This is a genomic window from Streptomyces sp. NPDC002845 (assembly GCF_053591955.1).
The window spans coordinates 74,720-119,710 of sequence record NZ_JBSFUU010000026.1 but is presented as its reverse complement, the minus strand read 5'-3'; the positions used below and the strand labels follow the sequence as shown (position 1 = coordinate 119,710).

Below are 44,991 nucleotides of genomic sequence, written 5' to 3'. Positions count from 1 at the left end.
GCCCACCGCCCTGCGCATACCGCATACCTCCGGCATACCGCAACAATCATGAAACGTCAGATCCCCACCCGCCATAGCGAGTTCAACCTCAGTACTCCTCGGTGACAGTCAGGAAACCCGTCTTCACAATGTCACCGATCCGAATATCCTCATAGCTGGTGGATATCAAGACGGATCCTTTCCGATTTCTCTGAGCCGACCGCTGGGGTGCCGGCAGGCCGCGGTACCCGCCGGACGGCGAACGCCGTCCTCATCGATCTACGTGTCGCGGCTGCCGGTCCTCACGTGTCGCCGCCCGGCTGAGGGCGTACATCGAGGCCGTGGCGGCTGGTCCGCTGCTCTGCCAGCGCCCGTACCGTACGGGAGGCGCTGGGGCGGCCCAACTGCTCTGCCATCCAGGTGCTGGTGTCGACGAGCGCTCCGAGGTCGACGCCGGTGTGGATGCCGAGTCCGTTGAGCATCCACACCAGATCCTCGGTGGCGAGGTTTCCGGTGGCGCTCTTGGCGTACGGGCATCCGCCGAGCCCGCCGGCCGAGGCGTCCACCACGGTGATGCCGGCCTGGAGGGCGGCCAGGGTGTTGGACAGCGCCTGCCCGTAGGTGTCGTGGAAGTGCACGGCCAGCCGGTCCGGGCCGACACCGGCGGCATCGAGGGCGGCAATCGGCTCGTGCACCTGGCCCGGGGTGGCCACACCGATGGTGTCCCCCAAGCTCAGCTCGTCGCAGCCCAGTTCAGCCAGTCGGCAGGCCACCTCGACCACCTGGCCGACCGGCACCCTCCCCTCCCAGGGATCGCCGTAACACATGGACAGGTAGCCGCGCACACGCAGGCCATGCTCCGCGGCCCGCCGCATCACGGGAGCGAACATCTCCAGCGACTCGGCGACCGTCCGGTTCAGGTTGCGGCGGGCGAACTCCTCGGTCGCGCTGGCGAAGACGGCCACATACCGGACTTCGAGGCCAAGCGCCCGGTCCAGCCCGCGCTCGTTGGGAACGAGCACCGGCAAATCGAGCGGGTGCAGCGCGGGCTCGGCGGCCAGGGCGGCGACGAGATCGGCCGCGTCGGCGAGCTGCGGCACCCAGGCCGGCGGCACGAAGCTCGTCACCTCGATCGTCGTCAGGCCGACGGCGGCCAAGCGCCGGATGAACCCGGCCTTGACTTCCACCGGCACGATCGCGGACTCGTTCTGCAGGCCGTCGCGGGGCCCCACCTCGTGGATGCGGACGGACGAGGGCAGCCCGGGATGCGGGGTCACGCTCGGCAGCAGGTGTGCGGCTTCGGCACGTCCGCTTGTTCGTATGGGTGGCCTCATGCCGCAGTCTCCTCATTTGCGGATGCGTGCGCTCCTGCCGCGAAATGCCTCAAGCACCTCGGCACCAACCCTTGGGCGCTGTGGGCGGCGTGGGACGTAGGCCCGGCAGCGGGAGAACCACGTAAGTTAGTTAACGTTAACTCACATCGATAGGTTAATGTACGTCAACCGCGACGTCCAGGGACTGCGGGCTCAGGCAGGTGTCACCGGTTCCGTTCGGCGCACTCCCTCCCCCGTCATGAAGGAGCAGCAATGGCAGAGCGCACCGACGACGTGGCGAGAGTCCGCATCGAAGACGGCATCGCCACCCTCACCCTCGACTCGCCGGGCAATCGCAACGCTCTGTCCGCCGCCCTGGTGGAACAGGTGCACGCCGGCCTGGCCCGGGCCGCGGCCGACGAAACCGTCCGCGCGATCGTCCTCTCCCACACCGGGCCGACGTTCTGCGCGGGCGCGGACCTCAAGGAAGCCGCGCAGGGCGGCATGCAGCAGGGCGCCGAGACGTTGCTGGGGTTGCTGCGGCGGATCGTGGAGACCCCGGTCCCTGTCATAGCGCACCTGACGGGCAATGCCCGGGCCGGTGGACTGGGCATCGTCGCCGCCGCCGACATCGCGGTGGCGCCCGCCGACACGACCTTCTCCTTCTCCGAGGTCCGCCTCGGTCTGGCACCCGCCATCATCTCCCTCACCGTCCTGCCCCGCATCGACGTACGGGCAGCCGGACGTTACTTCCTGACGGGTGAGACGTTCGACGGCGCGACGGCGAAGAGCATGGGCCTGCTGACCGAGGCTCCGCGTGACGCGGCGGCTGCGGAGAACGGCGTCCGGGAGATCGTCAGCGCTCTGCGGCTGTGTTCCCGGCAGGGTCTGGTCGAGTCCAAGAAGCTGACCACAGCGCGGATGGGCGATGTGCTCGAGCAGCAGGGTGATGCCATGGTCAGGCTCTCCGCCGACCTCTTCGCGTCGGAGGAGGCCGCGGAAGGCATGCGCGCCTTCCGCGAACGCCGGCCGCCGCGCTGGGCGCTGTCTCGCTGACACCACGCGGCTGCCCCTTGGTGCCCCGCGCGGCTGCGGGCACCAAGGAACGGCGGCGCCGCTCATGAGCGATGCCTCCCCGACAGCGGAATCCACCACGCCGTCCCGTGCCCGGCAGGGGGTGCTGCTTCGGATCTCCGCCACCGTGATCCCAGGCGCGGTCTCGGTGAGTAGCAGCCCGCGCTCGGTGATGTCGATGACACCCAGGTCGGTGATGAACCGCTGGACGCACCGCTTGCCGGTCAGCGGCAGGCTGCACTCCTCGACGATCTTCGGCGTGCCGTCCTTGGCCACGTGCTCCATGAGCACGACCACTTTCCGGGCGCCGTGGACGAGGTCCATCGCCCCGCCCATCCCCTTGATCATCTTCCCGGGGATGGTCCAGTTCGCCAGGTCGCCCACGGCCGAGACCTGCATCGCGCCGAGGATCGCCGCGTCGATGTGCCCACCACGGATCATCCCGAAAGACAGGGAGGAGTCGAAGAAGGTGGGGACAAGACTCATTCCCAGAACGGCAAGCTCGTTGCTTGTTTCTGAAATGGCGGCCTGAAGGTGTAGGTCAGGTAGCCCGTTCTGGGCAGTTTCGTCCGGAGTGAGGGCGGTCGGATCTTCCGCCTTCGATGATCGCCGCGAGCCCACATCCCCCGAAGGCGCCGCTGGTCAGACATGGTGCGAAGCCCTCCGCGATATCACTCGAGCAGGCAACGCGACGTACCGACGACCGACCAGGAACGGCCTGGCGGATGTGCGCCTGTGCGGGTTGTCTGAGGGGCTTGGGCCCGGGGCTGTTGGACCGTCCTGTTCTCTGTGTCAGAAGGGGGAAGCCAGTGCGGGCGCGTCCAGGGCTGTCCTCGGATGCCGCGACGCCGAAGCGACACCGGATCCGCTGAGTGGGACCACTCCACCAGGCAGGGACCGCCGATCCATGGATAAACCGTCCTCTCCCGCCCCTGCGCGGGCGCCTCTACGGTCGAGGCTGCGGGCGCTCACCGGCCCGCCGTACCGAAGGAGCAAGACCCCCATGAAGATCACCGGCAACACGATCCTGATCACCGGCGGAACCTCGGGCATCGGCCTCGGTCTGGCCCTGCGTCTGCACGAGGCCGGCAACAAGGTGATCGTCGCCGGCCGGCGCAAGGAACTCCTCGACGAGATCACGGCCGAGCACCCGGGCATCGACGCGCTCGTCCTCGATGTCGCGGACCCCGACTCGATCGCCCGGGCCCGTGAGACCGTGGCAGCGAGCCACCCGGGGCTGAACGTCCTGGTCAACAACGCCGGCATCATGCTGCGGGAGAACCTCCTCGACCCGGCCGAACTCCCGATCGCCGAGGATCACGTCGCGACCAATCTGCTCGGCACGATCCGGATGACGTACGCCTTCCTGCCGCTGCTGGTGGGCAAGGACGACGCGGTCGTCATGAACGTCACCTCGGCGCTGGCGTTCGTCCCGTATCAGAGCACCCCGACCTACAGCGCGACCAAGGCCGCGCTGCACTCCTTCTCCGAGAGCCTGCGCATCCAGCTCGCCGGTGCTGACGCCGGCGTCCAGGTGATCGAGGTGGTCCCGCCGGGCGTGCGCACGACCCTGCTGGGCCAGCAGGACAGCGACCAATCCATGCCGTTGGACGACTTCCTCACCGAGACCCTCGACCTGCTGCGCGAGAAGCCCGACGCGAAGGAGCTGGTCGTCGAGCGCGCCAGTTTCATCCGCGACGCGCAGGCCAACGGCTCCTACGACGACGTTCTCGCCATGATCAGCGGCAGCTGACCGACCTGTAGTGACCTACGCGGAACAACAGCACGCGGGCAGGTCGTGTCGGGCCACATCAGGGACGAACGCGAACGGGACCCGCCTCAGGGAGGTCCTCACCGAAGACGCGGAACGGTAAGGAAGCGTCTTCGGCTTCGCCCCGGTCATCGCACTGGAGGCGACCGGCTCCGTTCTGAGTGCCGACGGGCACGCGAGCGCCCGTCACACGACGGACATCGTCGTGTCGGCCAGGCCGGGCGACGAGGTCCGGGGCCGGTCAAAACGTCGGGCGTCCTCGACGCGGGACCGTCGCCGCAGGCCGTCTTCCCTACCGACGGCCTGCGGCGCACCGCTGGCGGGCAGCGGTTTCCCAGCGGGTCGTGCAGCTCAAGGGACCATTGATCGTCTCGCTGCGAGCGTCCTCGGCGCGGCCGTAGGGGCGCCTGCGCAGAGGCGGGAGAGGACTGCTCAGCCATGGATCGGCGGTCTCTGGATAGCCGGGCGGGATAGAGCGAGGATGGGTGGCATGGACAAGAAGGAACTGGCGGAATTCCTGCGGTACCGGCGTGAGACGCTGCGCCCCCGCGACGTCGGGCTGGTCGAGGGGCCGCGCAGGCGTACGCAGGGGCTGCGCCGCGAGGAGGTCGCGCAGCTCGCCGGCATGTCCACCGACTACTACGCCCGGCTGGAACAGCAGCGTGCTCCGCAGCCCTCCGTCCAGATCACCACGGCTCTCGCCCGGGCACTGCGGCTGACCCTGGACGAACGCGACCATCTCTTCGTCCTCATCGGCCACAACGCCCCGGCCCGCTTCCACCGCTCCGAACATGTCAGCCCGACGCTGATGCGGGTCCTGGACCGCCTGGACGACTCCCCGGCCCTGGTGCAGACCGACCTGCTCGACACCCTCGCGATCAACCCGTTGGCCGTCGCACTGCTCGGCGACCAGACCCGCCACACCGGTCTGGCCCGCAGCGGCTACTACCGCTGGTTCATGGACCCGGCCGAACGTCTGGTGTATCCCGAGGAGGTCCACGAACACCACGGCCGTGCCCATGCAGCACGCCTGCGGGCCGCGCTGACAGCCGGCAGCGACACCCCCCGAGCCGCCCGGATCCTCGCCGAACTCCAGGAACACAGCCCCGAGTTCGTCCGCATGTGGGACCTTCAGGAGGTCGCCCAACGCTACGACGACTGCAAGACCATCCTCCATCCCGAACTCGGCCGCATCGACGTCGACGCCCAGGTCCTGTTCACCGAGAACCGCGCCCAAACTCTGGTGGTGCTGACCACTCGCCCCGGCACGGAGAGCCACAGCAAACTCGAACTGCTCTCCGTCATAGGGCACCAGCAGCTCACCCCCTGACGTCCTGGATCCGGGGGGCTCATACGGTGCAGCAGCCGGGTCACCCCGGAGATGCTGTAGGAGAGGTGGAATTTGCGTCCAATCAGCGTGCGTACCCTCGCGGCGGTTCACCCTTGGTCCTCACTCCACCCGTGCGCGGCCGGCCCCTTCCCCAGCCATACAGCGAGCTTGGCCTGCAGATGGGGGCCGAGTCGGCAGTCGTAGCCGCAGGGGCCCTTGGAATGCAGCGCCCCACACGCCTGCCTTCCAGGCGCGGGACCACTGATAGACCGATTTCTCGCTCACCCGTAACTCCCGGGCATGCGCGGGACTTTCACGCCCTCCTCGAAGAGGTCAACGGCCCGCATCCGTACCTCTTCCCGGCGCCTGCGCTGCTGGGCGGTCAGCCCACCCCCGTCCGGATACCGCATGCATCCGGCGTACCAGCCCGGACAGACCATGTGATCTAGAAACTAACTGGCCGCTGACAGGGGTTCAGTCCGGCGCGTCCCGCGACACCCGAGAAGGCGCCATAGGCAGCTTCCTCGACAGCCGCACGCAACGTCACCTATCACGGCCCAGGCACGGCTCGCTGGAGGACGGGACGTCGGTGCTCAGGTTCGGCCAGAGCAGGTCGGCAAGTGGACACCTCGTACATATACTTCCGACGCATCAGAATCCGAGATGTCTGCTGCAGAGCGACCCTGGACCGCGTTTGACACCCGGAATGCCCGAATGTGCCTCATGGATGGCAGACAGAAACGACGATACCCGCGGCCTGAATTCACCCCGGATTCGACCCCGAGGGTTTATTTAGTCGATAAACATGGCCTCTGACCTGCGGAAATACAGAGCGGCAGACGAGTCGGGCTGTACGCCGGGTTCTGTTCCGAGGGGTTCTCGCGAACCCCCCGGCGACGGCCATCCATCTAGGACCGGCGTTGCCGCCGGTCTCGTGCGGTCTACCCGCGGACTCGGGCGGGCAGCCCTCGGTCGTCCGCGCAGAGACACCGGGGTGTCTCCTCTTGACCTTGCTCCGGGTGGGGTTTACCTAGCTGCCCAGGTCACCCTGGGCACTGGTGGTCTCTTACACCACCGTTTCACCCTTACCGAGAGCCGGAGCTCTCGGCGGTTTGCTTTCTGTGGCACTGTCCCGCGGGTCACCCCGGGTGGCCGTTAGCCATCACCCTGCCCTGTGGAGCCCGGACGTTCCTCGGGGAGCACCCCGTCAGGGGGCTCCACGCGGCCGTCCGCCCGGCTCGTCTGCCGTGTCGACCATGGTACCGGGCGTGGGCCTCGGGTCGCGCCGGGCGGTGGGCGGCGGGCTCAGAGGAAGTCCGAGGTGTCCAGGTCGAAGGCGAAGGGTTCGGGGAGAGTGAGCGGTTTGCCGAAGGGGCGGGTGCAGTGCTCGCGGTAGTCGTCGTTCTCCGGGTCGCTGAAGAGCGTGACCGACGAGGCTTCGCGGTCGACGAGGAGGTAGAGCGGGATGCCACCACGGGCGTAGCAGCGGCGCTTGGCCTCGCGGTCGGCCTTCGGCTTGGTGGAAGTCACCTCAGCCACCATGGCGACGCCATCGCAGGGCATCCAGGAGTCGGCGCCCCGGTAGAGCCGCAGCTTCGTCGGAGCGAATGTGCCATCCGGGATCGCATGGTCCTTCGGGCAGGCGCCTCCGCTCTTCAGTTTCAGGCCCTTGTTCCCGGAAAACTGCATGTCCGTCCGGGATTGCTTGATCACCTGGCTCACGATCAGGCCGATGTAGTCCTCGTGATCCCCGTCCGGCGGCGGTGTCACGACGATCTCCCCCTCAATCAGTTCCGCCCGGAAACCCTCCGGGGTGTCCAGGGCGAGAAAGCCCTCCAGCAGGACCTCTTCCTGCGTGAGCGGCTCGTGGGCCATGGCAGTCATGTCACGCCCCTCCTTCTTCGGTCGCTCGCCAGACTGGGGCATCGGCTGATCACCTGTCCGTGGGATCGGGAACCGTTCCCTCGATCGTGGCACACGATCACGGATGCCGTCAGAGCTCTCCCGGCGTGGCGATGCGTCGCTTGACCATGCCGCAGCGTCAACGTTTCTACTGGTCCCATGCGGATCGGAGAGCTGGCCGCGGCCGTCGGTGTCACTACGCGGGCGGTGCGGCATTACCACCATCTGGGGCTGTTGCCTGAGCCGGAGCGGCGGCCCAACGGGTATCGGGACTACACGCTGCGGCACGCTGTCGTGCTCGCGCGCATCCGGCGGCTGACGGAGCTGGGGCTGGGGCTCGCGGAGGTGCGGGACGTGCTCGCGGACGACGAGGGGCGCGAACTCGTCGAGGTGCTCGCGGAGTTGGACGAGGATCTGGCCCGGCAGGAGGCGGCCGTTCAGGAGCGGCGGGCCCGGTTGCGGGAGCTCATGACCGAGGGGCTGACAGCCGAGGAGGTCGTGTCACCTGAGCTTGCCGCGATCTTCGGCAAGTTCGCCGACGTGTCGGATGGATCACATGTGGATCATGCATCTCACGTGTCTCATACGTCTCATGTGTCGCAGTCCGCCATGGCCGCCAAAGACCGCGAGCTGTTCGCACTGTTCGAGACCACCGCCGGGCCGGAGGACCGGAAGCGGATGCTGGCCACGCTGGAGAGCTACCTGGCCGCGCCGGGGGCGGTGGAGCGGGCGCAGGAGGCGTACGCGCTGCTCGACGCGCTCGTGGACGCGGAGCCCGACGATCCGCGGGTCGAGCGGGCCGTCGAGGTTCTCGTCGAGCTCATCCCGCAGGACCTCGTTCCGGACGCCGACTTCGACCACGACGGCAGCTTCCTGCGCGCCTTCTACGCCGACTTCGCCCCCGCTCAGGCGGAGGCGATCCGGCGGGCGCTGCGCAGGGGCATGGAGGGCAGCCGATGAAGACCGAATTGAGGACCCCGTTGAGGACCCCTTTGAGAACCCCATTGAGGACCCCCTTGAGGACCCCCTTGAGGACCCCCTTGAGGACCGCGCACCTTCTCGTGCGGCATGAACTCAGCCTGGTGATCAGCGTGTTGTGGTGGCTGGGCCGGCGTACGCACGGTGTCGGGGAGGGGCGGGCGTTCGGGTACGCGCGGGGGCAGGGGGCCATGATGTTCGGGCTCGGGTTCGTGTGTGTGGTCGAGACCGTGACGATGTCCGTGCTGCTGGAGCCCTGGCCGTTGGCCCACCAGGTATTCCTCGTCCTCGACCTCTACACGGTCCTGATCATCGTCGGACTGCACGCGGCCTCGGTGACCCGGCCCCATGTCCTCACCGGCCCCGACCTGCGCCTGCGCCGCTTCGCCACCGTCGATCTGCGGGTCCCGGCGACCTCCGTCGCCTCGGTCCGGCGTGAGTTGCGCACCACCCACGAGAAGCGCGAGGGCGAACTCGACCTGGTGGTCGGTGCGCAGACCAACGTCACCCTCGAACTGGCCGAGCCCGTTGAGCACTTGACGTTCTTCGGACGCCGTAAGCCCGTACGGGTCGTTCGTTTTCACGCGGATGACGCCGACGGTCTCGTACGGGCTTTCGCAGCGCACGTCACGCGGGCGCGAACATCGCCTTCGCCACTCCCGGATCCGCCTGCGTGAGCCGTACCCGCAGCCGCTCCCCCAGCGGCAGCGGAGCCGTGCCGCCCTCGACTCGGGCGAAGACGGCCGGGGTCTCCAACTGGACGGTTCCGACGGTGGGTCGGCGTTCCTTTACGTCGACCACGCAGGCGTCGAAGACATCCCCGACCCGGTCCCTGAGCAGGGCGGCCTCGACGATGTCCACGCACTCTCGCTCGACGGTGCCCGCGCGCCGCGTGCCCTCCCTCATCTCCTTGGGGAGCATGTCGAGGGCGGCCAGGACCCAGTCGGGGACGGCGCGGTCGGCGGTCGCCGCGAGGCAGATCTCCGTGGCGTAGCGGTCGGCCAGGCGGCGGAGGGGGGCCGTGCAGTGGGCGTAGGGGGCGGCTACGGCGGCGTGGGTGGTGATGGCGGGGAGGGCGGCGTCCCGGAAGACGGTGTAGCCCGCGCCGCGGAGGAGGGTGGTGCATTCGAGGAGGAAGGCCGCGTGGCGGGGGCGGTGCGGGTCCAGGGAACGGACGAGCTGCGCGTACGAGACGTGGTGCGGCCAGTCGATGCGCAGGGCCTTGGCCGTACGGCGGAGCCGGCCGACCGCGCCGTCCGGTGCGGCGGGGAGGGTGCGGAGCACTCCCGTGCCGGACGCCAGCATCACGTCAGCCGCCGCCATGCCGGTGAGCAGGGAGATCTGGGCGTTCCAGCCGTCGGCGGGGAGGGGGGCGCGGTAGGCCGGCTCGTATGTCCCGTTCCGTTCGATGATCTCCTGCTCGGGGACGTTGAGGGAGATGCCGCCGCGTTCGATCTCCAGGTGCTCGCGGAGCCGGCCGATGTCCTTGAGGAGGGCCACGGGTTCCTCGGCCGTCCGGGTGTCGATCTGCCGCTGTACGTCCGCGTAGTTCAGCTTGGCCCGGCTGCGGACGAGGGCGCGGCGGACGTCGACGGATTCCGTACGGCCGTCCGCGTCGAGGTCGAGGGTCCACAGGACGGCCGGGCAGGTCTGGCCGGGGAGCAGGCTGGCGGCGGCCTCGGACAGGGACGGCGGGTGGAGGGGGACCTTGCCGTCGGGGAAGTAGAGCGTGGTCACCCGGCGGTGGGTCTCGGCGTCGAGCGGGGTGCCGGGTACGACGAAGGCGGCGACGTCGGCGATGGCGTAACGGACGCGGAAACCCCTGCCCATGGTGCGCCGCGCGAGGTGCATCGCCTGGTCGAGGTCTGTGGACGTGGGCGGGTCGACGGTGAAGAGGGGGAGGTCCGTGGCGTCGTACGACGGGAGGACGGGGGCCTTCGCGGCCCGGTCGGCCTCGGCGAGGGCGGCGGGCGGGAACGCCTCGGGGACGCCGAGTTCGTTGCGCAGCGCGTGCAGGGCCGCCCGCAGGGGAGCCCCCGGGGCGCCGGTGACGCGGATGTGGCGGCGGGGCATGGGTCGAGCGTAGGGCCTGTCCGGCGGATCAGGCCGCAGGAAACCGGCGTGACTTATCAGCGCCGGTGAGCGGGGCTTGGTGCGTCCAGCTGCACGGCGGAGGAGGGCGTCGACGCGGAGCGTCGGCAACCGACGGCAACGCCGCTGGGGGCACCTCCCACGCCCTTAAGGCAGTGGGGGAGGGCGTGCCAAGCCCCGCGTCTGCGGCATGATCCGCCGGACAGGCCCACCTAACGGAGTCCACTAGAAGGCCCCCGACCATCTTGCCCTTGAGCTTGTCCGGCCGGCGGACCGGGGGCTGCTACGCGGCTGCTCGCATCACTGGAGCAGTTCGATGTGGGGGTGGGACGGGGACACCGGGCAGGCGTGGAGCTGGAGGTTGTTGCCGCCGGTGATGTCGATCAAGGTGAAGTTGCCGTCCTGGGCGCCCAGCGGAGGCGGGGCCGGGTTCGTCCGTTCCTCCTCGGCGATCCACGTCCCGCTGCCGCCGTCCCATTCCGAGGAGGCGATGGTGAGGAGCGGGACCTCCTCAGTGCCGCACTCGGGGCAGGAGCGGTCGACGGGGTCGGTCGGGTCCCAGCGGGTCCAGCCGCCGGTCTTCCAGCCGGGGGCCGTGGAGAGGTTGTTCAGGTAGAGCTCGCCCGGATCGTACGCGTACGTCTTGTACTGCGCGGGGTCGATGGTCTCCCAACGGCTCATGTCGTCCAGCTGCTCCCGCAGCTCCTCACTCAGCTCCCTGGGATGGGGGAAGTCAGTCACCTGCTCCGGTGAGAACAGGCACGGCTCCGGAAGGTAGTGCGCGGACTGAATGATCGGCGGCTCGGGCGGTGCGTCGAGGACGTCGGTGACGGTGGCGGAGGAGCGCCAGAAGAGTGCGGTCTTGGGGTGTGCCATCGCGTGGTCGAAGGGGCACCACAGGACCTGCAGCAGGTCCGCGTCAGCCGGGCACGGGAAGGGGACGTCGCGGGCGTACAGCTGGGCGACGGGGAGAAGGGGGATCGGTCCGTCGAACCACGGGCGGCCCGCCTTGATCCGCTCCCAGTTCTCCCGTTCCTCGGGGGTGGACTCGGGTGCCTCGGGGTCGAGGCGCAGCCGTTCGGCGGCTGCGGCGAGGTCGCGGCGCAGGAGCCGGACGTCGTCCGGGGAGTGGGTCACCCGAGCCGCCCGCCTGTCGTGCGGCTCGTCGCAGTGGGGCCACGGCTCGTCGGCGGGCCACAGCAGCGGCCCGCCGACGGAGCTGTCATGCACGGTGGGTGCCCCCGGCCGCGGGTGCAACCGGGTCGCCGTCCGCGCCAGCGGGGCCAGTTGGGGGAAGAGCGCGGTCACATCGAACGGCCGCGGTGGGGTGGTGAGAATCACGCTGGCTCCGTTGGCGCGAAGGGTGGGATCTGTGGATCAGTTACCGAGATTGAGCGTCCCGGTGTTCTGCAGGGTGTTGGTGACGTAGACGTCAGGGAACAGTTCCTCGGTTGTCCCGTTCGCCCGTTGGATGGTCGCGCTCATTGTGACGCCCACCGGGATGGTGCTGTTCGCGTCCTTGTAGACGGGTGTCACCTGGTAGAAGACCGCGTCGTTCGCTCCGAAATCGGCGATGGGGCCCTTGATGAGATCCTGCGTCTCGGACTCGAACGTCCGCATGCTGGGCGTGCCCGTGTTCATCCCGACCTGCCAGCAGGGGACGAGGTTGAACCGAGTGAGCTCACTCGTGCCCTGCCCGCCGAGGACGCGCCCGATGAGGTGACACCGGGCCAGCCCGTTCGTGACGTTGTTCGCCGCCTTGAACGCCTCCGCGTCCTTCCAGCCGGTGACGGGATCGCTGGTTCCAGTCCCCCCGCCTATGTTCCGCCCCAGGCATGCCTGCGCCTGGGTCGGCCGCTTTCCTGGCCCACCCGACGGGTCTGTCTGGTTGACGAGTGGAACCGCCTCAGTGGTGTTCTTGAACCAGCCGTCGCGGTTGGGAAGCGCACCCGCCGGCGGAGGATCGTTCAAGCAGCTGGCCTGCGGTCCGGTGTCCGGCGTCGAGATCGGCAGCTCGAACTGATCGGCGTCGATCACCCGCTGGTCCTTGAAACCGTCGGCGAGCTGTGTGTCGGCGAACTGCTTCTCGGTGGGCGTGACATGGGCCTGCACACAGGGTGAGGCGGGATCGTGTTCATGGGCGTCGTTCAGGATGTACGTGTCCCATTCCCCGTTACCGAGGTTGGGGATCACCTGGACGCACTGGGCGCCGGGAGCACCGCCCTCCTTCGCCTCACCGAAGGGGAAGTCGCCGCAGCTGTCGGCGTCGACGAGGTCTGTCTGCGCCACGAAGCCGCCGCACGTGGCGGCGGTGCGGGCGTCCACGCCGCTCGTCGACCGGGTCAGCGGCTTGCCCTTGCCCCAGCCGTCGTTGAGGTTCGTCTGAGCCCACTGGTAGGCGGCCACGGCACCGCCCGGGTCCGAGCTCGTCGCGCTCATCGGCACGACAGGCATGACCGACGGAACGGCACACCCCGCGGCCGAGGTACCACCGACCGCGTCGTCACACCGGAGCTGGCGCGGGTTGTTCCACGATGCGCTCGGGTCGGTGGGCGTGGCGCCCGGGGACGTCACGTACATCTTGTAGCCGGTGGTGAACTCCGATGCGGCGCCCGCGGCGGGGGACGAGGAGTAGGAGACGTTGCCGGTGAGGGACTGGCCGAGGGTCAGGTCGCCGCCGTACCAGGGGGCGGTCTTGGTGGCCGTGCAGCCGGTGGTGCAGGAGGCCCGGAACTTCGCGTTGAGGGAGGTGACTTGACCGCTGGCGCCGGTCATCGTGACGGTGACCTGTTCGTTCCAGGTCGTAGCGGCGGCGGGCAGTGAGGCGCTGGTGGAGACCTCGAGGGTGCCGCGGCCGATTTCCACGCCGTTGCTGTCGCGGAGGATGTAGAGGACGTTGATGCCACTCACGCAGTACGAGAAGCGTTCGTACGAGTAGGTGCCGGGGCTGGTGATGTCGCAGCTGGCGGCGGCCGCGGCGGTCGCTCCGTCGGCTGCGGCGGTGAGGCCGGAGCGGGTCTGGACCTTGGCGGGGGCGGGGCTGGTGCTCACGCAGGCCTCGGTGGCGCCGGCCCGGCGTTCCTTCGAACCCGCCTTGGTGGGCGTGCAGTTCTCTCCGGCGTCGGAGCGGAGACGGCTGGTCTCGGTGCGGGGCTCGGCGGACTTCGCGGCGGCGGCCTTCGCGGCGGCGGGCTCGGCCTTGGCCGCCGGGTGCTGCGGCTTGTCCGCGACCTGCTGTGCCTGGCTCGTGCCGGTGGTGGTGAGCAGCAGGGTCAGCGCGGTGAGCGCGGTCAGGACGGTGGACCGGGCTCGTATTCGGACTGCGCCTCTGGGGCGTATTTCGTGCATGTGTGTGGGGTCTCGATTCGAGGTCGTGGGGAGGAGGGGGCACCGGAGATCCGGTGCCCCCTTGAGCGGGTGTGCTCAGGAGCGGGTGCGCTCGCGCGCTGGTGCCCTCTTCCGCGTCAGGCCGCGAGGCTGAAGAGGCTCTTGGCCATGCCGGAGACCAGGTCCTCACCGACGTCCGCGATCTTGTCGACGGCGGGCTGCACGATCCTGCCGCCGAGGGCCTTGTCGGCCGCACCCAGCCACTTCGACTGGCCGAAGGTGACCAGGCTCAGGCCGGTGCTAACGGCGGAGCCGATGAACTCGCTGCTGGTGAAGCCGTGTTCGATGCCGGTGAAGAGGGAACCGAGGGCGCCCGCGCCCATGGAGATGCCGGCGAAGACCGGCGCCGCGGCGCCGACCGGCGGGAAGACGAACGCGGCGAGGGCGCAGCCGGCTGCAAGGAAGCCCGCGCCGACGCTGATCGCGTTGGCGGCGTCCGCGTAGAACTGAGCGTCGTTCCACCACTCGTCGGAGTCGGTGGAGCCGTTGGTGCCATTGGGGTTGACCTGGCTGTTCTGGCTGTTGTCGGCCGGATCCGTCCCGGCCTCGCGCTCCGCCTCGGCCCTCTCTGCGGCCTCCCTGGCGGCGGCGCGCTCCTCGGCCGCACGCTTGTCGGCCTCGATCTGCAGGGCCTCGGAGTACGCGGCTGCCGCGGTCTTCGCGTCCGCGTCGGCGGCGAGCGCGGAGGCGCGGGCCGCGGCGGCCGAGGCCTGGGCGTTGGCGGAGGACTTGATGGCGGAACGCGCCGAGTCCATCGCCTTGTTGGCGGAGTAGTTGGCCGTGCGGGCGGCGCTGCGCGCGGTGGCGGCGGCGTTCTTCGCGGTGGCCGCGGAGGCCTGGGCTTCGGCAGCCGACCTGTCGGCGGCGGCGGCGTTGTCGCGGGCCTCCTGGGCGTAGTTCTCGGCCTTGGCGGCGGAGGCGACCGCCTTGTCCGCCCACTCCTGGGCCTCGGCGGCTGCGTTACGGGCGTCCGCGGCGGCCTTCGAGGCGAGGGCGGCGTCCTCCTGCGCCTTCTCGGCGATCTTCGCGGCGGCGGCGATGGCCCCGCGGATCGCGGCGACATGGGTAGCGGTGTCGTGGTCGAGCTGCGCCGTCCGGTACTGGACCACGGTGATGAAGTTGCGCAGCACCCACGCCGGGCCTTCGAGGGCCACCTCCGCGTGCGCCTTGGTGTAGGCGCCGGCGGTGACGATGAGCTGGTTGGCGCGCACCTGGTCGTCCTCGTGGACGGCGATCGGGTAGTCGGTTTCGAAGAACTTGTTGAGCGAGACCGTGGTGTTCTCGTCGAGCGCCTTGTTGGCGGCGGCGGTGACGGCCCTCCCCGCACCGTCCGCGAGGATCTTGTTGATCGCGACCCGCAGGTCCTCGTCGGATGCGCGCTTCATGCCGCCGGTGAGGAAGTCGCCCACGGCCTTGGAGTCGGAGCTCTCCAAGGCGAGCTGGGCGGCCTTGGCGACGTTGGGTCCGGCGATCGTCGCCACATGGAGGGTGGTCTCGCGGTCGTCCTGGGTTTCGGCGAGGACCCGGTCGAGGTCGATCCAGGCGAAGACGTCGTCGTCGGAGCCGGCGAGGGCGTGCTGGGCGGCCTGCCGGGTCCAGGCGCCACGGGCGGCGATCAGGCCGACCGCGCCCTTGCGGCCCAGGGTGGCGGCCTGCGCCATGTCCCCTGAGTACAGGGCCTGTTCGGCCGCGGCGATCGTGTCCTTGGTCTCCTGGGCGATGCGCTCGGCCTGGAGCCTCTTGTCGCGGACGTCGGACAGCTCCGTCGCCTCGATGGCGGTGAGCTGCTGGACCTCCTCGATGGCCTGCTGCTTCTCCTGTTCGATGGTCTGGGCCTCGGCGGCGCGCGCGTTCTGCTCCACCTCGATGGCATCCGCGACGGCCTGGGTGGCGACGTTGGCCGCCTTCACGGCCTCCGCGGCGTGGGCGGTCGACTTGTTGGCGTAGTCGATGGCCTGGCCCGCGTACTTCACGGCCTCGTCGGCGGCGTCCGCCGCCTTGTCGGCGTGCGCGGCCGCGGAGTTGGCGGCGTCCCGGGCGGTGCGCGCCGCGGCAGCGGCGGCGGAGGCCAGGGCCTGGGCGGTGGACGCCGCGTTGGTGGCGCGGTTGGCGGCGCTGGTGGCGATGGAAGCCTGGCGCTTGGCCTCGGCGGCCTCGGCCTGGGCGGCACCGGACGCTTCGGCGGCCTGGGCGGCGGCCCGGGCGGCGGCGGCCGAGTTGCGGGCGGCGGATGCGGCGGCCGCGCCGGCCGCCGAGGACTGCTCGCCCGCCACGGCGGCCTTGTCGGCGGCTGCGGCGGCGGAGCGGGCCTTGTCGGCGGCGTTGCGGGCGGCGATCGCGGCGTCCTTGGCGGCCTCCGTCTTGGAGGCGTCCTTGGAGGCGGCTATCGCGGCGTTGTAGGCGCGGGACGCGGCGCTGCCCGCCCGGGCGGCGGCCTGTGCGGCGCCGGCGGCTGCCCAGGAGGCGCGGCGGGAAGCCGTCACCGCCGCATTGGAGGCGTTGATCGCGTTGCGTGCGGCGTCCGCCGCACCCTTCGCCGCGCTCGCCGCCTTGCGGGCCGCGGACGCCGACTTCTGTACGTCGCTCTGCGCGGCGGCGGCCTCGGCGGCGGCCTTCTCTGCGGCTTCCTTGGCCTTCGCGGCGGCGGTCTCGGCGCGGGCACCGGCCTCCACGGCCAGGTTGGTCTGGCGCGTGGCGCGCCTGCCCTCGCGTTCGACGACGGCCACCAGTTCCTCGATGGTCGCCGACTCCTGGTCACGGGCGCGCGCGATGTGCTGGCCGGTCTCGATGAACCACTCGACATCGGCCGCGGTGCCGCTGAGCGCGCGGTCCGCGTACTTCTGCACCTCAGGGCCGCCGGTCATCAGCATGGAGCTGACCTGGACGCGGGTGTCCTCCAGGCGGGCGTCGTACTGCTGGTCGGTGAGGAAGGTGGCGAGGGCCGGCTCGGTGCCGGCGTCGAGGGCGGTGCCGGCGTCCCGGATCACGGCCCGCTCGCCGGTGGCCGCGACGGTGGTGGTGGCGACCTGGAGGTCCTCGACGATGGCCGGCTTGAAGCCGTCCTTCAAGAAGGCGGCGATCGCCGCGTCGCCGTTGTCGAGTGCGGCGGAGGCCTCGCGGCGCAGGCCCTTGCCCGCGCGGTCCAGGCAGCTGACGATCGCGACCCGGTTGTCCTGCACAGTCTGCTTCGGCAGCGTCTCGGTGAGGAACGTCTGAATGTCGGCGTCCGACCCGTGGAGCGCGACGGCCGCGGCGGCCTTGACGCCCCTGCCGCCGGTCAGCCACGCCCGCACGACCTTGGCGCGTTCGGTGTCCGGAAGCGGCACCGGTTCGGGCGTGGTGCTCTCGACGGCGGCCGCCCTGGCCGGTATCAGGACCGGCGGGACGGCGGCCGCTGCGGTCGCAGCGGCGAGCGCACCGAACACGCGACGTCTGCTCCAGAAAGCAGTCTGCATACGGGACTTGCCCTTCTACGAGTACTGAGTTGGACGCGTCGAATTTCGCGCCGTGACGGACGGGGGATCGACGGATCTATGCCCACCACAAGTCGTGGACAGTATCAACGCCACATAACTTCTGTGCCAGTTGTGGTTGTTGACGGGTCGACACATCTTCTTTACCGAATCCTGACGCCGCCTCTTGCAACCTTTCCCTGCCGTGACACAGGTCACGGAACGGTTGCTTCCAATGTCCAGGTATGAGCTGTTCACGGTATTGGACGAGGGCGCGTCGCCATGTTGGGATGCAAGGGCCGATGACGATCACCGGGGTGCGAACAGTGCGTCGCGGAGCGCGCCAATGGCGCGTAAGGGGGCTTCCATTCCGCGTGTGCGGCTTCCCCTGTTCGCGGCTGGTTTCGCGGCCGGTGGTTTCCAAGTCCGGCCGTTGGCGACGAAATTAGGGATGCAATGAAGGAAATCAGCACCGCTGTCGGAAAGCCGCGGAGAATACGGCTCGCGGTACGGATACTCGGTGCCACCGCCGTCGGCGCGCTGGCCTCGATCGCGGTGGTCGGCGCCGGGCAGGACGCAGGCGCGGGCAGCGCAGAGACCGCCGACACCGCCGCGCTGGTCGCGGAGGGCGCCCCCGGCTATGCCGTGGAGGACTTCAACTACCCCCAGGCCGACAAGATCCTGGCGGAGCAGAACATCGTCCTGAAGCGAGGCGACGGCCACATCACGCTCGCCGACTGCGTGACCGGAACGGGGCAGTTGGAGCTCCTGGCCCGCGACAGGGCCGACAAGATCTGCTTCAACACCGTCGGCAACGAGGGCTGGCTGACCCTGGAGATCCCCGCCGTCTTCTCGATCAAGGGCAACGACTACTCCACCACGGTCGACATGACCGTCGGCACTGAGGAGAAGTCCTACGACATCAACAAGAACGCCTGGACGCCGGTGGGTGAGTCCGCGGACCCCGAGGGCCGCGACCACATGCTCGTGGAGATCCGGATCACCAAGTAACCGACATGCTCCGATCCAGAGGGGTATGACACAAACCGCACACCCACCTCGAAATGACCGCCGAGGGTGACCAGGTCGAGTACGACATCCCCCGGGCACCTGGGAGGGAATCGGCGAGTCCGTCGACGGCCGTGACCACGTCCTGGTCGAGATCCGCACCACCAAGTAACCCGCGCCGCCTTGTGATTGAGGTAGACACTCCTATGCACTCCACCAGTGGCCCACGCCTCGCCGCGCTCGGCGCCACCCTGGCCGCCGGGTCGCTCGCGCTGTCCGCGTCGCCCGCTGCCGCCGTCACCGGAACCCCGGTGACCGACTCGGACACCACCTACTCGTACACCGCACAGATCATCATCGGTGCGCACGACCGCGGCTGCTCCGCAGTCCTCGTGGACGCCGAATGGCTGCTCACGGCGGCCAGTTGCTTCGCCGACGACCCGGCCGCCTCGCTCGCGGTCCCCGCCGGCGTCCCGGCGAAGAAGACCACCGCCGTCATCGGCCGTTCCGACCTGACCAACACTCAGGGCGCCGAGCGCACGGTCGTCGAACTCGTCCCGCGCACCGACCGCGACGTGGTCCTGGCCCGCCTCAACCGGCCGGTCACCAACGTCGCCCCCGTCGCGATCGGCGCCGCCGCGCCGGCCGCGGGTGACACGCTGACCTTCGCCGGCTATGGCCGCTCCAAGACCGAGTGGGCGCCGCTCAAGCTGCACACCGGCAGCTACACCGTCGACTCCGCGGCCGCCACCAGCGCGAACGTCACCGGCAAGGACGGCGCGGCCGCGTGCATGGGCGACGCCGGCGGACCGGTCCTGAAGGACGGCAAGCTCGTGGGTGTGAGCAGCCAGTCCTCGCAGGGCGGCTGCTACGGCATCGACGAAACCCAGACCTCCACCGCCGGTGTCATCGCCCGCGTCGACGACCTGGCCTCCTGGGGCAAGTCCAAGATCGGTGCCACCCGAATCACCGACTTCAACGGTGACGGTGTCGAGGACATCGCCATCGGCGACCCGAAAGCCACTGTCGGCGGCCACACCACGGCCGGTCTCGTCCGCGTCGTCCTCGGCGGCGGCAAAGGCACCGCCGAGATCAACCAGGACCTCGGCTGGGTGCCCGGCGGCGCCGAGGGCGGGGACCACTTCGGCGCGAACCTCGCCACCGTCGACTACAACGAGGACGGCTACACCGACCTCGTCGTCGGCTCGCCCGAGGAGAACGTCGGCAGCGCGGTCGACGCCGGCTTCGTCGACATCCTGTTCGGCGGCAAGAACGGCCTCGGCAGCGGCCCGGCCGCCCGTCACTTCGAGCAGGGCGCCGGCAACGGGTCCATCGGCGCCTCGGGGGCCGAGGCGGGCGACCGCATGGGCGCCTCGCTGGCCGCCGGCACCACCGCCGCGGGCAAGCCGTGGGTCCTCATCGGTGCGCCCGGTGAGGCCCTCGGCTCGCTCGCCAAGGCGGGCGTGGCCTTCTACGTGCACGGCGACACCAACGTCGGTATCCACCAGGACACGTCGAACGTCCCCGGCGCGGCCGAGGCCGACGACGCCTTCGGCACGTCCGTCACGGGCGACTCCAACTTCATCGCCATCGGCGCCCCCGGTGACGGGATCAGCGGCGACGCCAACGCCGGCAATCTGGCCGTACTCAGCCACAAGCTGGACGCCGACGGTCATCCCACCGTGGTGACGGGCATGGACCAGGACAACGAGAAGATCTCCGGCTCCGCCGAGGCCGGTGACAAGTTCGGCGCGGCGCTCGCCCTTGTCGCCTACCGTCCGTCCGGCGCGGCCACGGCCACCGACTCGATCCTCGCGATCGGCGCCCCGGGCGAGGCCCTGTCCATCGACGGCGGCGCGCAGCGGGCCGGTGCGGGCAACGTCATGCTCGTGCACCTCAACTCCGACGGCACCTGGGACTACCTGCGGGCGCTCAACCAGGGCTCCAGCACCGACGACCGCTCCGGCACGATCGAGGCCGGTGACGCCATGGGCACGTCCCTGAGCGCGGTCAACACCGTTCCCCGGGAGGTCGGTTCCGCCGCCACCCTGAAGATCGCGGTCGGCGCCCCCGGCGAGGACCTCGCGGGCGTCGCCGACGCCGGTGCCATCCACACCTTCTCCCTGATGGGTGCGGCCGGCGCCAACGACCTGTGGATCGAGGCCGGCGACGGCGACGGCATCCCCGGTTCCCCGGGCGAGGGCGACAAGCTGGGCCAGAGCATCCACCTCACCGCGCGGAACCTCTACGCCGGGATGCCCTACGGGCCCACCTCCACCGGTGCCCTGCACGTCCTTCCGTTCTCGAACATCGTGCCGGGCGGCGCGGACAACCCCGTGACCACGTACCAGCCGGGCCAGGGCGGACTGCCGGCCTCCGGCGTGGAATTCGGGTACGCGGCGCGGTGATCTGAGCCCTTGAGGCGGGCACCGCCCCGCTGGCATCGCGAAGCCCCGGGGACCCATGAGGTCCCCGGGGCTTCGCGCGTTCCTCGTGCGCCTTTCCCGCACGGTGTTCTTGTACGCCTCCGGTTCACATATACGCGAAGTAGCGGTCGAGCCAGACCAGTTCAGGTTCCGACTCATCGTCCTCGACATGCCCCCAGCGCGGCCAGGACCTCCGAAGGGATCGGCTCCATCCAGATCGACGGACCTTCGTACAACTCTTGGAGCACCGCCTCCGGCACCAGGACTAGCTAGGGCGGGGGCGATGGGACGGCATCCGGGGCAGCGGCACGTAATCTGGCGCGGGCCCCTCCCGTACCGCTGGGGGCCAGGCCACGCCATACGCACAAGGAGAACCATGCTCGTCCTGCTGCCGCCCTCCGAAGGCAAGGCCCCCTCCGGCCGCGGCGCCCCGTTGAAGCCGGAGTCGCTGTCCCTGCCGGGGCTCACGGCGGCCCGCGAGGCCGTCCTCGACGAGCTTGTCGAGCTGTGCGCGGGCGACGAGGAGAAGGCCCGCGAGGTGCTCGGGCTGAGCGAGGGGCTGCGCGGGGAGATCGCCAAGAACGCGGAGCTGCGTACGGCGGGGGCGCGCCCGGCCGGGGAGGTCTACACGGGTGTGCTGTACGACGCCCTGGACCTGGCCTCCCTCGACGCGGCGGCGAAGCGGCGGGCGGCGCGTTCGCTGCTCGTCTTCTCGGGGCTGTGGGGTGCCGTGCGCGTGACGGACCGGATTCCGTCGTACCGCTGTTCGATGGGGGTGAAGCTGCCCGGGCTCGGCGCGCTGGGCGCGTACTGGCGTACGCCGATGGCCGCGGTCCTGCCCGAGGCGGCCGGCGACGGGCTGGTGCTGGATCTGCGTTCGTCGGCGTACGCGGCCGCCTGGCGGCCGAAGGGCGAGGTCGCGGGGCGGACGGCGACCGTGCGGGTGCTGCACGCGCCGACCCGGAAGGTGGTCAGCCACTTCAACAAGGCGACGAAGGGACGGATCGTACGGAGTCTGCTGGCGGCGGGCGCGGCTCCCTCGGGTCCGGCCGAGCTGCCGGCGACGCTGCGGGACCTCGGGTACGAGGTGGAGGCGGAGCCGCCGGGCAGGGCGGGGAGAGCGTGGGCGTTGGACGTGCTGGTGGACGAGGTTCACTGAGCCCTTGCTCATCCATTGCGGCATGCGCAATGACCTTTGCGCATGTTGCGGGACGCCCGCCGCGCTCGACGCGGTCCGGGTGTCGACCACGCCGGAGGTGGTGACGCTGCTGGAGCGCGGGGTGCGGAGTGGGCAGCCCTCAAGGGTGACCCGGACTCAGCGCAGGTGGGACGTGTCGTTGAGCAGGCGGAGCGTGGCGTTGCCGTCCGCGTAGTACGCCACCACCGTCAGGGAGGCGGCCGACAGCTCCATGCGGAACAGGGACTCCGGGGGTGCGCCCAGGGCCAGCCGTACGAGGGTCTTGATCGGTGTCACGTGGGTGACGAGCAGGACGGTCCGGCCCGCGTACGCGGCGACCAGCTTGTCCCGGGCGGCGGCCACACGGGCGGCCACCGCCTCGAAGCTCTCGCCGCCGCCGGTGGGCCGGGCCTCGGGTGAGGCGAGCCAGGCGTCCATGTCCGCCGGGTAGCGCTCCCTGACCTCCCCGAAGGTCAGCCCCTCCCAGGCCCCGAAGTCCGTCTCCCTCAGCCCGTCCTCGGTCCCGGCCTCCAGTCCGAGGCGGGCCGCGATGATCCCGGCGGTCTCGCGGCAGCGGGCCAGCGGCGACGACACGATCGCCTGGATGGTCCCGCGGGCGGCGAGGGCCCCGGCGACGCGCTCGGCCTGGTAGCGGCCCACGTCCGAGAGGGATGGGTCGGAGCCGCCGCTGCCGGAGAACCGCTTTTGAGGGGTCAGCGAGGTCTCGCCGTGGCGGAGCAGGACGAAGGTGGCGGGGGTGCCGAGGTCGGGGGCGGCGGCCACATTGCGAGCTGCGCGGATGTCGGCCTGTGCCTTCGCGGTCCGGTCGCCGGGGGCGGAGGCGGTGGGTGCGGGAGCGGTCGTACGAGTCTCCGTCAGGGCTGCGCGAGTCTCCGTCAGGGCTGCGCGAGCCTTCGCCGCGCCCGCCGCCGCGTCCCCCGGAGGCCCCGACGGCTCAGGCGCCGCAGCCCGCGCCGCCCGCGCGTCCAGCTCCGCCGTCGACGCCGACGGCGACCATGGCTCCCCCCGCCTGCCCGCGTCCATCGCCTCGTTGGCGAGGCGGTCGGCGTGCTTGTTCTGTTCGCGGGGGATCCACTCGTACGTGACGTGAGTGGGAGGGAAGACGCGGGCCGCCTCGGTGGCGAGGGGCTTCATGTCGGGGTGTTTGATCTTCCAGCGGCCCGACATCTGTTCCACGACGAGCTTGGAGTCCATGCGGACGCGGACGGTGGCGGCCGGATCGAGGGCGTGGGCCGCCTTCAGGCCCGCGAGCAGCCCCCGGTACTCCGCCACGTTGTTGGTGGCGACGCCGATGTACTCGGCGGCCTCCACCAGCGTCTCGCCGGTCGCCGCGTCGATGACGACGGAGCCGTAGCCCGCGGGCCCCGGGTTGCCCCGGGAACCGCCGTCGGCCTCGACGATGAACTCCCGCACGCCGTACGTCCCCTACAGGCCGGACTCGGAGGTGCGCACCAGGATGCGGCGGCAGTTCTCGCAGCGGACGACCGTGTCGGGCGCCGCCGCGCGGATCTCGTTGATGTCCGTGATCGCGAGCTCCTGGCGGCAGCCCTGGCAGGTGCGCTGGTAGAGCTTGGCCGCGCCGATGCCGCCCTGCTGCTCGCGGAGCTTGTCGTACAGCTTGAGCAGGTCGGCCGGGACGGAACCGGCGATGACCTCGCGCTCCTTGGTCACGGAGGCGGCCTCGTCGTCCAGCGACTCGAACGCGGCGTCACGCCGGGAGGTCGCGTCGTCGATCTTCGACTGGACGGAGGCGACCCGCTCGGTCAGCTCGGCGACCCGCTCCTGCGCGGACTCACGGCGCTCCATGATCTCCAGGACGACGTCCTCCAGGTCGCCCTGCCGCTTGGCGAGGGAGGCGATCTCGCTCTGGAGGTTCTCCAGGTCCCTGGGGGAGCTCACGGCGCCGGAGTCGAGACGCTGCTGGTCGCGGGAGGCGCGCTGGCGCACCTGGTCGACGTCCTGCTCGGCCTTGGTCTGCTCGCGGGCGCAGTCGCTCTCCTCGGTCTGCGCGGCCACCAGCAGGTCGCGCAGCTGCGTGAGGTCCTTGGTCAGCGACTCGATCTCGGTGTGCTCGGGCAGCGACCTCCGCTTGTGCGCGAGCTGCTGCAGGCGTACGTCGAGGGCCTGGACGTCGAGAAGTCGGATCTGGTCGGCGGGCGCGGCGTTCAGTTGGGGGCTCCAGATGCATCAGAAGGGTCGGAAAGTTCGGAAAGAGGGGACGCCGCGTGGGCGGTCCAGGGATCGGTGACCGTCTTCGAGACATGGACCCGCAGGTCCCAGCCGTGCCGGTCGGAGATCTCGTCGAGCTGGGCGGCGGCCAGCTCGCACCAGGGCCATTCGGTGGCCCAGTGCGCCGCGTCGATCAGTGCGAGAGGACTGTGCTCACGGGCCTCGGACGCCGGGTGGTGGCGCAGGTCCGCGGTGAGGAAGGCGTCGACGCCGGCCGCGCGTACGTGGTCGAAGAGGCTGTCGCCGGAGCCGCCGCTGACCGCGACCGTCCGTACGAGCGCCTCGGAGTCACCCGCGACGCGGATGCCCTGCGCGGTGGCGGGCAGCCGCTCCGCTGCCCGCGCGGCGAACTCCCGTACGGTCAGCGGGTGGTCCAGCGCGCAGACGCGGCCCAGGCCCCGGCGGCCGTCGGGGTCGGCCGGGTCCGGTACGAGGGGGCGTACCACCCGGACGTCCAGGGCACCGGCCAGCGCGTCGCTCACGCCCGGATCGGCGGTGTCGGCGTTGGTGTGCGCGACGTGCAGGGCGATGTCGTTCTTGATGAGGGTGTGCACGACCCGGCCCTTGAACGTGGAGGCCGCCACCGTCGTCGTACCGCGCAGATAGAGCGGATGGTGGGTGACCAGCAGGTCCGCGCCCAGCTTCACCGCCTCGTCGACGATCTCCTGGACCGGGTCGACGGCGAACAGCACACGGGAGACGTCCTGGTCGGGATCGCCGCAGACCGTGCCGACCGCGTCCCACCCCTCGGCCCTCTCGGGGGGCCAGAGGGCGTCGAGCGCGGAGATGACTTCAGACAGACGGGGCACAAACAAAAGGCTACCTGGCCCCTCCTTGCGCCTGAACCGGCGCCGCTCTCGCGGACCTGGTTGCTCGCTGTCGTGGTTCCTCAATTGATGGTGGCGGTGATCTTCGCTGGAGGATGCCGGAAGATTCAGAACCAATCGACTGCGAGAGCTCCGAGCCCCATGGAGCACACCTGCCCCGTTCCCTCAGGCGAATCGCGACACGAACACCCTTATGTGTGAAGCGGGTGCCCGGCGGTCCCACGTCTGTGCGTGCGAAAACTAGTTTCGTGGCTGGAGGTGACCGAACGATGACGGCCTGTGCTCTCGGACCCTCGGCGAGGAACGGCGAGGAGTGGGCCGCGCGGCCCGCATGCGTGATCACCGCTGACGGGACGTACGCGGCACGCCTCGCCCTGGCGGGCGGCGAGTCCTGGTTCCCGGAGCGCTGGACACTGGACGGCCCCGAGCCGTACGCCGTACCGCTACCCGGGAACCAGCCGGAGGAACCCGGCACCGAGGTCCTCCCGATGAGCGACGGCCGCGTGCTGATCCACCGGATCGCGGCCGGACGGCACGTGTTCTCGCTGCTCTATCCGACCGGGCCGGGGACCGGCGAGGTGCCCCTCGGCGCGGTCGAGTGCCCGGAGGAGTCGGCGGAGCTGCGGCTGCTGCCGCCCTCACCGCGCGGGAATCGGGCGTACGCCCTTGCCGTGGGCCGGAGTTCGACGGCGGTGTGGCTGGTGGCGGGCGGGGCGTTCGGGCCCGAGCACCTGGCGGAGGTGCCGGGGCGCTGCTCGGGGGGTGTGTGGCTGGACGGGACGGGGCGGCTGCTCGCCCTGGACCGGGAGCGGGACGGGCGGACCAAGACGGTCGTGGTCGACCTGGAGCGCGGCGGCGAGATGTCACCGCTGCTGCAGATCGCGGAGGACAGCAACGACCGGCTGCTCCTCGCCGACCTGGACAGCGGCCTGCTGCTGATCCGCTCGGACGCGCCCTCCCCGGGCCACGACCGGCTGGGCTGGGGCGTACTGGGGAGCACGCTTCCGGTCCGCTTCCCGGAGTGCCTGCGGCCGACCGACTGCGACGCGGTGACGCCGTTCGCCATCCAGCCCGGCCAGGTGCTGACGCCGGAGAGCTGCGCCGTGGCCCTCCGCATCGACGGCGCGGCCGGCTGCTGGGTCGGCGTCTGGCGTCCCGCCGAACGCCAGGTCCACCATCTCCCCGCTCCCGAGGGCTGGTTGGCGGGGACCGGGCTGTGGACCAAGGACGGGGTGCTCCATCTGCCGTACGTGACGGGGGCGGAGCCCTGTGGCGTGTCACGGGTGGAGGCGCCCACGGGGGCGGGGGACGCGGGGCCCGGGGACGCGGGTGCGGGGGATCTGCGGGGTTCGGGAGGAGGTTCGGGGGACGGTACGGCTGCCGCGTCGGCGCCCGGGGATGCGCCGTCGCCGGAGCCGCCGGTCCCGGATCCCCCGGAGCCCGTGGCCGCGCGGCCGGTACCGCTGCAACAGGCGCCGTTGCAGCAGGCTTCGTCGCAAGGGCAGGTGCCCCCGGACTGCGATACGGAAGGCAATGCAGACAACGCAGACAGCGCAGACGGCACAAGCGCAACACGCGTGGCCGCCGTCACATCTGTCACACCCGCACGTTAGGCTTGTCCGGCTGTACGAAGGATCTTGTTTGACGGGGTGAACACTTCCAGATGAGCGACACGCACACGACCCACCCGCCGGCCTCCGACACGCAGGAGGCCACCGGACACGGCAAGCACCGCGGACCGGTATCTGTCCAGGATTCCGAGGCGCCCCCTCGGGGACGCCACCGCAAGCCGTCGTCCGGGCAGAACCAGCAGCACCAGCTAACCCAGCAGACCGAACAGGCGGCCTGATCGGCTGAACCCGACTGCGACCGCAGCTGTTTGACGAAACGTCACGTCAGTGGCGACGCTTGGCCCCGCCCCTCCGAGGGCGGGGTCTCGTGTTTCAGCCCGAGCACCTCCACCGCCGCGAAGGTCTCGCCAGGCGGCCGCTCGGCGTAGTACGGGCTGAGCAGCGCGTCCAGTTCGTCGTACGAGAAGGCGTCCTGCTTGGTGTCGAACTTGGCGGCCACGCGCGGCCGTTCGACGACCGCGACCATTCCGCCGTGTACGACGAGGAGTTGGCCGTTGATGTGCCCGGCCGCCGGGGACGCCAAGTAGCCGACGAGCGGCGCGACATGCTCGGGGGCGAGGGGGTCGGGCCCCGACTCGGTTCCCGACCCGGATCCCGACGCGGATCCCGACCCGGGTTCGTCAAAGTGGCCGGCGAAGACGTCCGCCGTCATCCGAGTCCGGGCACGCGGGCAGATGACGTTCGCCGTGACGCCGTACTTGGCGAGCGCCAGGGCCGTGGACGTGGTCAGCCCGACGATCCCGCCTTTCGCGGCAGCGTAGTTGGGCTGCCCGGCGGACCCGGCGAGGAACGCCTCCGACGAGGTGTTGACGATCCGCCCGTACACCGGCGCCCCGGACGCCTTGGACCGCGTACGCCAGTGGGCGGCGGCGAAGCGGGTCGTGTTGAAGTGGCCCTTGAGGTGGACCCGGACGACCGCGTCCCACTCGCCCTCGGTCATCGAGAAGACCATGCGGTCGCGCAGGATGCCCGCGTTGTTGACCAGGATGTCCAGTTTCCCGAACTCGCCGACGGCCAGCTCGACCAGTTCCCGGGCCTGTTGATGGTCGGCGACATCACCGGTGTGGGCGAGGGCCCGGCCGCCGGTGGCGCGGATCTCGGCGGCCACCTCCTCGGCGGGCCCGGCGGAGGCCTCGCCCGAGCCGTCCCGTCCCGGCTGCCCGTAGTCGTTGACGACGACGGCCGCGCCGAGGCGGGCGAGTTCCAGCGCCTCGGCCCGGCCGAGACCACGGCCGGCGCCGGTGACGATCGCCGACAGTCCCTCAAGTGGCAGTGACATCAAGGTCCCCAAAGTCCCTACGGTCGTGAAGTCCTTACGGTCGTAGCGGTCAGAGCTCGATGCACGTACGCAGTGCCGTGCCCGTCCGCATCTGGTCCAGTGCCTCGTTGATGTCGGTGAGCGGGACCCGGTGGGTGATCAGGCCCGCGAGGTCGATGCGTCCGGCGCGCCACAGGGCGATGGTCCGCTCGTAGGAGCGCATCACGTCCCCGCCGCCGTACATGGAGGGCAGGATTCGCTTCTCGTCGAAGAACAGCTCGAACATGTTGAGCTGGAGGAAGTCGTCCATGGCGCCCGCGCCGACGACGACGAGGGTGCCGCCGCGCCGGGTGTTCTCGTACGCCGTGCGTGCGGTGGCGGACTTGCCGACGACCTCGAAGACGTAGTCGAAGCCCTCGCCGCCGGTCACGGACTGCTTGGCGTCCGGCAGCTCCTCCGGCGAAACCGCCTGCGTGGCACCGAACCTGAGCGCAGACTCGCGGCGCGAGACGACCGGGTCGACGGCGACGATCTCCGCGGCGCCCTTGAGCCGTGCCCCCTGGATCGCCGAGATGCCGACGCCACCGCAGCCGATGACGGCGACCGACGAACCGGCTTCCACGTCAGCGGTGTTGAGGGCGGCGCCGAGTCCGGTGGTGACCCCGCAGCCGATGAGCGCGGCGATGTCGAAGGGCACGTCGTCGGGGATCGGCACGGCGCAGCCCGCGTCGACCACGAGCTCCTCGGCGAAGGTCCCCGTGCCCGCGAAGCCGAAGACGTCGGAAGAACTGCTGCCGGGGCGCTTGAAGTTGGGCGTACCGGCGTTCATGAACCCGGCGAGACACAGCTCGGTCTGGCCGCGCTTGCAGGCGGGACAGGCACCGCAGGCCGGGAGCCAGCAGACGACGACACGGTCACCGGGCTTGACGTTGCTCACGCCTTCCCCGACGTCGAGGATCTCCCCGGCGCCCTCGTGGCCGACCACGAACGGCGCGGGCTGCGGCAGGACCCCGGCCATCGCGGACAGGTCCGAGTGACACAGCCCCGTGGCCCGCACCCGGACCCTCACCTTGCCGGGGCCGAAGCCCACCGCCTCGACGTCGTCGAGGACTTCGAGCTTTTCCTGGCCGATCTCGTGCAGTACGGCTGCGCGCATGGTGCGGCTCCCCTCAGGAGTACTACGTACTGGACTGCTGTGCTGCTGCTCAGGTGTGGGGGGCGAGGGAGGAACCGACGGCGGACCCGGCGTCGGCGGCTTCGGCGTCAGTGGCTGCGGCCTCGGCGGCTTCGGTGTTGTCGGCTTCGGTGCCGGCGGCTTCGGTGTTGTCGGCTTCCGTGCCGGCGGCTTCCGTGCCAGCGGCTTCCGTGCCAGCGGCTTCCGTGCCAGCGGCTTCCGTGCCAGCGGCTTCCGTGCCAGCGGCTTCCGTGCCAGCGGCTTCGGCGTGGGTGACGAGCGTGTCGGCCAGCACCGGCGCGTCCTCCCGTTCGGCGGCCGTCACCAGCACCTGGACCTGATCGGGACCCCGCTCCCACATCCGGATGCGCAGGGTCTCGCCCGGGAAGGCGACCCCGGCGAACCGGGTGGCGTACGAGCGGACGCGGCCGACGTCGCCGCCGAGCAGGGTGTCGACGACCGCCTTGAGCGTCATGCCGTACGTGCACAGCCCGTGCAGGATCGGCCGGTCGAACCCGGCCCGCTCGGCGAACTCGGGGTCGGCGTGCAGCGGGTTCCAGTCGCCGGAGAGCCGGTAGAGCAGGGCTTGATCCTCGCGGACGGCCCGCTCAACCTCCTTGTCGGGGGCGGTCGTCGGCGGTTCGAGGCGGGCGGAGGGTCCGCGTTCGCCGCCCCAGCCGCCTTCTCCGCGTACGAAGATCTGAGCGTCGTTCGTCCACAACGGGCCCTCGGCGTCGGCGACTTCGGTGCGGATGACCAGGACGGCGGCCTTGCCCTTGTCGTACACAGCCGCGATGCGCGAGGTGGCAACCGCCGTTCCCCGTACGGGAATCGGGCGGTGGACCTTGATGGTCTGGCCGCCGTGCAGCACCTGGGCGAGGTCGACGTCGACGCCGGGTGCGCTCAGGCCGCCGACCGCGTCCGGGGAACCGGCGCCCGCGACGGTGGCGAAGCTCGGCAGGACGTGCAGCCGGGACTCCAGGGTGTAGCGCAGCTCGTCGGGGTCGGTCGCGGGGACACCGGCGCCGAGGCCGAGGTGGTAGAGCTGGACGTCCTTGGGCACCCAGGAGATCTCGGCGGACCGGGGTTCGGCCGCGAGTGCCTTGGCGGCGTCGATGGGCATGGGGCTCCTGATCTGCTAAGGGCCAAGACCTCGGTGCGGCCGTCCGCACCGTCGGCCGCACCGAGGTCGACACGGGGCCGCGGAACCCGCCCGTTCTAGAACGCGTTCCAGTCCGGCGACCCCCTGTATAGCCGAGGGGCGTGCACTTGTGAAGACTCCTGACGACACGTCAGGTGCCTGTACGGGGGCGTCATGCGTTGGTCTCCGGGGCCGGTAGGGGCGGGTGCGCTCGGGGAAGGTCGCCAGGTGCCGCTGGGCTTCGGCGAGTTCCCCGGCCGCCGTTTCGTCAGTCCGCCGAGCCCCTCCGCGGCAGCCACACCAGCATCACCACCACCCCCGCGAGCAGCACGATCCCGCCCGTGCGGAACACCAGCGCGTACCCGTCCGTCAGCGCCTCGGCCGGGTCGCCGCCCGCCGTACCCGTACGGGCCGCGGCGATCGTCGACATGACGGCCAGACCGAGCGAACCACCCATCGTCCGCGAGGTGTTGACGAGCCCGGAGACCAGCCCCGCATCCCCCGGCGCCGCCCCGGACGTGGCGAGCGCGGCGAGCGGGGTCGCCGCCAGGCCCCCGCCCGTCATCATCAGGACCCCGGGGATCATGATCGCAGTCAGGTACGAGCCGTCCGCCGTCATCGTCGACTGCCATCCGAACCCGGCGGCGGCCACCAGCACCCCGAGCACGGCGACATGGCGCGCCCCGAGCACCCGCATGAGCCGCGGCGCGAGCTTGGAGGCCAGCACCACGGCCAGTGAACTCGGCATGCTCGCGAGGCCGGCCTCCAGCGGTGTGTAGCCGAGCACGTTCTGGGCGTACAGCGTGATGAAGTACCAGGTGCAGAACATGACCGCGCCGCACAGGAACATCGCCGCGTTCGACGACGCCACCGACCTGAGGCGCAGCAGCTTCGGCGGCATGAGCGGTGCCTGCGTGCGCGCCTCGACGGCCAGGAAGACGCCGATCAGCACCAGCCCCGCGAGCAACGGCACCAGCGTCACAGTCGCCGCCCACCCCTCGGCCTCCGTCTGCACGATGCCGTACGCGAGGGTCGCGAGCCCCGCCGTCACCAGGACCGCGCCCGGCAGGTCGAGCCGCCGCCCGTCCCCGGCCCGGCTCTCCAGGAGCCAGCGGGCCGCGCCGATCAGCACCACCGCTCCGACCGGCACGTTGATGAGGAGCACCCACCGCCACGACAGCCCGTCCACCAGCAGCCCGCCGACCAGCCCGCCCGCGGCTCCCCCGCCCGCGCCGACCGCCGTCCAGGTCGCGATGGCCCGCGCGCGTGCGGGCCCCTCCGGTACGGCCGAGGTGACGATCGTGAGCGTCGAGGGCGCGAGCACCGCCGCCCCCAGCCCCTGCACGGCCCGCGCGACGAGCAGCTCCCAGCCCTCCTGCGCCAGCCCGCCGGCCAGCGAGGCCAGCGTGAACAGGACGAGCCCGACCAGGAACATCCGCTTGCGCCCGTACAGGTCACCGGCCCGCCCGCCGAGCAGCATGAAACCGGCGAAGGCGATCGTGTACGCGTTCACGACCCACTGAAGCCCCACCACGCTCAGCCCCAGGTCGGCACGCATCGACGGCAACGCCACGTTGACGACGGACACGTCGAGGACGACGAGGAACTGCCCGGCGCACGCGAGCGCGACCACCGCCCACAGGGGCGGCGCCGTACGGCGAGACGACGGAGGCGTGTCTTCTGGGGCTCGGAGCATGGGTGTCATGCTCTCAACCACGCTACGCACCGGGCATCGGGATTTCGCCGCACGATGCACTCGGTCGCGGGACCTAGAACTGACCTGGACCTGGACCGAGACCTGGGCCTGGGACCGGGGCCGGGGGTAGGGCAGCATGGGCGCCCACACTCACGTACGACCGGAGGAACCCCATGCCCATGGCCCTCAAGCCGGAGATCCTCGCCGCCTTCGAGGCGGCCAAGGGGTTCATGCCCGTGCGGGAGGGGCTCGCTCTGTACGAGGCGGCCGTGGAGGCGGGGCGGCTCGGGCTGCCGTTGCTGGAGGTGGGCACGTACTGCGGCCGGTCCACGATCCTGCTCGCCGACGCGGCGCGCGAGGCGGGCGTCACGGCGGTCACGGTCGACCACCACCGCGGCAGCGAGGAGCAGCAACCGGGCTGGGACTACCACGACCCGACCACCGTGGACCCCGAGGTGGGCGTCATGGACACCCTCCCCACCTTCCGCCGCACCCTCCACAGGGCACAACTTGAGGACCACGTGGTCGCGATCGTCGGCCGCTCCCCGCAAGTGGCCGCCTTCTGGCAGACCCCCGTGGGCCTCGTCTTCATCGACGGCGGCCACACCGACGAACACGCCACCGCCGACTACCAGGGATGGGCCCCCCACATCGCCGACGACGGCCTCCTCGTCATCCACGACGTCTTCCCGGACCCGGCCGACGAGTTCACCGGCCAGGCCCCGTACCGCCTCTACCTCCGCGCCCTGGACTCCGGCGCCTTCACGGAGGTCTCGGCCACCGACTCGCTGCGCGTGCTGCGGCGAACGGGGGCGGGGATCTGAGAGCAAGGATCGGAGGGCACAGTTAGAGTCGCGTTGTTGAATAAGAGGTCGCGCAGATAGGCGCGGTGGTGGGACCCCGGCAGCAAGACAGGCACAGCTCTTGGCGATCATGGAGTTGCGACGCTCTGTGATCACCGGGGAGACCTGTGCCTGTGCTGCCATCATGGCTGACCGAACCACTCTGGAGCCAATTCGCCGTTTTGCTGCCCGAGCGGCCGGAGTACCACCCGGACCATCCACTCGGCTGCCACCGCCCGCGCATCAGCGACCGGATCGTGTTCGACAAGATGCTGCAACTGCTGCGCTTCGGCTGCTCCTACCAGGCGATCGCCGACACGACCTGCTCGGCCACCACGATCCGCAATCGCCGCGACGAGTGGATCCGGCTCGCTGTCTTCGCCCGGCTCAAGCAGATCGCGCTGGCCTCCTACGACCGGATCGTCGGCCTTGCCCTGGCCCAGATCGCCGTTGACGGCTCCATCACCAAGGCTCCCGGCGGCGGCGAGGTGGCCGGGCGTTCCCCGGTCGATCGCGGCAAACAGGGCCTGAAACGCTCCGGCATGCCGGACGGATACGGCATTCCCCTGGGCCGCGTCCTGGCCGGCGCCAACCGCCACGACTCCCCGCCGCTCGCACCGACCCTGGACCGCCTGGACGGCCTCGGACCGCTGCCCGACACCGTCACCGTCCACCTGGACGCCGGCTACGACTCGGACAAGACCCGCGCTCTGCTCGACGAACGCGGCCTGCACGGCAGCATCGCGCACAAAGGCGAGAAGGCGCCCATCCAGGCAAGTCAGAGGTGGCATGTCGAACGGACCCACGCCTGGCAGAACGCCTTCCACCGCCTCGCCCGCTGCTACGAGCGCCGGGCCACCGTCATCGACGCCTTCTTCGGCCTCGCCGACACCATGATCACCGTGCGTAGCTTGTCCCGTCGGGCATGGACGACCCACCGCTGGGACGAACGCCCGCACTGCCGCCCATGAGTACACGCCTATCGGCGCGGCCTCTTTAAACGAGTTCCGCGGCCAGCATGGTGGCCGTCTTGGCCACCAGCGGGTTGTCGGTCGGCGCGTCTTCCTCGGGTTGGGTCGTCAGGACGGCCATCACGATCGGTGTGCTGGCCGGCGGCCAGGTAACGCCCACGTCGTTGGCGCCGCCGTACTTCCCGCCGCCAGTCTTGTCGGCGAGCAGCCAGTCAGCCGGGAGGCCCTTGCGGAACTTCTCGGTGCTGGTGGTGTTGTGGAGCAGCCAACCGGTGAGCCGTACCCGGTCCCGGGGCTCCAGCACTCGGCCGAGCGTGAGGCGTGCGTAGGTCAGGCCGATGGCGCGAGGGGAGGTCGTGTCAGTCACACGCCAGGGCTCCGCCGAGTTGAGCTCGGGCTCCCACCGGTCAAGCCGGGTGATGCCGTCCCCGATCGAGCGGCAGAAGCGGGTGATGGCGGTCGGTCCCCCCAGCTCCCTGAGCAGCAGATTGCCTGCGGTGTTGTCGCTGAAGCGGACGGTGGCGTCACACAACTCACCGACGGTCATTCCGCCCGCGACATTCTCAGCCCGCTCGGTGATCGGGGAGAAGCCCGACCTGGTGACGTATTCCTGGGTGTACCGGATGCGCTTGGCCAGGAACTCGCCGTCGTGATCAAGGTCGCGCAGGACGGCCGCGGCGGCGATCGTCTTGAACACCGAGGTCATCGGGAAGCGTTCGTCCGCTCGGTACGCCACCGTCCTGCCCGTACGCATGTTGCGGGCGAACACACCCAGCCGGGCGGTGTGCTCCTGCTCCAACTCCCTCAGCCGCGAGGTGATGCCGTCCACGTCGGGTAAGGCGTAGGCCGTCCCGCCGCCCAGGGAGAGGGCGGCCGACAGAGCCGTGACCGCGCCCAGAGCAAGCGCGGTACGACGGGACAGGCGTGGCTTTGTGGTGTGCAAGGGGTTCCCTTCTGAGGTGATCACTGACGTACTGCAACACGCGCTGGCGGCTGGGCTGGTTTCACCGCGCGTGTGACCTTTCTGGCGCAGCGCCGGTGAGCTGGATGCTGTTGATCCGAAACGTAGGTGTTCTGGGTCGTTGATCGCCGTGTGAGTGAACTGGTGGGGGACGCAGAACAAAAAGCCCTGATCCGCGTTGTCGCAGAGCAGGGCTACCTGGCGGAGGACACGAGATCTCGCGTCGTGCAGTGCCCGCACCGCACCGGTACCACCGGACCATCCCTCAGCCTGGACAGCATTTCGGGTGGTCCGGTCACGAAGACGATCCGGTCGCTGATGCGCGGGCGGTGGCAGCCGAGTGGATGGTCCGGGTGGTACTCCGGCCGCTCGGGCAGCAAAACGGCGAATTGGCTCCAGAGTGGTTCGGTCAGCCATGATGGCAGCACAGGCACAGGTCTCCCCGGTGATCACAGAGCGTCGCAACTCCATGATCGCCAAGAGCTGTGCCTGTCTTGCTGCCCGGGTCCCACCACCGCGCCCATCCGCGCGGCCTCCTAATCGGTGCCTAGCCGGGTTTGATGGTCGCGAGCTGTGCGAGCAGCAGGACCAGCTGGTATGTCTCGGCGAAGTCGGCGGCGGTGAAGGTGACCGTCCGGCCGCCTTCAGCGCGTGAGACACCTGGCACGAGTGTCGCCAGGTCAACGATGAACGGCGCGGACAGGTCGATCTCGACCTCAAGCGGTCCGGCAAGGGTCAGTGGCGAGACCTGTGCGTGCCGCGTGATGGCTTCGGTGGCCGCACGGCGCATCCGCTCCCGCGCTTCCTCGGGGTGGAGGGTGACAGCAGCGCCCTGACCGAGGGCTTGCTTGACCGCGACGGTGACCGCGGAGGGGACCAGATCACGCAGTTCGGCGCAGGCGCTGTCGTCGCCGCTGAGCAGCACGACCGGTACGCCCAGATGCCCGGCCATGGCGGTGTTGAGACCAATCTCGCCCATGGAACGCCCGGCCACACGCACGTCGAGGATGCCGTCGTTCATGGTGTGTGCGAGCACGGCCGGGCCGCGACCGGCACGGGCGTGGTAGCCGACGAGCAGAACCGCGTCGGTGCGTTCGTCGAGTCCACCGAGCATGCCCAGCGGGCGCGGCTTGCCGCGAACCAGATGTGCCCGTCGGTCAAGGCTCTCCGGCAGCAGGTTACGGAACGGCCCATGTGCGTCGGTGACCCACACCTCGGCAGTGGGTTCGGCGTCCAGCACACCGGCTATCACGCTGTTCGCCTCAGCCGTCGCTAACGCGCGACCGCGCTCGTAGTCGTAGCGATCCGGATTCGTCTCGGTGGGATGCACGATCCCCGAGATGCCCTCCATGTCGACAGAGATCAGCACCTTCATAACTCAGGGAGCCTATGCGCTGCGCGCACCGTGCTGGCACTGCACAACAGAACGTCTGGTCTGGTCGGCCAGACCGTCCTCGGCCACTGACGCTATTTCTCGTGAACATCCACGAGCTCGTCGATCGCCCACTGCCGCCGCAACCAGTGAACAAACGCTGCTGCTGGACGTGAACGAAGCCACGCGCAGTCGACTTCAGAAACTGACATTGGCCACGACGGCCGGACTTCCCCCGACGACCTCAACCGGCGCTGGGACGCCTATGGGCAGGAAGCTTCCTGGACCTGAGCCCGAAGCGTTCACAGCGATGACGCGTAGCGGCTGGCCAGCGTGGCCGCGGTCTGGGCGATGGCCGCCCGCAGCTCGGGCGGGCCGATCACCTCGGCCTCAATGCCCAGTCTGAGCAGGTCGCTGACCGCGACGGCTTGTGTCTCGACCGGCATCTCCACCTGCACCCAGCCCTCAGCATCCGGCGGCCCGGCTCCCTCAAGGGCTCGTGTGCCCGCCGCGCCGAACTGCATGGGCAACAGCTTCTGGGCGCGAGGCGAGATCCGCAGGAGCGCAACTCCCTGGTGAAGCGCGGCCTCCAGGCGGCGGGAGGATTCCTCCCAGTAGGCAGCCAGGTCGAATCCGGCCGGGCGATCGAAGACTTCTCCTGTGGTGTCCACGGCCAGGAAGCGCGATATCCGGTAGGTCCGTATGGTCTCGTCGGCCCGCGCCACCAGGTACCAGATCCCGCCCTTGAGGACGAGACCGAGCGGATGCAGCTCCCGGTGCACCTCACCACCCCACCGCCGATAGCGTGCCCGCAGCACCCGCTGCCCCCACACTGCCTGGGCCACCGGCCCCAGATACGGAACCGGGTCGGCGTCCCGGAACCAGGCCGGCGCATCCAGGTGGAACCGGTCCTGGATGCGCCGGGCCCGGTCAGCCAGTTCGGCCGGAAGAGCGGCCTGCAGCTTCAGCTGCGCGGCAGCCAGCACCGCCCCGAGGCCCAGATCGCGCGCAGGCCCGGGAGCCCCTGCGAGGAAGAGTGATGCGGCCTCGGTGTCGGTGAGCCCGGTCAGCCGCGTGCGGTACCCGTCCACCAGCCGGTAGCCACCGGCAGGCCCACGGTCGGCGCAGACCGGGACGCCCGACGCGCTGAGCGCCTCGATGTCCCGGTAGACCGTACGGACCGACACCTCCAGCTCCGCGGCGAGTTCAGACGCGGTCATCCGCCCGCGGTTCTGGAGCAGCAGAAGCAGGGAGAGAAGCCGGTCGGCACGCATGGAACCATTGCCCCGGTGTACCTGACGGGAGATGTCAGGTACGGCGGTCAGGCTGATCACGCACCGCACGGGGAAGACCGTGCGACCGATCAAGAGGACAGCCATGCCCGTCCAGACCAGCGGCCACTTCACCTTCGCCAACTGGGAAGAGCGCACTCTCACGCCGAGCGAGGTGAGTCCGAGACTCGCCCACGCCACCGTCACCAACACCTTCTCCGGCGGCATCGAGGCCACCGACACCACCTGCGAATACACCATCGTCTACGTCACGGAGAAGACCGGCACGTTCACCGGGATGGAGGTCCTAGCCGGCCACCTCGACGGTCGCGAGGGCACCTCCGTCGCCGAAGAACGCGGCTCCTTCGACGCCGACGGCACTGTGCACTGCACCTTCGAGGTCGTGCCGGGATCAGGGACCGGAGAACTGGACGGACTGCGCGGGACCGGCAGCTTCACCGCCAAGCACGGCGAACCGTCCGTCCCCTACACCTTTGACTACGACCTGGACTGAACAAGCACCCCAGGCAACACGTCTCGGGACGAACCCGCAGGCCCCGCCCCAACAGGGGCGGGACCAACAAGGGCGGGACCATGACCCCGCGTAACCGCCAAATAGCTATGAAGACCGAGCACCATAAAGCCCTAAAGGTCACACCACGGGGCAATCTTCAGAAAATGAAGGTTTTTGACGGTTCGGCAGGCGCTCAGGTGGCCCGGAGGACGGTTGTAGGTGATCGCGCGTTGTACCGGCTGGGCCTGTTCCTGCTCCAGTGCCATGCGGACGACCGTCGCGCATGGTCCGTCGAAGAGTTCGTGAAGGCGGGCGTCGCTTTGCGGGCCGATGGCGACACGAAGTTCTGCCGGCTCGACCGTGAGTGCGAGGTGGACGGACTTGTCCTCTCGTACGAGGGGATGCCCCATGACGGTCGCGGTGTGCCAGCCGCCGACCGGGGCGACACCATTGAGTCACCACGCCTCCAGCGCGCATGTCGTCGCCGCTGAGTTTCCCCGCCGGCAACGCGTTGTGCAGCTGGTATCGACCCGCCCACTCACTGTGAGGCGACCGCTCCGGCCACGGGGGCGCGCCCAGTGCCGCGGGAAAATCCGAGCGCGGCCCGTCAGCGACACCGACGGGCGTTGAGCCGGGCGGCCTGGCGGGTCAGGTGGTCGCGCTCGGCGAGGTTGGGGCCTTGTGGGCCGCCTCGGCGTACAGCCGTGCCGCCGTCGCCAGGTCGCCGTCGCGCTCGTGAAGGTACGCCGCCACCGCGGCGTGGCGGGGCAGCGAGTCGTCCAGCGCCGCGAGCGCCGCCAGCCCGGCGCGCGGTCCGTCGGCCTCCCCGACGGCCACCGCGCGGTTGAGCCGGACGACCGGGCTGTCGGTCAGGCGCGCGAGCTCGTCGTACCACTCGACGATCTGCACCCAGTCGGTCTCCTCGGCGGTGGGCGCGTCGGCGTGGAGGGCGGCGATGGCGGCCTGGGCCTGGAACTCGCCCAGCCGGTCGCGGGCGAGGGCCGCCTGCAGGATCTTAACTCCCTCGGCGATCGAGACGGTGTCCCACCGGCCGCGGTCCTGCTCGGCGAGCGGCACCAGGCTGCCGTCGGGCGCGGTCCGGGCGGCGCGCCGGGCGTGGTGGAGCAGCATGAGGGCGAGCAGCCCCGCCACCTCGGGGTGGTCGATCACGGCCGCGAGCTGCCGGGTGAGCCGGATGGCCTCGGAGGCGAGGTCGACGTCACCGGAGTAGCCCTCGTTGAAGACCAGGTAGAGGACGCGCAGCACGGTGGCGACGTCGCCGGGCCGGTCGAATCGCACGCCGGACACAGTGCGTTTGGCCCGGCTGATGCGCTGCGCCATGGTCGCCTCGGGCACCACGCAGGCCCGGGCGATCTGGCGGGTGGTCAGCGCGCAGCGTGAGCGCGACCGCGGACGACGGGGTCAGCGACGGGTGGGCGCACAGGAAGTAGAGCTGGAGCGTGTCGTCGAATGCGGGCGCGGGTCCGGGCGCCGGTTCCTCGTCGAGGCGGTCCTCACGCCGGCGGCGGGCGATGTCCGCCCGGGTCGCGTCGAGGAACTTGCGCCAGCCACGGTGACCAGCCAGCCCTTGGCATCCCGCGGAGGGTCGGCGGGCCAGACGCGGACCGCCTCGACGAGCGCGTCCTGCACGGCGTCCTCGTCCGCCGCGAAGTCGGCTCCGCGGCGGACGAGGACGGCGAGAACGCTCGGCGTGAGGCTGCGGAGCAGGGCCTCGTTCATCTGAGTCACCTGAGAGGTCACTCCGTGATGGTGGGCGGCGCGGTCAGGAACGGGCGCAGCTCCAGCCACTCGTGGATCGGCTTGCCGCCCGCCCCGGGGGCGGCCGACAGTTCCTCGGCCAGCTCCACGGCGCGCTCGTAGCTGTCGACGTCGATGACCATCCAGCCGGCGATGAGGTCCTTGGTCTCGGCGAACGGTCCGTCGGTGACCGGCGGGCGCCCCTCGCCGTCGTAGCGGACCCACGCCCCCTCGGGGGCGAGCGCCTGACCGTCGACGAACTCGCCGGTCTTCTCCAGCCGGGCCGCGAAGTCGTTCATGTACTGCACATGGGCCGAGATCTCCTGAGGCGTCCACTGGTCCATGGGCACGTCGTTGACCGCTGCCGGGGCGCCGCGGTAGTGCTTGAGCAGCAGGTACTTGGCCATCGTGTTTCTCCTCGGTGCTGGTGCGACCCATTGTGGTCGCGTTCACCTCGGGGACGGAGCCGGTCACGGGTTCTCGACATCGCCGTGTGAGACTTTTTGGGCTCTCGTGGATGAGCCTCGCGCGCGGCGATCAGGGACAGCAGCACGGGCGAGCCGAGGCTCACCGCACGCTGGTGGGCGGCGTGGGCGGGGTCAGAAGGAGCGGTGGGAGGGAGAAGGAGACCAGGTGGTCCACCTCCCTGCCGTAGACGTCATGTCGCTACATTCGCACTGCCTTGTGAGGCGTCTTCCTTGGAATGCGGCTTCACGATGCCCCGCCCACGCGTACGGTCCATCTCGCGCCATTCCGGCCGCAGTCCAGCCAGATTCGTGGTGAGGAAGTACGCGGCGGCGCAGGTGAGCAGCACCGGCACGAGTCCGGCAGCGGTCACCGCCGCCCCGGCGAGCAGCCCGCCGAGAGGGATACCGGCCCAGGCCAGCGAGTCACCGAGCGCGTTGACCCGGCCCAGCATCCGGCGCGGCACCCGTTCGACGAGGACGGCGCCCAGTACTGGGTTGACGAAGCCGGCACCGAACCCACTGACCGCGAAGACGGCCAGTACCACCCCCAACGGGGCATCGAAGGCGAGGATCAGGAACCTCGGTGACCCAGCCAGCAGGAACCCGGTGAGAACCACCACCCGCCGCCGCAGCCGGTGCGCGACCACCGCGGCGATCAGGCTCCCGCCGACCCCCGCGGCTCCCATTACGCTGCCCATCAGACCGATCGCGGTCGGTCCGTTGCCGGACTCCCTGGCCCAGACGGGTACGAGCACCGAGGTGATCGCCGCGTCCAGCAGGTTGGTGATGCCGACCATGACGATGACGGTGAGCAGCAGCGGCTCGCCGCGCAGGAAGGTGAAGCCCTCGCCGAACCGCCGCCAGTAGCCCGGTCCCGTCTCCCCAGCCTGCGAGGGGGCTTCCTTGGCCGCGTGCCCCATGCCACGAGGCAGCGCGAGTTTGATGATCACCGATCCGAGGGCGAAGCAGCCCGCGTTGACGGCGAGTCCGGTCAGGGGACCGAGCAGCGCCACCAGGGATCCGCCGACCGCCAGGCCGACGGTGGAGGCGAGCCGCTCGATCACACCGGATAGACCGGTGGCCCGCTCCAGCGGCACCCGGCCGCGCTCGGCCGCTTCCGGGACCATCACTTCCTTGGCCAGGTCGCCGGGTCCCCGGGCCGCGCCGATCAGCGCGACCAGAACCAGCAGGAGCGGAAAGGACAGCAGGTCCAGGGTGTGGAGCAGGGGAACCGCGGCGGCGGCGGTCGCGCTGGCCAGATCGGTGGTCCAGGAAACGGTCCGCGGGCCGATCCGGTCCACGAGCGGCCCGGTGAACGCCTTGACCACCACGTAGGGCGCCATCTCGCAGAAGGCGACCAGTCCGGTCTGGGTGGCGCTGCCGGTTGTGACGAGGACGAACCAGGGCAGTGCCACAACGGAGATCCGCGTGCCGGTCAGCGACACGGCCATGGCCGCCAGCACCCCGCCCAGCGGCCGTAAGGACCTCTTGCCGGGTATGCCGCCGGCCTCCGAGGCGTCGTCGGTCATGACGTCGGGCTTCCTTCCTCTTCCTGAGGGCCGGAAGGGAGCGACGACGCGGCAGGCGCATCCAGTTCGGGCAGGATCTGCGTGATCACAGCGACCCGTTCGGCTCCCTCGGGGGCACTTGCCGCCGTCTCCGGCGCGTCTCGCCGGTAGCGCGCGACGACTTCCGTCAACTCGCGGTACAGGGCGGCGGCTTCCTCGGGCGTGAGCCGCAGGGCCCAGTCGCTCATGTCGAAGGTGTTCCGCCATGCGCGGGGCATCGTCTGAAGCCCGTTCAGGGTCTGCTGCGTGCGCAGGGTGTAGATGGCGGCGACGGACTGCTGGTAGGCCAGTGCGGCCTCGGGCTCCCGCTCGGCCAGCTCCGGATCGTTGAACCAGGTAGTCCGGTGCACCGAACGCCACCAGCGCTCTCGCGCGTTGCCGCGTTCGGTGTCCTCCTCGACGAAACCGGCCGCGCCGAGCTGCCGGAGGTGGTAGCTGGCCGTACCGGAATTCACGCCCAGCCGCTCCGCGAGGCGGGTGGCCGTCGACGGGCCGTATTTCCGCAGCAGCCCGACCAACTGCACGCGCACCGGATGCGCCAGGGCACGCAGCCCCTTGGCATCCAGGACAACCGAGTCCTCTTCAACGTTCGGGCCATCCGGCCTCTCCACTGCATCAGCCATGCGACACACGGTAGTCCGCAAAGAGTTCTTCGCAAAGAGACCTTCGCGAAGAGCCCTTTGCGGTTCAGCTTGCTCTGCGAGGGGCAGGTACAGGCCCGCGTGGTGGAGATGGAGGGCGACAAGGAGGTCCACCAGCACCCGATCGTCGAGCTGGGCCCCACTCCGGGTGCCGAGTTCCTGTGCCTGGGGTTCACGCAGCGCCTCGCCGCTGGCCGCAAGTTGGCGATCAAGGTGTGCGCGCACGACGAGCACGCCACCGACATCAAGCTCACGGCGGCCTCGTACGTCAAGGTCCTGAGCTGGAAGGAGAGCTGAGCCATGAAGGTGTCGCGTTATGCGAAGGCGGCCACGGCGGCGCTCGCGGCCGGTACCGCTTCCCTGTCGACGGCGATGCAGGACGGCACCGTGTCCGGTGCCGAGGGGCTCACTGCGGCGGTCGCCGCGCTGGCCGCGCTCGGGGTGGTCTGGAGGGTGACGAAGGACCCGTCGTGACGACATCCCCGGACCCGTCGACGAACCTCGCAGTCGAACTCGCCCAGCTACGAGGGGAGAGCAACACGGGTCTGGCTGACATCAAGGGCACACTCGGTGTCCTCGTCGAGCGGACGTACCGCACGGACGCTGACGTACGCCAGCTGCGTGAAGACACGGAGAAAGAGATCAGGGAGCTGAAGGCCAAGGTCGAGTCGCTGGAGGGCCGCCGGTTCCCACTTCCGGTGGTCGGGGCGCTCACCGGAGTCGGCGCCCTGCTCGCCACCGTGATCGGACTACTCGTCACCCGCTGAACGCACCGATCCCCGCCGTCTGCCCATCACGGGCAGACGGCGGGGGCTTTGCGATGTCCGGCCGCCCGGCGCGCGGCCAGTGTTCGCGCCGGTTAGCTCCGCAGAGCCTCGTGTTTGTTCAGGTACTCCCGGGCGACTTCCGGGTTACGGCGGATCGCGGCCCGCAACTGGTTCATCCGGAATTTCTCCCGACTGGCTTCGAGGACCTTCTCGTAGTCCTCCCTGGCCTGTACGAGGCGCTCGATGACGAGGAACTCGATCACGTCCTCCAGGCATGGCCTGAAGCGCTTCCCGCCGACCGGGAAGTGGAGGCTCGACAGCGAACGGCCACCGTCGCCTTCCTTGGGGCAGTTCAGCGCGGATAAGACCGTGGACTGGCCGCCGACCTGCACGTGCGCGTCAGGATAGCCGTCGGGTTTATCGCGCTCGTAGTCGTAGTGGCACAGGCCTTCCTTCGCATCCTCCGCAGGGAAGACACCGAAGAATGATTTCTGAACCATCAGATGCTCGCGCTCGGAGTCCATGCGGAGTTGGAAGCTGACATCCATCCACAACTGCGCCTTCGGATTGCGGGGCCGCAGACGGAACCGCTGCGCGGTACGGGTCGTCTTCGAGACACGGTTGCCCATCGTGAGCACTCGGTCCCCGCTGCTCTCCAGGTAGGAGGCGACCACGGTGACCTGCACGTTGCTGGCGATAGTGCCGTTCAGAACAGCCTGGATCTCTTTGGCGAAGCCGTTGGTCTTGCGCCTGAGGTCGTCACTGATCAAGTGTGCCGCCGATCGCGGTCCACAGAGCGTGGGCCTGCGCGCTGGTGAAAGCGCGTCGCCGGGCCTGGTCGGCAAGTTCGACGTAGGTGAGGCCGAGTTCGGCGAGTGCGCGCTGAGCACCTGCGCGCCACTCTTCCGGCGTGAGTTCGGTAATGACATCGTCGTCGTGCTCGGCGCTCCGTTGCCCTTGGATGGTCATCGTCATCGCCTACCCCCCAGTTGGCTGCATCTGGCTTCAGTGTGCTCCATGGGTCTGACACCATGCCGTGCGGGGCTTGATCGTCTCCATGTTTTGGCACTCTTCTCCCAGGATTCCCCTCTGTCGGGTGATGAATCGGGGCGGTCCGCGTCCCACCCTATTGCGAATTCCGGCCAGGGTGGCGCATTGTGAGCGTCCCATCGCCTCACCGGCGCCCCCTTTCAGGAGTCCGGCGCCTCACCGGGGCCTATAGGCACGCCCGGAGCCCCCAAGCAGGGCGCTGCACCGCTGCTCTGGTCGCGCCACCCCCGTCGCGGCCGGGGCAGCGTGCTGTGCGGACGGCTGTCAGAGGTTGACCAGGCCCTCGGCTGCGTCGAGGACCAGATGCCAGGGGTACTCCTTCGGCTTGCCCTGGCCTGGCTGGTTGGGCACGAACCCACCCTCGCCGTACAAGACCCGTACACCCATCGCGCGCAGCTCGGCAACGCTGCGCGCGAACTGCCGATGCTGCACGTACGCCGCGTTCACACACGGCATCGTCACCGTCGGGATGCCCTTGCCGATTCCCTCGGCGACCACTCCCACCACGAAGTCCCGGGTGAGGCCGAGCGCCCACGCATTGATCGTGTTGAAGGTGGCCGGCGCGACTGCGATCACGTCCGCCTTCGGCCACACGTCCGGCTCACCGGGCCTCTTGTACTCGCTGCGTACGGGGTGCCCGGTCAGCTGCTCCAGTTCGGCCAGCTGCGGCGCGAGCCAGCGTGCGGCGGTCGGGGTGAGGCCGAGGCACACGTCGAAGCCGCGGCCCTGCGCATTCTGGATCACCTTGTCGACGTCGAAGACGGGCGGGGCAGCAGAGCCGAACAGATACAGCACACGATCGGTCGTCATGGTCCTATCCGACCACATGCAACCGCCCCCGCTCTGAAGGGAGTCGGGGCGGGTACTGTTCCAAGTGGCTGCTCAGAACAGGAGACCAGTATGCCCACACTGGACGACAACCACACGGGCGCCCGCATCAAGGA

Annotated in this window: 39 protein-coding genes, 1 other RNA gene and 5 pseudogenes (1 of these 45 running past the window's edge); 18 read left to right on the top strand and 27 right to left on the bottom strand. The window is 70.1% G+C overall.

The features are described from left to right. Positions 1 to 281 precede the first annotated feature (281 nt). A complete protein-coding gene (locus ACWD3C_RS20750) occupies positions 282 to 1,313 on the bottom strand; it encodes a hydroxymethylglutaryl-CoA lyase (RefSeq protein WP_451145885.1) in 1,032 nt (343 codons plus the stop codon). A 252-nt stretch (positions 1,314 to 1,565) separates the two neighbouring features. On the opposite strand from ACWD3C_RS20750, the gene ACWD3C_RS20745 reads away from it, so the two are divergent. Further along, complete coding sequence (locus ACWD3C_RS20745; RefSeq protein WP_451145883.1) at positions 1,566 to 2,348, top strand: enoyl-CoA hydratase family protein; 783 nt, start codon at positions 1,566 to 1,568, stop codon at positions 2,346 to 2,348. Positions 2,349 to 2,468: 120 nt separating this feature from the next. On the opposite strand, the pseudogene ACWD3C_RS20740 reads toward ACWD3C_RS20745, so the two are convergent. Further along, a pseudogene (locus ACWD3C_RS20740) lies at positions 2,469 to 2,837 on the bottom strand (CoA-transferase); the annotation flags it as partial. Between the two features lie 532 nt (positions 2,838 to 3,369). Here ACWD3C_RS20740 and ACWD3C_RS20735 point away from each other — a divergent pair. Together ACWD3C_RS20735 and ACWD3C_RS20730 are read left to right on the top strand one after the other, a co-directional pair. After that, entirely contained in the window at positions 3,370 to 4,119 is a 750-nt protein-coding gene (locus tag ACWD3C_RS20735) for an SDR family oxidoreductase (protein WP_451145881.1), read from the top strand. Between the two features lie 508 nt (positions 4,120 to 4,627). Next, positions 4,628 to 5,467 carry a helix-turn-helix transcriptional regulator gene (locus ACWD3C_RS20730; protein WP_451145879.1) on the top strand — a complete coding sequence of 280 codons (840 nt, stop codon included), beginning with the start codon at positions 4,628 to 4,630 and terminating at the stop codon, positions 5,465 to 5,467. 20 nt (positions 5,468 to 5,487) lie between these two features. On the opposite strand, the pseudogene ACWD3C_RS20725 reads toward ACWD3C_RS20730, so the two are convergent. From ACWD3C_RS20725 to ACWD3C_RS20715, 3 genes and pseudogenes are all read right to left on the bottom strand, one after another. Next, positions 5,488 to 5,877, bottom strand: a pseudogene (locus ACWD3C_RS20725) (helix-turn-helix domain-containing protein); the annotation flags it as partial. Between the two features lie 426 nt (positions 5,878 to 6,303). Beyond that, positions 6,304 to 6,708, bottom strand: an RNA gene (rnpB, locus tag ACWD3C_RS20720) — RNase P RNA component class A. A gap of 64 nt (positions 6,709 to 6,772) precedes the next feature. Next, positions 6,773 to 7,351 (bottom strand): Uma2 family endonuclease, encoded by a 579-nt coding sequence (locus ACWD3C_RS20715; protein WP_451145877.1) that lies wholly within the window; start codon positions 7,349 to 7,351, stop codon positions 6,773 to 6,775. A 177-nt stretch (positions 7,352 to 7,528) separates the two neighbouring features. On the opposite strand from ACWD3C_RS20715, the gene ACWD3C_RS20710 reads away from it, so the two are divergent. After that, positions 7,529 to 8,329, top strand: coding sequence for a MerR family transcriptional regulator (locus ACWD3C_RS20710; RefSeq protein WP_451145876.1), 801 nt, complete (start codon positions 7,529 to 7,531; stop codon positions 8,327 to 8,329). An 80-nt stretch (positions 8,330 to 8,409) separates the two neighbouring features. Beyond that, positions 8,410 to 9,024, top strand: coding sequence for a hypothetical protein (locus tag ACWD3C_RS20705; RefSeq protein ID WP_451145874.1), 615 nt, complete (start codon positions 8,410 to 8,412; stop codon positions 9,022 to 9,024). On the opposite strand, the gene ACWD3C_RS20700 is transcribed toward ACWD3C_RS20705, so the two are convergent. The 4 genes from ACWD3C_RS20700 to ACWD3C_RS20685 form a co-directional block, all read right to left on the bottom strand. Next, a complete protein-coding gene (locus tag ACWD3C_RS20700) occupies positions 8,975 to 10,420 on the bottom strand; it encodes an RNB domain-containing ribonuclease (RefSeq protein ID WP_451145872.1) in 1,446 nt (481 codons plus the stop codon). The two genes, ACWD3C_RS20705 and ACWD3C_RS20700, sit on opposite strands and share 50 nt — an antisense overlap. A 318-nt stretch (positions 10,421 to 10,738) precedes the next feature. After that, positions 10,739 to 11,779, bottom strand: a complete 1,041-nt coding sequence (locus ACWD3C_RS20695) for a hypothetical protein (protein WP_451145870.1) — start codon at positions 11,777 to 11,779, stop codon at positions 10,739 to 10,741. A 36-nt stretch (positions 11,780 to 11,815) separates the two neighbouring features. Then, on the bottom strand, positions 11,816 to 13,786 hold the full coding sequence (locus ACWD3C_RS20690) for a DNA/RNA non-specific endonuclease (protein WP_451145868.1): 1,971 nt from the start codon (positions 13,784 to 13,786) through the stop codon (positions 11,816 to 11,818). A 116-nt stretch (positions 13,787 to 13,902) separates the two neighbouring features. Then, positions 13,903 to 17,280, bottom strand: coding sequence for a hypothetical protein (locus ACWD3C_RS20685; RefSeq protein ID WP_451145866.1), 3,378 nt, complete (start codon positions 17,278 to 17,280; stop codon positions 13,903 to 13,905). A 453-nt stretch (positions 17,281 to 17,733) separates the two neighbouring features. On the opposite strand from ACWD3C_RS20685, the gene ACWD3C_RS20680 reads away from it, so the two are divergent. From ACWD3C_RS20680 to yaaA, 3 genes are all read left to right on the top strand, one after another. Then, positions 17,734 to 18,288: a hypothetical protein gene (locus ACWD3C_RS20680; protein ID WP_451145864.1), complete on the top strand. Its 555-nt coding sequence runs from the start codon at positions 17,734 to 17,736 to the stop codon at positions 18,286 to 18,288. 203 nt (positions 18,289 to 18,491) lie between these two features. After that, positions 18,492 to 20,693, top strand: a complete 2,202-nt coding sequence (locus ACWD3C_RS20675) for a trypsin-like serine protease (RefSeq protein WP_451145862.1) — start codon at positions 18,492 to 18,494, stop codon at positions 20,691 to 20,693. Between the two features lie 394 nt (positions 20,694 to 21,087). Further along, positions 21,088 to 21,870 carry a peroxide stress protein YaaA gene (gene yaaA / locus ACWD3C_RS20670; RefSeq protein ID WP_451145860.1) on the top strand — a complete coding sequence of 261 codons (783 nt, stop codon included), beginning with the start codon at positions 21,088 to 21,090 and terminating at the stop codon, positions 21,868 to 21,870. Positions 21,871 to 22,026: 156 nt separating this feature from the next. Here yaaA and ACWD3C_RS20665 read toward each other — a convergent pair whose 3' ends face one another. From ACWD3C_RS20665 to ACWD3C_RS20655, 3 genes are read right to left on the bottom strand one after another with little or no spacing between them, the layout of a single operon-like run. Next, positions 22,027 to 23,322 (bottom strand): bifunctional RNase H/acid phosphatase, encoded by a 1,296-nt coding sequence (locus ACWD3C_RS20665; protein WP_451145858.1) that lies wholly within the window; start codon positions 23,320 to 23,322, stop codon positions 22,027 to 22,029. Positions 23,323 to 23,334: 12 nt separating this feature from the next. Further along, positions 23,335 to 24,078 (bottom strand): zinc ribbon domain-containing protein, encoded by a 744-nt coding sequence (locus tag ACWD3C_RS20660; protein ID WP_451145893.1) that lies wholly within the window; start codon positions 24,076 to 24,078, stop codon positions 23,335 to 23,337. After that, positions 24,075 to 24,947, bottom strand: coding sequence for a Nif3-like dinuclear metal center hexameric protein (locus ACWD3C_RS20655; protein WP_451145856.1), 873 nt, complete (start codon positions 24,945 to 24,947; stop codon positions 24,075 to 24,077). Before ACWD3C_RS20655 ends, ACWD3C_RS20660 begins: the two co-directional genes overlap by 4 nt. A 287-nt stretch (positions 24,948 to 25,234) precedes the next feature. Here ACWD3C_RS20655 and ACWD3C_RS20650 point away from each other — a divergent pair, with 287 nt between their 5' ends. Together ACWD3C_RS20650 and ACWD3C_RS20645 are read left to right on the top strand one after the other, a co-directional pair. Continuing rightward, positions 25,235 to 26,578 (top strand): hypothetical protein, encoded by a 1,344-nt coding sequence (locus ACWD3C_RS20650; RefSeq protein ID WP_451145854.1) that lies wholly within the window; start codon positions 25,235 to 25,237, stop codon positions 26,576 to 26,578. A gap of 50 nt (positions 26,579 to 26,628) precedes the next feature. Further along, entirely contained in the window at positions 26,629 to 26,814 is a 186-nt protein-coding gene (locus tag ACWD3C_RS20645; RefSeq protein ID WP_451145852.1) for a hypothetical protein, read from the top strand. A gap of 41 nt (positions 26,815 to 26,855) precedes the next feature. Here ACWD3C_RS20645 and ACWD3C_RS20640 read toward each other — a convergent pair whose 3' ends face one another. The 4 genes and pseudogenes from ACWD3C_RS20640 to ACWD3C_RS20625 all read right to left on the bottom strand — a co-directional run bounded on the left by ACWD3C_RS20640 (position 26,856) and on the right by ACWD3C_RS20625 (position 31,874). Further along, positions 26,856 to 27,875 carry a 3-oxoacyl-ACP reductase gene (locus ACWD3C_RS20640; protein ID WP_451145850.1) on the bottom strand — a complete coding sequence of 340 codons (1,020 nt, stop codon included), beginning with the start codon at positions 27,873 to 27,875 and terminating at the stop codon, positions 26,856 to 26,858. 49 nt (positions 27,876 to 27,924) lie between these two features. Then, complete coding sequence (locus ACWD3C_RS20635) at positions 27,925 to 29,010, bottom strand: Zn-dependent alcohol dehydrogenase (RefSeq protein WP_451145848.1); 1,086 nt, start codon at positions 29,008 to 29,010, stop codon at positions 27,925 to 27,927. Positions 29,011 to 29,293: 283 nt separating this feature from the next. After that, positions 29,294 to 30,151: pseudogene (locus ACWD3C_RS20630) on the bottom strand (MaoC/PaaZ C-terminal domain-containing protein); the annotation flags it as partial. A 286-nt stretch (positions 30,152 to 30,437) separates the two neighbouring features. Further along, on the bottom strand, positions 30,438 to 31,874 hold the full coding sequence (locus ACWD3C_RS20625) for an MFS transporter (protein WP_451145846.1): 1,437 nt from the start codon (positions 31,872 to 31,874) through the stop codon (positions 30,438 to 30,440). Between the two features lie 164 nt (positions 31,875 to 32,038). Between ACWD3C_RS20625 and ACWD3C_RS20620 the strand changes: the two genes are divergently transcribed. Together ACWD3C_RS20620 and ACWD3C_RS20615 are read left to right on the top strand one after the other, a co-directional pair. Continuing rightward, positions 32,039 to 32,689 (top strand): class I SAM-dependent methyltransferase, encoded by a 651-nt coding sequence (locus tag ACWD3C_RS20620; RefSeq protein WP_451145844.1) that lies wholly within the window; start codon positions 32,039 to 32,041, stop codon positions 32,687 to 32,689. Positions 32,690 to 32,835: 146 nt separating this feature from the next. Further along, positions 32,836 to 33,678, top strand: a complete 843-nt coding sequence (locus tag ACWD3C_RS20615; protein ID WP_451145842.1) for an IS5 family transposase — start codon at positions 32,836 to 32,838, stop codon at positions 33,676 to 33,678. Positions 33,679 to 33,703: 25 nt separating this feature from the next. Here ACWD3C_RS20615 and bla read toward each other — a convergent pair whose 3' ends face one another. From bla to ACWD3C_RS20595, 4 genes and pseudogenes are all read right to left on the bottom strand, one after another. Beyond that, entirely contained in the window at positions 33,704 to 34,621 is a 918-nt protein-coding gene (gene bla / locus ACWD3C_RS20610) for a class A beta-lactamase (protein ID WP_451145840.1), read from the bottom strand. 317 nt (positions 34,622 to 34,938) lie between these two features. After that, positions 34,939 to 35,073, bottom strand: a pseudogene (locus ACWD3C_RS20605) (IS5/IS1182 family transposase); the annotation flags it as partial. 113 nt (positions 35,074 to 35,186) lie between these two features. Next, positions 35,187 to 36,014 carry a M55 family metallopeptidase gene (locus ACWD3C_RS20600; RefSeq protein WP_451145838.1) on the bottom strand — a complete coding sequence of 276 codons (828 nt, stop codon included), beginning with the start codon at positions 36,012 to 36,014 and terminating at the stop codon, positions 35,187 to 35,189. Positions 36,015 to 36,313: 299 nt separating this feature from the next. Then, on the bottom strand, positions 36,314 to 37,285 hold the full coding sequence (locus tag ACWD3C_RS20595) for a helix-turn-helix transcriptional regulator (RefSeq protein ID WP_451145891.1): 972 nt from the start codon (positions 37,283 to 37,285) through the stop codon (positions 36,314 to 36,316). 103 nt (positions 37,286 to 37,388) lie between these two features. Here ACWD3C_RS20595 and ACWD3C_RS20590 point away from each other — a divergent pair, with 103 nt between their 5' ends. After that, on the top strand, positions 37,389 to 37,796 hold the full coding sequence (locus ACWD3C_RS20590; protein ID WP_451145836.1) for a DUF3224 domain-containing protein: 408 nt from the start codon (positions 37,389 to 37,391) through the stop codon (positions 37,794 to 37,796). 80 nt (positions 37,797 to 37,876) lie between these two features. Next, the gene (locus tag ACWD3C_RS20585) at positions 37,877 to 38,287 is read left to right on the top strand and encodes a hypothetical protein (protein WP_451145834.1); all 411 of its coding nucleotides are present in this window, start codon (positions 37,877 to 37,879) and stop codon (positions 38,285 to 38,287) included. A 116-nt stretch (positions 38,288 to 38,403) separates the two neighbouring features. Here the strand turns inward: ACWD3C_RS20585 and ACWD3C_RS20580 are convergent. From ACWD3C_RS20580 to ACWD3C_RS20565, 4 genes and pseudogenes are all read right to left on the bottom strand, one after another. Continuing rightward, positions 38,404 to 39,536: pseudogene (locus ACWD3C_RS20580) on the bottom strand (RNA polymerase sigma factor). A gap of 17 nt (positions 39,537 to 39,553) precedes the next feature. Next, positions 39,554 to 39,961, bottom strand: coding sequence for a YciI family protein (locus tag ACWD3C_RS20575; protein WP_451145832.1), 408 nt, complete (start codon positions 39,959 to 39,961; stop codon positions 39,554 to 39,556). 251 nt (positions 39,962 to 40,212) lie between these two features. Further along, complete coding sequence (locus tag ACWD3C_RS20570) at positions 40,213 to 41,550, bottom strand: MFS transporter (protein WP_451145830.1); 1,338 nt, start codon at positions 41,548 to 41,550, stop codon at positions 40,213 to 40,215. Next, on the bottom strand, positions 41,547 to 42,212 hold the full coding sequence (locus ACWD3C_RS20565; RefSeq protein ID WP_451145828.1) for an ArsR/SmtB family transcription factor: 666 nt from the start codon (positions 42,210 to 42,212) through the stop codon (positions 41,547 to 41,549). Before ACWD3C_RS20565 ends, ACWD3C_RS20570 begins: the two co-directional genes overlap by 4 nt. Positions 42,213 to 42,269: 57 nt before the next feature. Between ACWD3C_RS20565 and ACWD3C_RS20560 the strand changes: the two genes are divergently transcribed. From ACWD3C_RS20560 to ACWD3C_RS20550, 3 genes are read left to right on the top strand one after another with little or no spacing between them, the layout of a single operon-like run. Continuing rightward, on the top strand, positions 42,270 to 42,527 hold the full coding sequence (locus tag ACWD3C_RS20560) for a hypothetical protein (protein WP_451145826.1): 258 nt from the start codon (positions 42,270 to 42,272) through the stop codon (positions 42,525 to 42,527). 3 nt (positions 42,528 to 42,530) lie between these two features. After that, complete coding sequence (locus ACWD3C_RS20555) at positions 42,531 to 42,704, top strand: hypothetical protein (RefSeq protein WP_451145824.1); 174 nt, start codon at positions 42,531 to 42,533, stop codon at positions 42,702 to 42,704. Beyond that, positions 42,701 to 42,997 carry a hypothetical protein gene (locus ACWD3C_RS20550; RefSeq protein ID WP_451145822.1) on the top strand — a complete coding sequence of 99 codons (297 nt, stop codon included), beginning with the start codon at positions 42,701 to 42,703 and terminating at the stop codon, positions 42,995 to 42,997. Before ACWD3C_RS20555 ends, ACWD3C_RS20550 begins: the two co-directional genes overlap by 4 nt. Positions 42,998 to 43,089: 92 nt before the next feature. Here the strand turns inward: ACWD3C_RS20550 and ACWD3C_RS20545 are convergent, their stop codons facing one another. The 3 genes from ACWD3C_RS20545 to ACWD3C_RS20535 form a co-directional block, all read right to left on the bottom strand. Next, positions 43,090 to 43,767, bottom strand: coding sequence for a hypothetical protein (locus tag ACWD3C_RS20545; RefSeq protein ID WP_451145820.1), 678 nt, complete (start codon positions 43,765 to 43,767; stop codon positions 43,090 to 43,092). Continuing rightward, positions 43,757 to 43,972, bottom strand: coding sequence for a hypothetical protein (locus ACWD3C_RS20540; protein ID WP_451145819.1), 216 nt, complete (start codon positions 43,970 to 43,972; stop codon positions 43,757 to 43,759). Before ACWD3C_RS20540 ends, ACWD3C_RS20545 begins: the two co-directional genes overlap by 11 nt. A gap of 339 nt (positions 43,973 to 44,311) precedes the next feature. Then, entirely contained in the window at positions 44,312 to 44,857 is a 546-nt protein-coding gene (locus tag ACWD3C_RS20535; protein ID WP_451145817.1) for a flavoprotein, read from the bottom strand. A gap of 90 nt (positions 44,858 to 44,947) precedes the next feature. On the opposite strand from ACWD3C_RS20535, the gene ACWD3C_RS20530 reads away from it, so the two are divergent. Beyond that, positions 44,948 to 44,991, top strand: the beginning of a protein-coding gene (locus tag ACWD3C_RS20530; protein ID WP_451145815.1) for a helix-turn-helix domain-containing protein. 1,141 nt of this gene lie beyond the right edge of the window; the window shows 44 of its 1,185 coding nt (coding positions 1-44); its start codon is at positions 44,948 to 44,950; the stop codon falls past the right edge of the window.

Excerpts from the sequence above, each read along its gene's own strand:
- ACWD3C_RS20750 (WP_451145885.1), bottom strand. The coding sequence starts at position 1,313 with ATGAGGCCACCCATACGAACAAGCGGACGTGCCGAAGCCGCACACCTG.
- ACWD3C_RS20745 (WP_451145883.1), top strand. The coding sequence starts at position 1,566 with ATGGCAGAGCGCACCGACGACGTGGCGAGAGTCCGCATCGAAGACGGC.
- ACWD3C_RS20735 (WP_451145881.1), top strand. The coding sequence starts at position 3,370 with ATGAAGATCACCGGCAACACGATCCTGATCACCGGCGGAACCTCGGGC.
- ACWD3C_RS20730 (WP_451145879.1), top strand. The coding sequence starts at position 4,628 with ATGGACAAGAAGGAACTGGCGGAATTCCTGCGGTACCGGCGTGAGACG.
- ACWD3C_RS20715 (WP_451145877.1), bottom strand. The coding sequence starts at position 7,351 with ATGACTGCCATGGCCCACGAGCCGCTCACGCAGGAAGAGGTCCTGCTG.
- ACWD3C_RS20710 (WP_451145876.1), top strand. The coding sequence starts at position 7,529 with ATGCGGATCGGAGAGCTGGCCGCGGCCGTCGGTGTCACTACGCGGGCG.
- ACWD3C_RS20700 (WP_451145872.1), bottom strand. The coding sequence starts at position 10,420 with ATGCCCCGCCGCCACATCCGCGTCACCGGCGCCCCGGGGGCTCCCCTG.
- ACWD3C_RS20690 (WP_451145868.1), bottom strand. The coding sequence starts at position 13,786 with ATGCACGAAATACGCCCCAGAGGCGCAGTCCGAATACGAGCCCGGTCC.
- ACWD3C_RS20685 (WP_451145866.1), bottom strand. The coding sequence starts at position 17,280 with ATGCAGACTGCTTTCTGGAGCAGACGTCGCGTGTTCGGTGCGCTCGCC.
- ACWD3C_RS20680 (WP_451145864.1), top strand. The coding sequence starts at position 17,734 with ATGAAGGAAATCAGCACCGCTGTCGGAAAGCCGCGGAGAATACGGCTC.
- ACWD3C_RS20675 (WP_451145862.1), top strand. The coding sequence starts at position 18,492 with ATGCACTCCACCAGTGGCCCACGCCTCGCCGCGCTCGGCGCCACCCTG.
- yaaA (WP_451145860.1), top strand. The coding sequence starts at position 21,088 with ATGCTCGTCCTGCTGCCGCCCTCCGAAGGCAAGGCCCCCTCCGGCCGC.
- ACWD3C_RS20650 (WP_451145854.1), top strand. The coding sequence starts at position 25,235 with ATGACGGCCTGTGCTCTCGGACCCTCGGCGAGGAACGGCGAGGAGTGG.
- ACWD3C_RS20645 (WP_451145852.1), top strand. The coding sequence starts at position 26,629 with ATGAGCGACACGCACACGACCCACCCGCCGGCCTCCGACACGCAGGAG.
- ACWD3C_RS20640 (WP_451145850.1), bottom strand. The coding sequence starts at position 27,875 with ATGTCACTGCCACTTGAGGGACTGTCGGCGATCGTCACCGGCGCCGGC.
- ACWD3C_RS20635 (WP_451145848.1), bottom strand. The coding sequence starts at position 29,010 with ATGCGCGCAGCCGTACTGCACGAGATCGGCCAGGAAAAGCTCGAAGTC.
- ACWD3C_RS20625 (WP_451145846.1), bottom strand. The coding sequence starts at position 31,874 with ATGACACCCATGCTCCGAGCCCCAGAAGACACGCCTCCGTCGTCTCGC.
- ACWD3C_RS20620 (WP_451145844.1), top strand. The coding sequence starts at position 32,039 with ATGCCCATGGCCCTCAAGCCGGAGATCCTCGCCGCCTTCGAGGCGGCC.
- ACWD3C_RS20600 (WP_451145838.1), bottom strand. The coding sequence starts at position 36,014 with ATGAAGGTGCTGATCTCTGTCGACATGGAGGGCATCTCGGGGATCGTG.
- ACWD3C_RS20595 (WP_451145891.1), bottom strand. The coding sequence starts at position 37,285 with ATGCGTGCCGACCGGCTTCTCTCCCTGCTTCTGCTGCTCCAGAACCGC.
- ACWD3C_RS20590 (WP_451145836.1), top strand. The coding sequence starts at position 37,389 with ATGCCCGTCCAGACCAGCGGCCACTTCACCTTCGCCAACTGGGAAGAG.
- ACWD3C_RS20585 (WP_451145834.1), top strand. The coding sequence starts at position 37,877 with ATGACCCCGCGTAACCGCCAAATAGCTATGAAGACCGAGCACCATAAA.
- ACWD3C_RS20575 (WP_451145832.1), bottom strand. The coding sequence starts at position 39,961 with ATGGCCAAGTACCTGCTGCTCAAGCACTACCGCGGCGCCCCGGCAGCG.
- ACWD3C_RS20570 (WP_451145830.1), bottom strand. The coding sequence starts at position 41,550 with ATGACCGACGACGCCTCGGAGGCCGGCGGCATACCCGGCAAGAGGTCC.
- ACWD3C_RS20565 (WP_451145828.1), bottom strand. The coding sequence starts at position 42,212 with ATGGCTGATGCAGTGGAGAGGCCGGATGGCCCGAACGTTGAAGAGGAC.
- ACWD3C_RS20555 (WP_451145824.1), top strand. The coding sequence starts at position 42,531 with ATGAAGGTGTCGCGTTATGCGAAGGCGGCCACGGCGGCGCTCGCGGCC.
- ACWD3C_RS20540 (WP_451145819.1), bottom strand. The coding sequence starts at position 43,972 with ATGACGATGACCATCCAAGGGCAACGGAGCGCCGAGCACGACGACGAT.
- ACWD3C_RS20535 (WP_451145817.1), bottom strand. The coding sequence starts at position 44,857 with ATGACGACCGATCGTGTGCTGTATCTGTTCGGCTCTGCTGCCCCGCCC.